The sequence below is a fragment of the [Actinomadura] parvosata subsp. kistnae genome, assembly GCF_900323885.1.
Lineage (GTDB): Bacteria > Actinomycetota > Actinomycetes > Streptosporangiales > Streptosporangiaceae > Nonomuraea > Nonomuraea composti.
On the sequence record NZ_OOHJ01000011.1, the window covers coordinates 112,250 to 165,827 of the forward strand.

The 53,578-nt window shown below is 72.8% G+C and carries 60 protein-coding genes and 2 pseudogenes (2 of these 62 cut by a window edge); 34 read left to right on the forward strand and 28 right to left on the reverse strand.

Annotated elements, in window-relative coordinates; translation table 11 throughout:
* A protein-coding gene (locus KIS93_RS11140) for an epoxide hydrolase family protein (protein WP_080039984.1) crosses the window boundary here: on the forward strand, positions 1-447 show its final stretch. It extends 786 nt beyond the left edge of the window; only the last 447 of its 1,233 coding nucleotides appear in the window; its start codon lies beyond the left edge, outside the window; it ends in the stop codon at positions 445-447.
* Between the two features lie 6 nt (positions 448-453).
* On the opposite strand, the gene KIS93_RS11145 is transcribed toward KIS93_RS11140, so the two are convergent.
* The 3 genes from KIS93_RS11145 to ctaD are packed head-to-tail and all read right to left on the reverse strand — an operon-like array spanning position 454 to position 2,858.
* On the reverse strand, positions 454-966 hold the full coding sequence (locus tag KIS93_RS11145; protein ID WP_222107401.1) for an NUDIX domain-containing protein: 513 nt from the start codon (positions 964-966) through the stop codon (positions 454-456).
* A gap of 19 nt (positions 967-985) precedes the next feature.
* The gene (locus tag KIS93_RS11150; protein WP_080039985.1) at positions 986-1,219 is read right to left on the reverse strand and encodes a DUF3040 domain-containing protein; all 234 of its coding nucleotides are present in this window, start codon (positions 1,217-1,219) and stop codon (positions 986-988) included.
* A 4-nt stretch (positions 1,220-1,223) separates the two neighbouring features.
* Complete coding sequence (gene ctaD, locus KIS93_RS11155) at positions 1,224-2,858, reverse strand: aa3-type cytochrome oxidase subunit I (RefSeq protein ID WP_230466288.1); 1,635 nt, start codon at positions 2,856-2,858, stop codon at positions 1,224-1,226.
* A gap of 223 nt (positions 2,859-3,081) precedes the next feature.
* On the opposite strand from ctaD, the gene KIS93_RS11160 reads away from it, so the two are divergent.
* The 3 genes from KIS93_RS11160 to KIS93_RS11170 all read left to right on the forward strand — a co-directional run bounded on the left by KIS93_RS11160 (position 3,082) and on the right by KIS93_RS11170 (position 5,666).
* Positions 3,082-4,005 carry an AEC family transporter gene (locus KIS93_RS11160; RefSeq protein ID WP_080039987.1) on the forward strand — a complete coding sequence of 308 codons (924 nt, stop codon included), beginning with the start codon at positions 3,082-3,084 and terminating at the stop codon, positions 4,003-4,005.
* 382 nt (positions 4,006-4,387) lie between these two features.
* Complete coding sequence (locus KIS93_RS11165) at positions 4,388-5,008, forward strand: hypothetical protein (RefSeq protein ID WP_186404098.1); 621 nt, start codon at positions 4,388-4,390, stop codon at positions 5,006-5,008.
* A gap of 202 nt (positions 5,009-5,210) precedes the next feature.
* The gene (locus KIS93_RS11170) at positions 5,211-5,666 is read left to right on the forward strand and encodes a VOC family protein (RefSeq protein ID WP_080039988.1); all 456 of its coding nucleotides are present in this window, start codon (positions 5,211-5,213) and stop codon (positions 5,664-5,666) included.
* A gap of 54 nt (positions 5,667-5,720) precedes the next feature.
* On the opposite strand, the gene rpmF is transcribed toward KIS93_RS11170, so the two are convergent.
* Genes rpmF through rpmG form a run of 4 tightly spaced genes read right to left on the reverse strand, consistent with a single transcriptional unit; the run spans position 5,721 to position 6,614 of the window.
* Positions 5,721-5,888, reverse strand: a complete 168-nt coding sequence (gene rpmF / locus KIS93_RS11175; RefSeq protein ID WP_080039989.1) for a 50S ribosomal protein L32 — start codon at positions 5,886-5,888, stop codon at positions 5,721-5,723.
* Between the two features lie 2 nt (positions 5,889-5,890).
* Positions 5,891-6,190: a 30S ribosomal protein S14 gene (gene rpsN / locus KIS93_RS11180; RefSeq protein WP_080039990.1), complete on the reverse strand. Its 300-nt coding sequence runs from the start codon at positions 6,188-6,190 to the stop codon at positions 5,891-5,893.
* The gene (gene rpmB / locus KIS93_RS11185; RefSeq protein ID WP_080039991.1) at positions 6,190-6,426 is read right to left on the reverse strand and encodes a 50S ribosomal protein L28; all 237 of its coding nucleotides are present in this window, start codon (positions 6,424-6,426) and stop codon (positions 6,190-6,192) included. Before rpmB ends, rpsN begins: the two co-directional genes overlap by 1 nt.
* 23 nt (positions 6,427-6,449) lie before the next feature.
* Positions 6,450-6,614 carry a 50S ribosomal protein L33 gene (rpmG, locus tag KIS93_RS11190; protein ID WP_080039992.1) on the reverse strand — a complete coding sequence of 55 codons (165 nt, stop codon included), beginning with the start codon at positions 6,612-6,614 and terminating at the stop codon, positions 6,450-6,452.
* A gap of 116 nt (positions 6,615-6,730) precedes the next feature.
* Here rpmG and KIS93_RS11195 point away from each other — a divergent pair, with 116 nt between their 5' ends.
* The 9 genes and pseudogenes from KIS93_RS11195 to KIS93_RS11230 all read left to right on the forward strand — a co-directional run bounded on the left by KIS93_RS11195 (position 6,731) and on the right by KIS93_RS11230 (position 13,010).
* Positions 6,731-7,858, forward strand: coding sequence for a CobW family GTP-binding protein (locus KIS93_RS11195; protein WP_155127837.1), 1,128 nt, complete (start codon positions 6,731-6,733; stop codon positions 7,856-7,858).
* The gene (gene rpsR, locus KIS93_RS11200) at positions 7,855-8,088 is read left to right on the forward strand and encodes a 30S ribosomal protein S18 (RefSeq protein WP_080039994.1); all 234 of its coding nucleotides are present in this window, start codon (positions 7,855-7,857) and stop codon (positions 8,086-8,088) included. The genes KIS93_RS11195 and rpsR overlap by 4 nt, the downstream gene beginning before the upstream one ends.
* Positions 8,089-8,188: 100 nt before the next feature.
* Positions 8,189-8,437, forward strand: a pseudogene (locus KIS93_RS67430) (LLM class flavin-dependent oxidoreductase); the annotation flags it as partial.
* 181 nt (positions 8,438-8,618) lie between these two features.
* A complete protein-coding gene (locus KIS93_RS67435; protein WP_281261963.1) occupies positions 8,619-9,059 on the forward strand; it encodes an LLM class flavin-dependent oxidoreductase in 441 nt (146 codons plus the stop codon).
* Positions 9,060-9,191: 132 nt separating this feature from the next.
* Positions 9,192-10,307, forward strand: coding sequence for a sensor histidine kinase (locus tag KIS93_RS11210; protein WP_080039995.1), 1,116 nt, complete (start codon positions 9,192-9,194; stop codon positions 10,305-10,307).
* Positions 10,300-10,965: a response regulator transcription factor gene (locus tag KIS93_RS11215; protein ID WP_155127840.1), complete on the forward strand. Its 666-nt coding sequence runs from the start codon at positions 10,300-10,302 to the stop codon at positions 10,963-10,965. Before KIS93_RS11210 ends, KIS93_RS11215 begins: the two co-directional genes overlap by 8 nt.
* Before the next feature lie 30 nt (positions 10,966-10,995).
* Complete coding sequence (locus KIS93_RS11220) at positions 10,996-11,289, forward strand: hypothetical protein (protein ID WP_080039996.1); 294 nt, start codon at positions 10,996-10,998, stop codon at positions 11,287-11,289.
* Positions 11,282-11,710 carry an acyl-CoA thioesterase gene (locus KIS93_RS11225; RefSeq protein ID WP_080039997.1) on the forward strand — a complete coding sequence of 143 codons (429 nt, stop codon included), beginning with the start codon at positions 11,282-11,284 and terminating at the stop codon, positions 11,708-11,710. Before KIS93_RS11220 ends, KIS93_RS11225 begins: the two co-directional genes overlap by 8 nt.
* Positions 11,711-11,801: 91 nt before the next feature.
* Complete coding sequence (locus tag KIS93_RS11230) at positions 11,802-13,010, forward strand: alkaline phosphatase PhoX (RefSeq protein WP_230466289.1); 1,209 nt, start codon at positions 11,802-11,804, stop codon at positions 13,008-13,010.
* Between the two features lie 97 nt (positions 13,011-13,107).
* Here the strand turns inward: KIS93_RS11230 and KIS93_RS11235 are convergent, their stop codons facing one another.
* The 3 genes and pseudogenes from KIS93_RS11235 to KIS93_RS68945 form a co-directional block, all read right to left on the reverse strand.
* Complete coding sequence (locus KIS93_RS11235; RefSeq protein WP_080039998.1) at positions 13,108-13,425, reverse strand: hypothetical protein; 318 nt, start codon at positions 13,423-13,425, stop codon at positions 13,108-13,110.
* Between the two features lie 132 nt (positions 13,426-13,557).
* Positions 13,558-13,815: an NAD(P)H-binding protein gene (locus KIS93_RS67440; RefSeq protein ID WP_080039999.1), complete on the reverse strand. Its 258-nt coding sequence runs from the start codon at positions 13,813-13,815 to the stop codon at positions 13,558-13,560.
* Positions 13,816-13,897: 82 nt separating this feature from the next.
* Positions 13,898-14,155: pseudogene (locus tag KIS93_RS68945) on the reverse strand (NAD(P)-dependent oxidoreductase); the annotation flags it as partial.
* A gap of 233 nt (positions 14,156-14,388) precedes the next feature.
* Between KIS93_RS68945 and KIS93_RS11250 the strand changes: the two are divergent.
* The 4 genes from KIS93_RS11250 to KIS93_RS11265 all read left to right on the forward strand — a co-directional run bounded on the left by KIS93_RS11250 (position 14,389) and on the right by KIS93_RS11265 (position 16,723).
* Positions 14,389-14,757, forward strand: coding sequence for a YciI family protein (locus tag KIS93_RS11250; RefSeq protein ID WP_080040000.1), 369 nt, complete (start codon positions 14,389-14,391; stop codon positions 14,755-14,757).
* 5 nt (positions 14,758-14,762) lie between these two features.
* Positions 14,763-15,095 carry a YciI family protein gene (locus tag KIS93_RS11255; protein ID WP_080040001.1) on the forward strand — a complete coding sequence of 111 codons (333 nt, stop codon included), beginning with the start codon at positions 14,763-14,765 and terminating at the stop codon, positions 15,093-15,095.
* A 406-nt stretch (positions 15,096-15,501) separates the two neighbouring features.
* Entirely contained in the window at positions 15,502-16,113 is a 612-nt protein-coding gene (locus KIS93_RS11260) for a hypothetical protein (protein WP_080040002.1), read from the forward strand.
* 112 nt (positions 16,114-16,225) lie between these two features.
* Positions 16,226-16,723: an HAD domain-containing protein gene (locus KIS93_RS11265; RefSeq protein WP_186404099.1), complete on the forward strand. Its 498-nt coding sequence runs from the start codon at positions 16,226-16,228 to the stop codon at positions 16,721-16,723.
* Positions 16,724-16,826: 103 nt separating this feature from the next.
* On the opposite strand, the gene KIS93_RS11270 is transcribed toward KIS93_RS11265, so the two are convergent.
* Positions 16,827-17,462: a TetR/AcrR family transcriptional regulator gene (locus KIS93_RS11270; RefSeq protein WP_080040003.1), complete on the reverse strand. Its 636-nt coding sequence runs from the start codon at positions 17,460-17,462 to the stop codon at positions 16,827-16,829.
* A 508-nt stretch (positions 17,463-17,970) separates the two neighbouring features.
* Here KIS93_RS11270 and groL point away from each other — a divergent pair.
* A complete protein-coding gene (groL, locus tag KIS93_RS11275) occupies positions 17,971-19,596 on the forward strand; it encodes a chaperonin GroEL (RefSeq protein WP_080040004.1) in 1,626 nt (541 codons plus the stop codon).
* A 421-nt stretch (positions 19,597-20,017) separates the two neighbouring features.
* On the opposite strand, the gene KIS93_RS11280 is transcribed toward groL, so the two are convergent.
* Positions 20,018-20,620, reverse strand: a complete 603-nt coding sequence (locus KIS93_RS11280) for a TetR family transcriptional regulator (protein WP_080040005.1) — start codon at positions 20,618-20,620, stop codon at positions 20,018-20,020.
* Positions 20,621-20,709: 89 nt separating this feature from the next.
* Between KIS93_RS11280 and KIS93_RS11285 the strand changes: the two genes are divergently transcribed.
* Entirely contained in the window at positions 20,710-21,435 is a 726-nt protein-coding gene (locus KIS93_RS11285; protein ID WP_080046885.1) for an SDR family oxidoreductase, read from the forward strand.
* A 251-nt stretch (positions 21,436-21,686) separates the two neighbouring features.
* Here the strand turns inward: KIS93_RS11285 and KIS93_RS11290 are convergent, their stop codons facing one another.
* A complete protein-coding gene (locus KIS93_RS11290; protein WP_186404100.1) occupies positions 21,687-22,568 on the reverse strand; it encodes a sulfotransferase in 882 nt (293 codons plus the stop codon).
* 106 nt (positions 22,569-22,674) lie between these two features.
* Between KIS93_RS11290 and KIS93_RS11295 the strand changes: the two genes are divergently transcribed.
* The 7 genes from KIS93_RS11295 to KIS93_RS11325 all read left to right on the forward strand — a co-directional run bounded on the left by KIS93_RS11295 (position 22,675) and on the right by KIS93_RS11325 (position 28,098).
* On the forward strand, positions 22,675-23,217 hold the full coding sequence (locus KIS93_RS11295; RefSeq protein WP_080040008.1) for a nitroreductase family protein: 543 nt from the start codon (positions 22,675-22,677) through the stop codon (positions 23,215-23,217).
* The gene (locus tag KIS93_RS11300) at positions 23,204-23,515 is read left to right on the forward strand and encodes a DUF6092 family protein (RefSeq protein WP_246005251.1); all 312 of its coding nucleotides are present in this window, start codon (positions 23,204-23,206) and stop codon (positions 23,513-23,515) included. Before KIS93_RS11295 ends, KIS93_RS11300 begins: the two co-directional genes overlap by 14 nt.
* Positions 23,481-24,281 carry a tRNA-dependent cyclodipeptide synthase gene (locus tag KIS93_RS11305; RefSeq protein ID WP_080040009.1) on the forward strand — a complete coding sequence of 267 codons (801 nt, stop codon included), beginning with the start codon at positions 23,481-23,483 and terminating at the stop codon, positions 24,279-24,281. Before KIS93_RS11300 ends, KIS93_RS11305 begins: the two co-directional genes overlap by 35 nt.
* On the forward strand, positions 24,278-25,600 hold the full coding sequence (locus tag KIS93_RS11310; protein WP_222107402.1) for a glycosyltransferase: 1,323 nt from the start codon (positions 24,278-24,280) through the stop codon (positions 25,598-25,600). Before KIS93_RS11305 ends, KIS93_RS11310 begins: the two co-directional genes overlap by 4 nt.
* A 139-nt stretch (positions 25,601-25,739) precedes the next feature.
* On the forward strand, positions 25,740-26,447 hold the full coding sequence (locus KIS93_RS11315; RefSeq protein ID WP_080040011.1) for an ABC transporter ATP-binding protein: 708 nt from the start codon (positions 25,740-25,742) through the stop codon (positions 26,445-26,447).
* Positions 26,444-27,226 (forward strand): hypothetical protein, encoded by a 783-nt coding sequence (locus KIS93_RS11320; protein WP_080040012.1) that lies wholly within the window; start codon positions 26,444-26,446, stop codon positions 27,224-27,226. Before KIS93_RS11315 ends, KIS93_RS11320 begins: the two co-directional genes overlap by 4 nt.
* Positions 27,226-28,098 carry a hypothetical protein gene (locus tag KIS93_RS11325; protein ID WP_080040013.1) on the forward strand — a complete coding sequence of 291 codons (873 nt, stop codon included), beginning with the start codon at positions 27,226-27,228 and terminating at the stop codon, positions 28,096-28,098. The genes KIS93_RS11320 and KIS93_RS11325 overlap by 1 nt, the downstream gene beginning before the upstream one ends.
* 153 nt (positions 28,099-28,251) lie before the next feature.
* On the opposite strand, the gene KIS93_RS11330 is transcribed toward KIS93_RS11325, so the two are convergent.
* The gene (locus tag KIS93_RS11330; RefSeq protein ID WP_080040014.1) at positions 28,252-28,632 is read right to left on the reverse strand and encodes a winged helix-turn-helix transcriptional regulator; all 381 of its coding nucleotides are present in this window, start codon (positions 28,630-28,632) and stop codon (positions 28,252-28,254) included.
* A gap of 200 nt (positions 28,633-28,832) precedes the next feature.
* On the opposite strand from KIS93_RS11330, the gene KIS93_RS11335 reads away from it, so the two are divergent.
* Positions 28,833-30,962, forward strand: coding sequence for a PQQ-dependent sugar dehydrogenase (locus KIS93_RS11335; protein WP_222107403.1), 2,130 nt, complete (start codon positions 28,833-28,835; stop codon positions 30,960-30,962).
* A 218-nt stretch (positions 30,963-31,180) separates the two neighbouring features.
* Here the strand turns inward: KIS93_RS11335 and KIS93_RS11340 are convergent, their stop codons facing one another.
* The gene (locus tag KIS93_RS11340) at positions 31,181-31,402 is read right to left on the reverse strand and encodes a hypothetical protein (protein ID WP_186404102.1); all 222 of its coding nucleotides are present in this window, start codon (positions 31,400-31,402) and stop codon (positions 31,181-31,183) included.
* Positions 31,399-33,756, reverse strand: a complete 2,358-nt coding sequence (locus KIS93_RS11345) for a DUF6493 family protein (RefSeq protein ID WP_186404103.1) — start codon at positions 33,754-33,756, stop codon at positions 31,399-31,401. The genes KIS93_RS11340 and KIS93_RS11345 overlap by 4 nt, the downstream gene beginning before the upstream one ends.
* Before the next feature lie 234 nt (positions 33,757-33,990).
* Between KIS93_RS11345 and KIS93_RS11350 the strand changes: the two genes are divergently transcribed.
* Entirely contained in the window at positions 33,991-34,626 is a 636-nt protein-coding gene (locus KIS93_RS11350) for a chemotaxis protein CheB (RefSeq protein ID WP_080040017.1), read from the forward strand.
* 77 nt (positions 34,627-34,703) lie between these two features.
* Positions 34,704-35,381, forward strand: a complete 678-nt coding sequence (locus KIS93_RS11355) for a flavin reductase family protein (protein ID WP_080040018.1) — start codon at positions 34,704-34,706, stop codon at positions 35,379-35,381.
* 7 nt (positions 35,382-35,388) lie between these two features.
* On the opposite strand, the gene KIS93_RS11360 is transcribed toward KIS93_RS11355, so the two are convergent.
* Positions 35,389-36,303 carry a zinc-binding dehydrogenase gene (locus KIS93_RS11360; RefSeq protein WP_080046887.1) on the reverse strand — a complete coding sequence of 305 codons (915 nt, stop codon included), beginning with the start codon at positions 36,301-36,303 and terminating at the stop codon, positions 35,389-35,391.
* A gap of 225 nt (positions 36,304-36,528) precedes the next feature.
* On the opposite strand from KIS93_RS11360, the gene KIS93_RS11365 reads away from it, so the two are divergent.
* From KIS93_RS11365 to KIS93_RS11375, 3 genes are all read left to right on the forward strand, one after another.
* A complete protein-coding gene (locus tag KIS93_RS11365; protein ID WP_246005252.1) occupies positions 36,529-37,056 on the forward strand; it encodes a TetR/AcrR family transcriptional regulator in 528 nt (175 codons plus the stop codon).
* Positions 37,057-37,158: 102 nt separating this feature from the next.
* Positions 37,159-38,331 (forward strand): hypothetical protein, encoded by a 1,173-nt coding sequence (locus KIS93_RS11370; protein WP_155127846.1) that lies wholly within the window; start codon positions 37,159-37,161, stop codon positions 38,329-38,331.
* An 81-nt stretch (positions 38,332-38,412) separates the two neighbouring features.
* Positions 38,413-39,345 carry an alpha/beta hydrolase gene (locus tag KIS93_RS11375; RefSeq protein WP_080040020.1) on the forward strand — a complete coding sequence of 311 codons (933 nt, stop codon included), beginning with the start codon at positions 38,413-38,415 and terminating at the stop codon, positions 39,343-39,345.
* A 45-nt stretch (positions 39,346-39,390) separates the two neighbouring features.
* On the opposite strand, the gene KIS93_RS11380 is transcribed toward KIS93_RS11375, so the two are convergent.
* The 10 genes from KIS93_RS11380 to KIS93_RS11425 all read right to left on the reverse strand — a co-directional run bounded on the left by KIS93_RS11380 (position 39,391) and on the right by KIS93_RS11425 (position 49,919).
* Positions 39,391-41,043 carry an AMP-binding protein gene (locus tag KIS93_RS11380; RefSeq protein WP_080040021.1) on the reverse strand — a complete coding sequence of 551 codons (1,653 nt, stop codon included), beginning with the start codon at positions 41,041-41,043 and terminating at the stop codon, positions 39,391-39,393.
* A 171-nt stretch (positions 41,044-41,214) separates the two neighbouring features.
* A complete protein-coding gene (locus KIS93_RS11385; protein ID WP_080040022.1) occupies positions 41,215-42,357 on the reverse strand; it encodes an NAD(P)/FAD-dependent oxidoreductase in 1,143 nt (380 codons plus the stop codon).
* Position 42,358: 1 nt separating this feature from the next.
* Positions 42,359-43,168: an ABC transporter permease gene (locus tag KIS93_RS11390; protein WP_080040023.1), complete on the reverse strand. Its 810-nt coding sequence runs from the start codon at positions 43,166-43,168 to the stop codon at positions 42,359-42,361.
* Entirely contained in the window at positions 43,165-44,040 is an 876-nt protein-coding gene (locus KIS93_RS11395) for an ABC transporter permease (RefSeq protein ID WP_080040024.1), read from the reverse strand. The genes KIS93_RS11390 and KIS93_RS11395 overlap by 4 nt, the downstream gene beginning before the upstream one ends.
* On the reverse strand, positions 44,001-45,077 hold the full coding sequence (locus KIS93_RS11400) for an ABC transporter ATP-binding protein (RefSeq protein WP_080046889.1): 1,077 nt from the start codon (positions 45,075-45,077) through the stop codon (positions 44,001-44,003). Before KIS93_RS11400 ends, KIS93_RS11395 begins: the two co-directional genes overlap by 40 nt.
* Before the next feature lie 5 nt (positions 45,078-45,082).
* Positions 45,083-46,114, reverse strand: coding sequence for an ABC transporter substrate-binding protein (locus tag KIS93_RS11405; protein ID WP_080040025.1), 1,032 nt, complete (start codon positions 46,112-46,114; stop codon positions 45,083-45,085).
* Positions 46,111-47,157 carry an ABC transporter substrate-binding protein gene (locus KIS93_RS11410; protein ID WP_080040026.1) on the reverse strand — a complete coding sequence of 349 codons (1,047 nt, stop codon included), beginning with the start codon at positions 47,155-47,157 and terminating at the stop codon, positions 46,111-46,113. Before KIS93_RS11410 ends, KIS93_RS11405 begins: the two co-directional genes overlap by 4 nt.
* Before the next feature lie 132 nt (positions 47,158-47,289).
* Complete coding sequence (locus KIS93_RS11415) at positions 47,290-48,024, reverse strand: GntR family transcriptional regulator (RefSeq protein ID WP_186404104.1); 735 nt, start codon at positions 48,022-48,024, stop codon at positions 47,290-47,292.
* Positions 48,025-48,116: 92 nt separating this feature from the next.
* Positions 48,117-48,893 (reverse strand): ABC transporter permease, encoded by a 777-nt coding sequence (locus KIS93_RS11420; protein WP_080040028.1) that lies wholly within the window; start codon positions 48,891-48,893, stop codon positions 48,117-48,119.
* Between the two features lie 6 nt (positions 48,894-48,899).
* Positions 48,900-49,919: an ABC transporter substrate-binding protein gene (locus KIS93_RS11425; RefSeq protein WP_186404105.1), complete on the reverse strand. Its 1,020-nt coding sequence runs from the start codon at positions 49,917-49,919 to the stop codon at positions 48,900-48,902.
* A gap of 88 nt (positions 49,920-50,007) precedes the next feature.
* On the opposite strand from KIS93_RS11425, the gene KIS93_RS11430 reads away from it, so the two are divergent.
* Positions 50,008-50,799, forward strand: a complete 792-nt coding sequence (locus KIS93_RS11430) for an ABC transporter ATP-binding protein (RefSeq protein WP_080040029.1) — start codon at positions 50,008-50,010, stop codon at positions 50,797-50,799.
* On the opposite strand, the gene KIS93_RS11435 is transcribed toward KIS93_RS11430, so the two are convergent.
* Positions 50,788-51,393 (reverse strand): hypothetical protein, encoded by a 606-nt coding sequence (locus tag KIS93_RS11435; protein ID WP_080040030.1) that lies wholly within the window; start codon positions 51,391-51,393, stop codon positions 50,788-50,790. The genes KIS93_RS11430 and KIS93_RS11435 overlap by 12 nt on opposite strands.
* Positions 51,394-51,495: 102 nt before the next feature.
* Here KIS93_RS11435 and KIS93_RS11440 point away from each other — a divergent pair, with 102 nt between their 5' ends.
* Positions 51,496-53,578, forward strand: the 5' portion of a protein-coding gene (locus tag KIS93_RS11440; RefSeq protein ID WP_155127855.1) for a hypothetical protein. Its footprint extends 947 nt past the window's final position; only the first 2,083 of its 3,030 coding nucleotides appear in the window; the start codon lies at positions 51,496-51,498; its stop codon lies off the right edge, out of view.

Below are 53,578 nucleotides of genomic sequence, written 5' to 3' on the forward strand. Positions count from 1 at the left end.
GCCTTCGGCCTGGCCGACTCCCCCGCCGGCATGCTGGCCTGGGTCCTGGAGCGCTGGGCGAAGTGGTCGGACAACGGCGGCGACGTGGAGCGCGTCTTCAGCAAGGACGACCTGCTCACGCACGCGACGATCTTCTGGGCGGGCGGCGGCATCGAGACCTCGATCCGTACCTACGCCAACAACAACCGCTACCCCTGGACGCCGTCGCACGACCGGTGGCCGGTGGTCGAGGCGCCCACCGGCATCACGTTCGTCGGCTACGAGAACCCGCCCGGCGTGACGACCGGCGAGGAGCGGCTGCGCTGGTTCCTCGACAGCGACCGGGCCGCCTGGTACAACCACGTCAACATCAGCGTGCACGACCGGGGCGGGCACTTCATCCCGTGGGAGATCCCCGAGGAGTGGGTGGCGGACCTGCGCCGCACGTTCAAGGGCCGCACGTCGTAACCGCTGTCACAAGCCCATCCGGACCGGCTCGCGGGGCACGCCGCCGGCCAGCAGCGCGCCCAGCGCGCCGGCCAGGTCGCGCGGCGAGAACAGCTCGTCCCCGCGGCCGGCGGCGATCTCCGCCACGCTCCACCACCGCCACGCGCTGATGTTCTCGGCCGCGAGCAGCTCGTCGCTGAGCGTGCCGCGCGGGACGAAGCCGGGCCGGCGCAGGAGGAAGTAGTCGTTGATCACGCCGTCGTAGCCGGGTGCGTACCGGGGGCCGATCGTGCTCTGGTGCCACACGTGCGGCGGCGGGTCGCCGTCGAGGCGCAACCCGACCTCTTCCTCCAGCTCGCGGGCCAGCGCCTGGAGCGGCGTCTCGCCGGGCTCGACCCCGCCGCCCGGCATCGCCCACACGACCGGGCCGCCGTCGGCGGTGAGGTCGATGCGGCACAGCAGCACCCGGTCGTCCTGGTCGAGGATGATGGCGCGGGCCGCCCTGCGCATCCGGAGGGCCGTCTCCGTGTCGTCCAGCACGAGGAGCAGTGTACGGCGCTCACTTCCCGCACGTGACGATCACCAGGGTCATGATCCCGGTCAGGATCAGCACCATGGCCGCCACCGCGGCCACCTCGGCCCGGCTGACGTGGTCGGCGAAGCGGTCCGGCCCCTCCCGCTCGGCCCGCTCGTTGAACTCGTTGAGCCGGCTGGCCAGGCGCTCCCCGCTCTGCCGCAGCTCCAGCTCGATCGCCGCCAGCAGGAGCCGCTCGCGCGGCGACAGGCCGTCCACGGTGTCACTCCGCCGCGCGGCCGACGTGCGGGTAGTGCAGGTCGAAGGCCGGCCGTTCGGAACGGATGCGCGGCATGGCGGAGAAGTTGTGCCGGGGCGGCGGGCAGGACGTCGCCCATTCCAGGGAGTTGCCGAACCCCCAGGGGTCGTCCACGAAGACCCTGCGGCCCTTGCGCGCGGTGTACCAGACGTTGAACAGGAACGGCAGCGTCGAGGCGCCCAGGACGAGCGCCCCGATGGAGGAGAACAGGTGCAGGTCGGTGAAGCCGTCGGCGGCCGAGTAGTCGGCGTAGCGGCGCGGCATGCCGGCCACGCCGAGCCAGTGCTGCACGAGGAACGTCATGTGGAAGCCGATGAACAGCAGCCAGAAGTGCAGCTTGCCGAGCTTCTCGTTCAGCATGCGGCCGGTCATCTTCGGCCACCAGAAGTAGAACCCGGCGAACATCGCGAACACGACGGTGCCGAACACCACGTAGTGGAAGTGGGCGACGACGAAGTAGGTGTCGGTGATGTGGAAGTCGAGCGGCGGCGAGCCGAGGATGACGCCGGTCAGCCCGCCCAGCAGGAACGTGATGAGGAACCCGACCGCGAACATCATCGGCGTCTCGAAGCTCAGATGCCCCCGCCACATGGTGCCGGTCCAGTTGAAGAACTTCACGCCGGTCGGCACCGCGATGAGGAAGGTGAAGAAGGAGAAGAACGGCAGCAGCACCTGCCCGGTGGGGAACATGTGGTGCGCCCAGACGGTCATCGACAGCCCGGAGATGGCGATGGTGGCGCCGACCAGGCCGATGTAGCCGAAGATGGGCTTGCGGCTGAAGACGGGGATGACCTCGGTGATGATGCCGAAGAACGGCAGCGCGATGATGTAGACCTCGGGATGGCCGAAGAACCAGAACAGGTGCTGCCACATCAGTGCGCCGCCGTTGCCCGGGTGGAAGAACTGGGTGCCGAGCTTGCGGTCGCCCTCCAGCGCGAGCAGGGCGGCGGCCAGCACGGGGAAGGCCATCAGCACGAGCATGCTGGTCAGCAGCACGTTCCAGGTGAAGATGGACATGCGGAACATCGTCATGCCGGGGGCGCGCATGCAGATGATCGTGGTGATGAAGTTGACCGAGCCGAGGATCGTCCCGACGCCCGCCAGGCTCAGCCCCATGACCCACAGGTCGCCGCCGACGCCGGGCGAGAAGACCGCGGTCGACAGCGGCGTGTAGGCGAACCAGCCGAAGCTGGCCGCCCCCGACGGGCTGAAGAAGCCGCTGACCGTGATGAGCCCGCCGAACAGGAACAGCCAGAAGCTCACCGCGTTCAGCCGGGGGAAGGCCACGTCCGGCGAGCCGATCTGCAGCGGCATGATCACGTTGGCGAACCCGGCGAACAGCGGGGTCGCGAACAGCAGCATCATGATCGTGCCGTGCATGGTGAACAGCTGGTTGTACTGCTCGTTGCTCACCAGCTGCAGGCCGGGATGGACGAGCTCGGCCCGGATGAGCAGCGCCATGACGCCGCCCAGCGAGAAGAACAGGAACGAGGCGATCAGGTACATGTAGCCGATGACCTTGTGGTCCGTGCTCGACAGCCAGCGCACGATGATGCGGCCCTTGCTCGTCGCCCGCGCCGGCGCCACGGCGGACGTCAACGGTTCGTCAGTACGCGGTTCGTCAATGGTCACCGGAGACCCCCCATTTGCCCCATGGTGCTCTCGGCGCCCTCACATGACGGTGTTTACGCAGGTCAGCGCCGCACGACGGGCTTACCCCCGTCCGAGCGGACCTATGCCGCCACCCGACGGGCTCGACCGCCTCCGGGCGGCGGGACGGCCTCCGATAGCCTCCTGAACGTCCAGTTTGGGAGGGAATGGGTTGTCGGGGGTTGTTGCGGCGTTCGCCGCTTTGGTGTCGGTCGCCGTGCTCGGCTACGTCATCGGCGTGATCGGCCTGCTGCGCGCCAGCGACGAGCTCGTCCTGTCACGGCTGGCGTTCTACGTGGCGACCCCGGCGTTGATGTTCGCCACCGTGTCCAGGGCCGACCTGGGGGCGCTGCTCTCGCCGGTGCTGCTGACCGAGATCATCGCGGTCGCGTGCACGCAGCTCGTCTTCGTCCTGGTCGCCAAGCTGATCTGGCGGCGGACGACCGGCCAGGCCACGATCGGCGCCCTGGCCTCCTCCTACGTCAACGCCGGCAACCTCGGCGTGCCGATCTCCTTGTACGTGCTCGGCGACGCCGCCCTCGTGGCCCCCATCCTGCTCTTCCAGCTCCTCGTCCTGACCCCCGTCTCGTTCCTCATCCTCGACCGGGGCACCCGCTCCCGCCGCGCCGCCCTCCTGCTCCCCTTCCGCAACCCCCTCACCGTCGCCTCCCTGCTCGGCCTGGCCCTCGCCCTCAGCGGCGTCACCCTGCCCGTCACGGTCATGCGCCCGATCGACCTGCTCGGCGGCGCCGCCGTCCCGGTGGCGCTGCTGGCCTACGGCCTGAGCCTGTACGGCTCCCGGCGGGCGCCCGTCGCCCCGGAGGAGGACGGCGTCGCCAAGGACATCGCCCTGGCCGTCACCCTCAAGGCCATCGCCCAGCCCGCCCTCGCCTACGCCACCGCCCGCTTCGCCCTCGGCCTGGAGGGCACCCACCTGCTGGCGGCGACGCTGTTCGCGGCCCTGCCCACGGCCCAGAACATCTACGTGTACGCGGTCACGTACGACACGGCCCGGCGGCTGGCGCGCGGCGCGGTGCTGCTGACCACCGGCTTGTCCATCCCGATCATGACCGCCATCGGCGCCGCGCTGGGCTGACGCGCGGCGCGACGGCGCACGCTCACACCCCACATGGTCGCCGCCGGCCTCAGCTCAGCAACCAGGTTCGTCTCTTCTTCACATGCTGCGACTGCCGCAGACCGACCAACTCGGCCAGGCAGCCCGAACCAGCCCGAGACCGAGCGCGGCGAACATCCACGAGCCCGCCTTCACGCTCCGGCAGAACGACCGCCCGCCACACCTGGACCGCGCCGAGCGTGGTGGCCGACCGCCTTGAGCGAGAGCAAGGGCGATTCAGCGCTCAGACCGGCACATCGCGGTATACATTTTGATGGAGAGCTACACGTAACCAATTCAGGCGACTTCGTGAGGCTCTGGGGCCTTTCAGGCGCCGCGGGTGCCTTAAGAAGGGTTGTGCGAGTTGCAGAACTTCATGGAACAACTCCCCGCACTCATCGGCGTCTTACTGGGCGCGGTCGGAACGTACAGCGTGACCGCGCTCACCGAACGCAAGCGGTGGAAACGACAGCTTGCCACGAGATGGGACGAGCGGCGGGTGATCGCCTACATGGAGTATGCGCATGCCGTCAAGAAGACCATCTCCATCTGCGTCAAGCTGGCAGCTCAGCGGGACGTGGGCGTCGAGCTCAACTTCCTGGCACCGGAATACGCCGAATCAGACTTGGCCGCAGCAGAGGAAGAGCGAACCATAAGCTGGGAGGCCGTGCTTCTTTTCGGCAGCGACGAGGCTATCGCCGCCGGAAGAAGATGGCATGAAGCCGTTTTTCGGCTGGAATTGATTGCCACCGGGCAAGAGGCCGATCTCTCCTGGGATCTCGCCATTAAAGCGACGAGCCGCGCACGGGGAGAATTCTATAGAGTGGTCAAGCGCGAGATCGGCATGAAGGAGACAGGGACACCCGGAGCCTACGATTGGCAGCTCAGCACTTTTCTGGGCAAGCTTCCAGGCCCGGCGGGCGCCAAGGGTCTCCCAGCGCACGAAGCCCCGCCCAAGCTGCGTCCTTCAGGTGATGGAGCGTGACCGCGTGCGCGGACTTCTGTCCGCCGACCGGGCTTCCATCGCCGTGGCGGCGTACTGCGGCCGCTTGAAAGTGATCTCATGCCGACGGCGACGGGCTGACGAGGAACCGGGAAAAAATCTTCGGGGGATGTGTCGATCCGCCGCCGGCCCGTTCGACGCGTCGGTAGAAGGACGACCACGACCCCTGAGGAGGGACCCCGTCATGCAGAAGATCACCACGTTCTTGTGGTTCGACGACCAGGCCGAGGAGGCCGCCGCCTTCTACACCTCGCTGTTCCCCGGCTCCGGCATCCTGCACGTGCAGCGGCCCGGTGAGGGGCAGAAGGCGGTGTCGGTCGAGTTCGAGCTGGCCGGGCAGCGGTTCATGGCGCTGAACGGGGGCCCGCAGTACACGTTCACCGAGGCGATCTCGCTCTTCGTGGACTGCGAGTCGCAGGAGGAGGTGGACGAGCTGTGGGCCAGGCTCACCGAGGGCGGCGAGGAGTCGCGGTGCGGCTGGCTGAAGGACCGGTGGGGGCTGTCGTGGCAGATCATCCCCCGGCGGCTCCAGGAGCTGCTCCAGCACCCCGACCCGGTGACGGCGCAGCAGGTGATGAAGGCGATGCTGGGCATGCAGAAGATCGTCATCAGTGAGCTGGAGGCGGCCGCCGGTCAGTGACCGGCGCGGTCGGAGGGGCGGGCGCTTCCCGGAAGGCGCCCGCCCCCCTGCGTCTCAGCGGGGTGTGATCAGCCCCCTCCGGTACGCCTTGACGAGCGGGCGCGGCACCAGCAGCTCCCGCCCGTCCACCACGACGGGGACCAGGTCGGGCACGCGGGCCTTCCACTGGCTGCGGCGATGCCGGGTGTTGGCCCGGGACGTCCTGCGCTTGGGCACGGCCACGGCTACCAACTCGCCTTCGTGACACCGGGCAGCTCGCCCCGGTGCGCCATCTCGCGGAAGCGCACCCGCGACAGCCCGAACTTGGTCAGGTGCCCGCGGGGCCGTCCGTCGATGGCGTCGCGGTTGCGTACCCGGGTGGCGCTGGCATCCCGGGGCTGGCGGGCCAGCTCGCGTACGGCGGCGGCCCGCGTCTCCGGGTCGCCGGTCCTGATGAGCCGCTTCAGCTCGGCCCTGCGGGCGGCGTGGCGCCGCACGACGGCCTTGCGGCGCTCGTTCGCGGCGATCTTGCTTTTCTTGGCCATCAGATCCGCTCCCCTCGGGCACGGATGCGCGCGACGGCCTGCTCGATGCCGATCCTGTCGATGATCTTGATGGCTCTGGTGCTGAGCGTCAGCCGTACGTGGCGGCCCTCGCTGGGCAGCCAGTAGCGCCGGCGCTGGATGTTGGGGTCCCACCGTCGCCGGGTGCGCCGGTGGGAGTGGGAGACGGCGTTGCCGAACACCGGGGCGACGCCGGTGAGCTGGCAGTGTGCGGACATCATTTCCTCTCGTCGGGGGATCCCTATCGCTCCTCACGGAACGTCACGTGCCGGCGCACGATCGGGTCGTACTTGCGCAGCGTGAGCCGCTCGGGGTCGTTGCGGCGGTTCTTCCTGGTCACGTACGTGTAGCCGGTCCCGGCGGTCGAGCGGAGCTTGATCACCGGGCGCAGCTCGTTCCTGGCCATCGCGATTCCTTCCGGGTTGCGGAGCTGTGCCTTTCGGGTTGCGGAGCTGTCCTTCCGGGTTGCGGAGCTGTGCCATGATAACGACAACGGTTTTCATTTCTGCAACTGGAGGTCCGGTGCCCACCCCCGTCGTCCTCGTCGCGGGCCTGCACGGCGCGGCCCGCACGGCCGCCGTCGAGCGGCTGCTCGCCGACCATCCCGGCTCGCTCGCCGTCCACCACGACCTCGGACGGGTCACCACCGGCCGGATCACGCGCACCGTCCGCGACGCCCACGGCGTGCGGGAGAGCGCGGAGGTGCGGCTCGCGCACGGCTGCGTCACCTGCACCGTCCGCGAGGACCTGCTCCCCCGGCTCGTCGCCCTCGCGCCCGCCGCCCCGCTGCTGATCGCCGATCTCTGGGACGCGGTCGAGCCCCGCTCGGTCGCCGAGGCCGTCGACTGCCCCGAGGCCCGCGACCTGCTGCGGCTCACCGCCGTCCTGACCGCCGTCGACAGCGCCGCCCTGCCGCACGACCTGACCAGGGGCGAGCGCCTCATCGAGGTCGGCAAGCCCGCGGCGGCCGGCGACCAGCGCTTTCTGGCCGAGGTGCTGACCCGGCAGCTCGAGTACGCCACCGGCCTGGTGCCGCACGGCGGCGACGAGGAGGACGAGGAGCTGACGCTGGCCGTGCTCGCGCACCTGACCCCGTTCACGCCGGTGCACCCGCTCACGACCCTGCCCCCGGTCACCGGCCCGGCCCTGTGCACGGCCGAGCTGGGCGAACGCGTCGAGCCGGCCACCGCCCAGCTCCCCGGCGACACCCGTACCGGCGAGATCACCACCATGGTGTGGCACCGCCGCCGCCCCCTGCACCCCCGCCGCCTCTTCGAGGCGGTGGACGAGCTGGTCACCGAGTCCGTACGCTCGCGCGGCCGCTTCTGGCTGGCGACCCGCCCGAGCCGGCTGCTGGCCTGGGACGCGGTCGCCGGGATCGTCTCGGTCGAGGACGCCGGCCCGTGGCTGGCCGCGCTGCCCGAGGCCGCCTGGGACCTGGTGCCGCCGGCCCGCCGCCTGGCCGCGTCCCTGGATTGGCATCCGGAGACCGGCGACCGCGTCCAGCACCTCGTCCTGACCGGCCCCGACCTGGACACCGGCCGCCTGCGCGCCCTGCTGGACTCCTGCCTGCTCACCCCCGAGGACGGCCCCGCCGCCTGCCTCGACGACCCGTTCGCCCCGATGCTGGACCTGAAGGAGATCGCATGAGAGCCGGCCACCGCCGCGCGCCGCGCAGGAAGCCGAACCCGCTGCTGGGCGTGGAGCGCATCGACTACAAGGACACGAACCTGCTGCGCCGCTTCATCTCCGACCGGGGCAAGATCCGCAGCCGGCGGGTCACGGGGGTGAGCGTGCGGCAGCAGCGGGAGCTCACCCGCGCCATCAAGACCGCCCGCGAGATGGCCCTGCTGCCGTATTCCGCACGTCCCGGCACGTGAGGCCGGCGGCGGGCTTGAGGTCAACAAGCTTGAGGTCAACCGAGCTTGAGGTCCTAGCGTGGGCGTCCTGACCGCGTTCCCTGAGAGAAGGATGATCACGATGCGCCTGACCACGAGCCTGCCGACGGACGGCAGCGGCATCCCCGACGTCGCGAAGGCCCGCCATCTGGAGCGACTCGGCTACGACGCCGCCGGCTTCTCCGACGTGATCGTCGGAGATGGCACGCCCGGCGTGGACCCGGCGGTCACGCTGGCCGCCGCCGCGACCGTCACCGAGCGGATCGGGCTGGAGTTCGGTGTGCTGAGCCTGCCGTTGCGGCCGGTCGCGTGGGTGGCGTCCCAGGTGCAGACGTTGCAGCTGCTGTCGGGTGGCCGGGTGGTGCTGGAGGTGGGGATCGGCGGCTTTCCCGGCTCGCCGTTCTGGCGGGCGGTCGGCGCGCCGGTGTCCGGCCGGGGCGCTGGACCGACGCCGCGCTGCGCGCGCTGCCCGGCCTCATCGCCGGCCGGCCCACTCCGGTGGGCGGGCCGAGGTGACGCTCGGCCCGGCCGCCGCCGTCCCGCCGATCCTGGTCGGCGGGAACTCCGAGGCGGCCATGCGCCGCGCCGTCCTGTACGGGGACGGCTGGGCGCCCTCCCTCCTCACCCCCGCCACGCTCGCGGCCAAGGTGGCACGGCTGCGCGAGCTGGCCGGGGAGCTCGGCCGCCCGGTGCCGTCGGTGTCGGTGGGCGGCCACGCCTTCCTGTCGGGTGACCGGGCCGCGCTGGAGTCGTTCGTCTCCATGCTGTCGGGGTCGCACGGCATGCCGGAGGAAACGGCCAGGGACGTTCCGGTCACCGGCGGGGTGGCGGAGGTGGTCGAGCGGCTGGCGGCGTACGCGGAGGCCGGGGCGGACGCGGTGGGGCTGGCCCTGGACGGCGCGGAGTGGATGCGGCAGGCGGAGGTCCTGGCCGAGGCCCGCGACCGGCTGTGACATCGTGAGCCCGGCGGCGCGGCCAGGTTGGGACGCGTGACGCGGCGGCACCGGTTCGACGGCGGCGTGGCTAGGTTGGGACGCGTGACGCGGCGGCACCGGTTCGACGGCGGCGTGGCTAGGTTGGGACGTGTGACGCAGCGGCACTCTTTCGACGGCGGCGGCTCCACCCGGTGGGACGTCGGGGCGGCGCTGCTGTGCGTGCTGGTGTTCTGGCTGCCGGTCGCCTCCTGGGCCCAGGCGGGGCTGATCGTGGCGCTGGTCGCGGGCATGGTGCTGCGCGCGCGGCGCCCGGTGGCGGCGTTCGTGCTGGTGACGGCCGCGACCCTGGCGGGGGCCGCGCTGGGCGTGACGCAGGACCCGTTCGTCGCCTCCGCGTGGGTGCTCTACCGGGTGGCGCTGACCCGCGGCACCGTCCGGTCGCTCAACGCCGTCGCGGGCGCCACCGCCGTGACCATCGCGGGCGTCGCGTTCCTCGGCACCGCCGACGCGGAGAGCACCGTCCGCTACACACTGCTGAGCCTGCTCGCCCTGGCCGCCGCCTGGGTGCTCGGCGCGACCACGCGCCGCGCCGCGCTCCAGGCCGAGCAGGCGATGCTCGCGGAGCGGCAGGCGGCGGTCGTCGCCGAACGGCTGCGCGTGGTGCGCGAGGTGCACGACGTCGTCTCCCACTCGCTCGGCACCATCGCCGTGACCGCCGGCGTCGGGGCCCGCGCGGACGATCCCGGGCGCCTGCAGGGCAAGCTCTCCCAGATCGAGACGGTCAGCAGGCAGGCGCTCGGCGAGTTGCGGACGACGCTGGGCGCCGTGCGCGGCGACGGCGAGAGCGCCGAACGCCACCCTCAGCCGGGCCTCGGCGACCTGCCCGCGCTGGCCGAGCGGATGCGCGGCAGCGGGCTCACGGTGACGTTGACGGTGCCCGCGACGGTGGCGGTGCCGGCCGGGGTCGAGCTGGCCGCGTACCGGATCGTGCAGGAAGGTCTGACGAACGCCGCCCGCCACGCGCCCGGCACGCACTGCGAGGTGACGCTGACCTGCGCGGACGGGGACCTGCACGTCTTCGTCACCGACGACGGCCCCGCGGCGTCCGCCGTCCTCCCCCGCCCGCCGGACGGTCCGGGGTTCGGGCTCGTCGGGCTGCGCGAGCGCGTCGAGCTGCTCGGCGGCCACCTCACCGCCCGCTCGCGCCCCTGCGCGGGCTTCGAGCTGCACGCGACCATCCCCCTCAAGGAGGCACCCCGTGCCTGACCAGCGGATCAAGGTCCTGGTGGCCGAGGACCAGCCGCTCCTGCGCGCCTCCCTCGTCGAGCTCGTCGCCGGCGACCCGCGCCTCGACGCCGCCGAGGCCCGCGACGGCAGGGAGGCGGTCGAGGCGGCCGGCAGGGTGCGTCCCGACGTGGTGCTGATGGACATCCGCATGCCGGTCATGGACGGGCTGGAGGCCACGCGCGCCATCTGCGCCGCCCATCCCGGGACGAAGGTCGTCATCCTGACGACGTTCGACCTCGACGAGTACGTCTACGAGGCCCTCCGCGCGGGCGCCACCGGCTTCCTGCTGAAGAACGCCGGCACCGACGAGATCCTGCGGGCGGTGCACATCGCGTACGAGGGCAACGCCATGCTCGCCCCCGAGGTGACCAAGCGCATGATCGCCGGCCTCGCCGCCCGCAGGGCTCGCCCGGACTCCGATCGCATGGCGATGCTGAGCGATCGGGAGCGGGACGTGGTGGCGGCGATCGTCCGCGGCCTGTCCAACGACGAGATCGCCGCCGCGCTGTTCCTCAGCCGCGCCACCGTCAAGACGTACCTGAGCAGGCTTTTCCTCAAGCTCGGCGTGCGGGACCGCACGCAGCTCGTCATCCTCGCGTACGAGACCGGCTTCGTCGACAGCCTCCGATCGCTGTAGCGATCGCTTCCGATTGCTAACCTATGGGGCATGACCGAGCTACGTGAGGTGGCCGCCGCGCTGCGCCAGATCAGCGCCGGCTTCGCCGCCCTGGCCGACGCGATCTCCGATACGGAGCCTCCGGAGGAGGCCCGGTACCGGGAGCTCATCCAGGAGTGGGGGGAGCGGGGCCTGACCAGGGCCGAGGCGAGTGCGCTGTTCCGCAAGCACGGCTTCTCGCCGCAGGTGGCGGGCGGCTGGGCGCGGGGCGACTGGCTGGAGATCCGCGACGACGGCCGCCGCTACCTCACCGAACGATCTCTGCGCTGGCTGAGCGATGACTGAGCCGTTCAGCGTGCGCATGGAGGTGCGCGTCTACGAGGTCGACCCGCAGCTCCACCTCAACGGCGGCTTCTACATCCAGTACGCCGACCACGCCCGCTTCGCCTGCGTCCAGGCGGCAGGGGTGTCCGTCGAGGCCCTGCTCGGCAGCGGCCTCGGGCCCGTCAACCTGGAGACCGTCATCAAGTACCACCGCGAGCTGCGCGGCGGCGACCAGGTGGACGTCACGTGCGCGTGGGAGTGGGGCGGCGGCCGGACGTACCGCGTGCACCACCGCTTCCTCCGCCTGGACGGCACCCTGGCGGCCGAGGTCGGCCACGTGAGCGGCCTGCTCGACCTCAGGACCCGCCGCCTGGTCGCCTCCCCCGGCCACGAGTGGCGCATCCGCGCGGACGACCCCGCCCTGCTGGGTCTCGACCCCTAGCGACCACTCTTCGGGGTCTCAACCCCCAGCAGCCCCGGAATGTGGCGTATTGCCCCCTTGCCGTTAACTTTCCTGACAGATCACCGTCTATGTGGTCAACTTACCGTCGGCGAGGCTGCACCCCCCTCATTGGAGGTTCGTCGATGGAACGTCGCCATTTCCTGCGCGCCTCGGTGCTCGGGCCGGCACGATCGCCTTCTCCGGCAGTCTCTGGCAAGGAGCGGCACTCGCCGCGCCCGCCCAGAACGCCCCCGGCCCGTACGGCGCCCTGCAAGCCGCCGACGCCAACGGGATCCAGTTGCCCGCCGGGTTCACCAGCCGGGTGGTCGCCCGCTCCGGCCAGGTGGTCCCCGGCACGTCGTACACCTGGCACCACGCCCCCGACGGCGGCGCCTGCTTCGCCGACGGCAGCGGCTGGATCTACGTGTCCAACTCCGAGATCAACCCCGGCGGCGGCGCCTCCGCCCTCCGCTTCGACGCCGGCGGCGACGTCACCGCGGCCTACCGGATCCTGTCCGGCACCCGGACGAACTGCGCGGGCGGCAAGACGCCGTGGAACACCTGGCTGTCGTGCGAGGAGGTCAGCCGGGGCTTCGTCTACGAGACCCATCCCTTCGGCGGCACCGCCGTGCAGCGGCCGGCGATGGGCCGCTTCAAGCACGAGGCCGCCGCGGCCGACCCGGTGCGCCGCGTCATCTACCTCACCGAGGACGAGCCCGACGGCCGTTTCTACCGGTTCATCCCGACCACGTGGGGCGCCCTGTCGTCCGGCGCCCTCCAGGTCCTGATGGCCGGCTCCGCCACCTCGGGCACCTTCACCTGGGCGAACGTCCCCGACCCGGACGGCTCCCCGACCGCCACGCGCGCCCAGGTCTCCGGGTCCAAGTCGTTCAACGGCGGAGAGGGCTGCCACTACGCGAACGACACCGTGTGGTTCACCACCAAGGGCGACAACCGGGTGTGGCAGCTCAACCTGACGAGCGACACCTACGAACTGGCCTACGACGACAGCCTCGTCAGCCCCGGCACCCCGCCGCTCACCGGCGTCGACAACGTCACCGGCGCCACCTCCGGCGACCTCTTCGTCGCCGAGGACGGCGGGAACATGGAGATCTGCCTGATCACCCCCGACGACAAGATCTCGCCGTTCCTGCGGATCAACGGCCAGAGCTCCTCCGAGATCACCGGGCCGGCCTTCAACCCGGCCGGGGACCGGCTGTATTTCTCCTCGCAGCGCGGGACGTCGGGGTCGTCGTCGGGCGGCATCACGTACTGCGTGACCGGCCCCTTCCGCACCTGACCGCCGGCCGCGTGTTCCGGTAAGCCGATCATGACCGTCCGCCTCGTCGCCATGGGGTGCCTGCCGCACCTGTGGCGGATCGGTGAGCCGCGGGCGGTCAGCGCGGGCGGCTGAGGGCCGCCTCGGCCAGATCCGTCCACTTCTCGGCCGAGGAGTGGGGCACGACCACCCAGTCCCTCATCTCCCTGCCCCGCCCCGACGGGTCGAACAGGGAGGCCCCGTCCAGCCGCAGCGCGGCCTCGTGCTCCGGGGTGTCCCTGACCAGCCGGAACACCATCGCGCCGTCACGCTGCAGGCTCGCGAACACCTTCCCCGCCCGATCCTTGAGCGCGGGGCTGCCCATCATCCTGGAGATCCGTACGCCCAGGTCGGCCAGTTCGGCACCGACCCGCTGGAAATCCTCTTCCGCACCCATTGTCAGCCGATCCCCGTTCTGTGGTGGTGTGATCGGACAGCATAGTGCCGAAGATCGGCCTGCTGGGCGACACTCCTTCGGCCCGCAGATGCCCAGGGCCTTGCCGATCAGCGCACGGAGATTGACCGGCCGCTACTTCGGCCCGCAGATGCCCAGAGCCTTGCCGATCAGCGCGGGGTCCTCGACCGCGTCGAGGAGCGCCATCGCGTAGTCGGCGCGGGAGAGCTGCATCGCCCCACCCGTCGCGTTGGCCTCGAAGTCGACGTGCACCCGCCCCGCGGGCGGCTTGTCGTTCAGCATGGTCGCTCGCGCGATGGTCCAGTCGAGGCCGCTGACCTGCAGCATGCCCTCCGCGCGCGCCAGGTCCACGTACGCCTCGCGGAAGAACAACCACGCCAGCGTGACCGCGAGGCGGGGGGCGGGTGGCGGGCACCGAGCGGCTGCTCGTCATCACCACCCGCCGCACGCCGGCCTCGCGCATGGCGGTGATGAGCGTGCTCGCGATCCCGCTGCCGCCGACCGCGGCGAGGACGGCGTCCTGCCCCTGAACGGCCGCCCGCACGGCTTCGAGGTCGTGCGCGTCGCCCTGGCGCACGTCCGCGAGCCGGCCCCGGTCGGTGAGCAGTTCGGGGCGGCGGGCGAAGGCGGTGATCTCGTGCCCGCGCCCGGCGCCCTGGGTCAGGACGTGCTTGCCGGTACGCCCGGTCGCGCCGATGACCAAGATCTTCATAGCATGGCACCCTTCTATATGGCTGTTTGCACTATAGCCATACGCACCTCCCTTAGTGCAAGCTGCACTATGCTCTGGGGCGTCGAGCGCAGCACAAGGAGCGCCCCTGCATCGAAGAGATCGGTGCGGCGGCAGAAATTTCGCGCCCGTCCGCGCAAGAATCCGGTACCGGCTCCGACCCCATACCGAACGGCACCCGACGGGGGCGCCGCCCGACCATAGAGGGACAAGACATGAAATTTCTGCTGATCATGCACAACAACCCGCAGATCTGGGACGCACTCACCGAGGAGCAGCGCAACGACGTCATGAACGGCCACGGCGCCTTCATGGAGACCATCACCAAGTCCGGCGAGCTGATCAGCACCGCGGCCCTGGCCGACCCGTCCCAGAGCGTCGTGGTCCGCGTCCGGCGCGGCGCCCCCGTCGTCACCGACGGCCCGTACCTGGAGGCGAAGGAGTTCCTCGGCGGCTATTACCTGGTGGAGTGCGACAGCCGCGAACGCGCCCTGGAGCTGGCCGCCCTCATCCCGGACGCCGGCGTCGAAGGTCTCGGCATCGAGGTGCGGCCGGTCGTCTTCGCCGGCACGGCCGACGGCTGAGCCCGGTGAAGTTCCTGCTGAACGTGTACGTGAGCACCGCGGCCGGCGACGCCTTCGACCACGAGCGTCTGCTGGCCGTGGCCGGGCGCTCGGGCGAGCTCATCGACGGCCACACCCTCGCCGACCCCTCCGTCAGCACGGTCGTCCGGGTCCGGGACGGCGTGGTGCAGGTGAGCGAAGGCCCGTACCTGCCCGCCGCCCACCATGTCGCCGTCCAGTGCCTCCTCGACTGCGACAGCCGGGACCGCGCCGTCGAACTGGCCACCCTCATGGCCGGCGACCAGGCCAGAGGCATAGAGGTACGCCCTTTGATGGATTTATCCGGCATGGAAATGTAACCACCCCCAACACCCGAGGACCTGCCCCACGGCCCACCACCCCAGGCAGGTCCTCGACCCGCCCCCTCCAGCCGGGTCCGCAGCCTCCCGCCCTCAGGCAGGTCCTCGGCCCTGCCGCCCGAGCCAGGTCCTCGACCCCGCCGCCCCAAGCAGGTCCTCGGCCCGCCTCCCTCCAGACAGGTCCGCCGCCTCCCGCCTCCAGCTAGGTCGTCGGCCTGCCACTTTCGGACAGCTTCCGGCCTCAGCTCGGCAAGCACCCCCAGCCTGCCCCGCATCCGCCCAGACCACCCTCCCACCTCCACGCGACAAAGCGCCTCACGCCGCCTCTCCCTCTCACACCCGGCATATCGCGCTTTTCCCGCTTGAGACAAAGGAACCATAAGCCTCCGCCAGCCGTTCTCCCAGCATGGGAAGGGTCGACGATTTCGTGGAGAATTTCTTCGATCGGAATTTCTGGGCCGCGTTCACCGCAGGCAGCCTCATGCTCGGAGCCTTCCCCCTGATTTTGCTGCAGCAAGCATTTGATCAGCCGGAGTTGTGGCCGCGCGTCATGACAGGTGCCGCCATCGGAGCGGGCATCATGACCCTTCCCACCGCCCTCCTGCTGGCTCCGCCGGCACGCCGCCTGGCTCAAGGCGCGCTGGCCCTGCTCGTCTCGGTGGCCGTTCTCGCCTCGTTCGCCACGGCGGCACCTCACAGGCACGATCCGGTTCTGGTGCCCTTGGAGGGGCCCGGCCAGGCCGAATGGGCGGGCACCGCGGCACTGATCGTCGCCTGGGGCGCGGCGGCCGTACTGGTGATGGGTTCGTACGCTATGACCCGGCAATCCCGCGGCCGGAAACACCGTGCCCACGTGAAGCAAAACGACGACGGCATTTACGTGGCGGTGTGTTCTTGCGGCTGGCGCGGAAAAGCCCTCCAGGACAGCTCCGCCGCTTTCGACGAGGCCGGCCGCCACGCGAACAAGGTGGACATCACCCTCCGCAAGGTCTCGAATTCCCCCTCGAAAAACCCTTGACTCGTCCACAAAGGCAAATCACCCTCCCCGCCTCGAACAGACCGTCATGTGCAACACGGGCAGGCGGTAGGCGCTGATCAGCCATCGTCGAACGCCAGGAGGCCACCGCAGCATGACCGCTCGCGCCGAACGCCCGCTGCTCTTCCTCGACGTCGACGGCCCCCTTCTCCCCTTCGGCGAGGACCCGGAACGTGGAGCGCGAGGCACTGCGCCGGACTCCCGCTTGGCCCGGCTCACCCCCACGATGGGGGCTCGGCTGGCCACGCTGCCCTGCGACCTCGTCTGGGCGACCACCTGGGAAGAGGCGGCGAACGACGAGATAGCACCCCGAATCGGCCTGCCGCACCTGCCCGTCGTGACGTGGCCGGAGCCAACCGGACGTCACGAACGTGAGGACCGATGGTTCGGGCTCTGCTGGAAGACCCGGACCTTGGTGAGCTGGGCAGGTGGACGCCCGTTCGCCTGGGTCGACGACGAGATCACCGACGCCGACCGGGAGTGGGTCTCCGCCCATCATGGCGGCCCGGCTCTCCTCCACCACGTGAAGTCCTACCGAGGACTGACCGGCGCAGACTTCGCCATCCTGGACCACTGGCTCCGAGCCCTGTGAATCACCGCGATCACAGGATGTGACACGTACCCGGAGCATTTGCAAGGCGTAGACGAGCACCATGCGGGACGAGCTGGCAAACCCACGAATTCATGGGCAGAAGTCAGTCGTCGCCGTCGCCACCGGCCTTTCCTGGCCCATGGGTCGTCGGTGCGGCCGTGAAGACGCAGGACAAGGCGCTGCGCAGGATGGTGGCGAAGGAGCCGGTGACGCCGGGCTGCAGCCAGTGGCGACCGGCCACACGGATGGCGCCGGCGACCGCGGCAGCCGTAACGGCCGGGAACAGGTCGCGACGGGGGTCGGTGCCGGTGCGCTCGGCGATGGCCTCGGCGAGCGGGCCCTCCGCCATGCTGAACGCCTTGAGCGCCTCGCCCTCCAGCGCGGGCGTCGACATGATCATGGCCAGGCCGGCCCGGTCGGGCTCGGGGTCGGTGTAGAGCTCGGTCACCGCCGCGATCACGGCCTCCTCCAGCGGCTCCGCCGACGGTCTGGAGCGCAGCGCCTGCCCCACGCGCCGCGACTGGTCGGCCTGGAAGGCGCAGATCGCCTCCTCCCTGCTGGAGAAGTAGTTGTTGTACGTGCGGGGCGAGACGCCCGCGGCGCTGGCGATGTCGTGCACACGAACGAGCGCCAACCCGTTGGGGCCCTGCTCGATGGCCAGCCGTAGCGCGGCATGACCGATCGCCTCCCGGGTGGCCTGCTTGTTCCGTGTCCGCAGATCCATGGCGTCGTCGTTCATGACGTGAAGCCTACCGGATGATGCGTGGCACGCAACCTGTGCGTGACGCGCAAGTTGTGTGTAGAGTGCGGGGCAACGCCTGGCACTCCCCGAAGCGGAGTGCCAACCACCCGGTGTGCACCGGGACGGTGAGGTTTCGCAGGCTCCGACGTCATGCGCTGCGGACCGTCCGTCGCGGGCTCCGTCCCGACGCACACCGGTGCGGGGCGTGCCGCCTGTCCACGCACGCGACAGCACATGCTGCCCGAACGCGGACCCGGCGGCACGGGCGGCACAGACGCGAACCGAGCGGCCCGGACCGCCGCAAGGGCCCGGACCTGGCGACACGGCCCGAAAGGAGGCCGACCTGGCAGCGCAGCCTGCCCGCGCGGACCTGGACCGGCGGGACGGGCCACCTGCCCGCGGACCTGGCGACCGCGCTGTCCGGGCGCGGACGTGGCGGTACACGCGGCAACCACCCCGGATGCGGCTCAAGAACCAGAAAGATCCAACCAGAACAGGAGTGACGATGGCTTCAAAGATGATCGCGTTCGATGAGGACGCCCGGCGCGGTCTCGAGCGCGGTATGAACCAGCTCGCCGACGCCGTCAAGGTGACCCTCGGCCCCAAGGGCCGCAACGTCGTGCTGGAGAAGAAGTGGGGCGCTCCCACGATCACCAACGACGGTGTGTCCATCGCCAAGGAGATCGAGCTCGAGGACCCTTGGGAGAAGATCGGCGCCGAGCTGGTCAAGGAAGTCGCCAAGAAGACCGACGACGTCGCGGGTGACGGCACCACCACCGCCACCGTGCTCGCCCAGGCGCTGGTGCGTGAGGGTCTGCGCAACGTCGCCGCCGGCGCCAACCCGATGGCCCTGAAGAAGGGCATCGAGGCCGCCGTCGAGCGCGTCAGCGAGGAGCTGTCCAAGCTGGCCAAGGACGTGGAGACCAAGGAGCAAATCGCCTCCACCGCCTCCATCTCCGCCGCCGACGCCGAGATCGGCTCGCTCATCGCCGAGGCGATGGACAAGGTCGGCAAGGAAGGCGTCATCACCGTCGAGGAGAGCAACACCTTCGGCCTCGAGCTCGAGCTCACCGAGGGCATGCGCTTCGACAAGGGCTACATCGCCCCGCTGTTCATCACCGACGCCGACCGGCTCGAAGCGGTCCTCGACGACCCGTACGTGCTGATCGTCAGCGGCAAGGTGTCCGCCAACAGGGACGTGCTGCCGCTGCTCGACAAGGTCGTGCAGTCGGGCAAGCCGCTGCTGGTCATCGCCGAGGACGTGGAGGGCGAGGCCCTGGCGACCCTGGTGGTCAACAAGATGAAGGGGGTCTTCAGGTCGGTGGCGGTGAAGGCGCCGGGCTTCGGCGACCGCCGCAAGGCGATGCTGAACGACATCGCGATCCTGACCGGCGGCCAGGTCATCGCCGAGGAGGTCGGCCTCAAGCTGGAGACCGCCACCCTCGACCTGCTGGGCCGCGCCCGCAAGGTCGTGGTGACCAAGGACGAGACCACCATCGTCGACGGCGCCGGTGACGCCGAGCAGATCTCCGGCCGGGTCAACGAGATCCGCGCCGAGATCGAGCGCACCGACTCCGACTACGACCGTGAGAAGCTGCAGGAGCGGCTGGCCAAGCTCGCCGGCGGCGTCGCGGTGATCAAGGCCGGTGCGGCGACCGAGGTCGAGCTGAAGGAGCGCAAGCACCGCATCGAGGACGCCGTGCGCAACGCCAAGGCGGCCGTCGAGGAGGGCATCGTGCCCGGCGGTGGCGTGGCGCTGCTGCAGGCCGGCGCCAAGGCGTTCGACAAGCTGGAGCTGAACGGCGACGAGGCCACCGGTGCCGCCATCGTCAAGAAGGCGCTGGAGGAGCCGCTCAAGCAGATCGCGGTCAACGCCGGTCTCGAGGGCGGCGTCGTGGTCGAGAAGGTGCGCAACCTCACCCGGGGTGAGGGCCTGAACGCGGCCTCCGGCGAGTACGTCAACATGTTCGAGTCGGGCATCATCGACCCGGCCAAGGTGACGCGCTCGGCGCTGCAGAACGCCGCCTCCATCGCGGCGCTGTTCCTGACGACCGAGGCCGTCATCGCCGAGAAGCCCGAGAAGACCCCCGCCGCCCCGGCCATGCCGGGCGGCGGCGACATGGACTTCTGATCCGACGCTCCACCAGGCGCGGGACGAGAGGGGTGATGTCTGCCGGCCCTGTCCGGTCGTCCTTCCGAGGCGAGGGTACGGCCTGCGATCGGTCCCGACTGACGCGTTCGCACGCAGGTGAACCTCAGCCGATGAGGCGGATGAACGTCCGCGGGTGAGGCAAGCGAGCCTGAGCGGGTGATGCGGGTGGACCTCAGCGGGTGACGCAGGCGGACCTCAGGCCGAGGATGTGGCTGAACCTCAGCGGATGAGGCGAGCAGACCTCAGGCCGAGGATGTGGCTGAACCTCAGCGGATGAGGCGAGCGGACCTCAGCCGACGATACGGGTGGACCTCAGCCGAGGAACCGGATTGACCTCAGCGGATGAGCGGAAGCGAGGAGCCGCTCGCGGGCTGAGGCTAGGAGGGCGTGCGGGCTGGAGCTAGGAGCTTTCGGGCTCAGGCGTCGTGACGAGGGCGGCGGTTGGGGCCAGGCTGGAGGCGAGTTCGGCCACCGTCTCATGGACGCAGGCGGTGAAGTCGGCGTGCTCGGGCTGGTCGGTCCAGCGTTCGAACGCCGTTTGGAAGACGGCGATGCCGACCTGTGCGAGCAGCTTCGCCTCCGAGGTGGTGGCGCCTCGTTCCCGCAGTGCCGCGGCCAGGGCTTCGGCGACGGCGGCCAGCTTGGTTCGCTCGCGTTCCTGCAGCTCAGGGCTGGAGGCGATGATGGCGCGGCGTTGTGCGGCGTGCGGGACCAGATCGGCGAACAAGCCGCCGATGTCGGCCAGGGCGGCGAGCAGGGCCTGGAAGGGCGGGAGTGTGGCGTCGGCGCGCAGGACGGCGGCGGACACGGCGTCGGGAAGCTGCTCGGATCCGGCGAACAGCACGTCGCGTTTGTCGGTGAAGTAGCGGGAGAACGTGCGGCGGGTGAGGCCGGCGCGCTCGGTGATCTGGGTGACGGTGGTGTTCTCGTATCCCTGCTCGACGAACAGTTCCAGGGCGGCGGCGCGAAGCCGTTCCTGAGCTTTCGGGTCCCACCGTGGCATGCCGCCATCCTAGCAGTGATGACTCAGTGAGCCATCAGTGCTAGCGTGATGTCTCACTGAGTCATCACAACCCCTCCTGGAGGATGATCATGTCTCTGGCCAATCAGCGCGTCGTCGTCATCGGCGGCAGTTCGGGCCTGGGCCTGGCAACGGCCCGTGCGGCGGCGGAGGCCGGCGCGTCCGTCACGATCGCGTCCAGCCGCCCAGAGCGGCTGGAAAAGGCTCTGGCCGAGCTGCCGGACACCTGCGACGGCCTCGTCACCGACGCACGCGACGAGGCGGACGTCGCCGCCCTGTTCGAACGCGTCGGCACGCTCGACCATCTCGTCTACACCGCGGGCGACGCCCTGGACCCGCGGCCGTTGCGAGACCTGCCGCTCGACGAGGCCCGGCGGCTGTTGGACGTCCGCTTCTGGGGCGTGGTCGCCGCGGTCAAGCACGCGGCGCCGCGCATCAGGCCGGGCGGTTCGATCGTGCTGACCGGCGGGATCATCGGCGTCCGCCCGATGCCCGGCGCGGCGCTCATGGCCGGCGCTGCCGCCGCCCTCGAAGGCTTCGCCCGCGGCCTGGCCGTCGACCTGGCTCCGATCCGCGTCAACGCGGTCCGGCCCGGCGCCGTCCACACGCCGATGTGGGACGGCCTGCCGCAACCGCAACTCGACGCGATGATCGCCGCGCGCGCCGAACAAACGCTGGTCAAGGCGGTCGGCGAGGCGGACCAGATCGCGGCGACGAACCTGTACCTGATGGAGAACGCGTTCGTCACCGGCACCGTGCTCACCGTCGACGGAGGCTCCCTCCTGGCCGCCGGCTGAGGAGGAGTGCTGCCGCCCAGCTCTCGAAGACGCACACTGCGCGCGGCGGGGAGCGGGTCAAGCCGGCGCCCGTCGCCGATGCAGGCGGAAACGGCGGACGCGATGCCCTCACGGCGCGATTGGCCCAACGGCCGAGACGGCAGCCATGGTGCCACCATCCCGGCCGGTTCAGCGGGGCGGATATGCAGGCCGGTTCAGGGGGAGTGTGAGCGTCCCCGCTCGTTCGTCGGTGGCGGGCAGCCCTGACCGGCTCAGGCGAGCGTGCGCAGGCTGGGCCACAGGTTCGCGTCGAGATCGGGGAACTCCTCCAGCAGCCGGGCGAGGTCGGGGGCGAGTGCCCGCATGAACGCGTCGGTGGTGGCTGGGGAGAGGTCGGGGCGGGTGTAGCTGCGGCCGACCCGCTTGGTGAGCTCGCCGGCCGAGGGCGCAGCCCGCGGGTCCAGGCCGAGGAAGGTGAAGGTGCGGCGGGCCTGGGCGACGGGGTCGGCGACGCACTGCTCGTACTGCAGGACGAGCAGTTGCTCGCGGGGGAAGTGGGCGAGCAGCCACTGGAGCTGGCGCCAGTACAGGGAGCGGTGGAACTGGTGGTCGATGACGGCGGCGGGCGGCGCTGAGGGGGCCCAGGCGTGGTTGTGGCCGAGGGCCGACAGGAGGCGTTCGAGGGGGTCGCGTAGCAGGACGAGCAGTTTGGTGTCCGGGGCGGCGGCGCGCAACATCGGCGGGGTCCAGAAGTCGTACATGTAGCGGGGTGTCCATTCGCCCGCGAGGTGGCCGGGCGGGCGGGGGAAGTAGCGGTGGTAGGCGGCCGGGTCGATCTGCTCGACCTGCCCGTAATGGTCAAAGAAGTGCACTTCCTTGGTGCCGTAGAGACGCCGGTGGAGGGCGGTGATCGGCTCGCCGGCCGGCGGTCGCCTGTTGCCGTACTGGCGCTGGTGCAGCTCGGCGAGCGTCTCCTCGCTCTGGCCGGCGGGCGGCTCGCGTGGCGTCGCGATGGCGGGATGCCTGGCCAGCACCGCCCACCACCAGGTCGTGCCCGCCTTCATGGCGCCGACGCCGACGAAGTCGGGTGGCCCCGTCCGCCAGCCGGCGGGGATCTGCGGTGGCAGGGCGGCGGGCAGGACGTTGCTCAGCATCTCGGCTCCTCTCCGCGGGCGTTCTCCGCGAGATGCGCCCTTTGAGGGTATGCTACTCTATGTAGTCAAATAATTGCTATCTGTAGCGTTTGGCGTGAGGAAGGTCATGGACGAGGGGACCCCCGACGCTCTCCGGATGCTGCTCACCCGCACGGTCGTGCGGCAGTTCACCGATCGTCCCGTCGGCGACGAGCTGGTCGAGCTGATGCTGGAGGCGATGGTGGCCGCGCCGTCGGCCTCCAACCGGCAGGCGTGGGCCTTCGTCGCCGTCCGCGATCCCCGTACGCTGCGGCTGGTCACGGCCTTCTCCCCCGGCGTCATCGACCGTCCGCCGCTGCTCGTCGCGGCCTGCTTCGACCGCTCCCGTACGGCCCGCCGCCGCCCAGGCCCGTGGGACGAGGGGCTGCTGTGCGTGGCCATGGCGGTCCAGAACCTGCTGCTGGCCGCGCACGCCCTCGGGCTGGGCGCATGCCCGGTCGCCAGCTTCCGCGCGGGCCCGGTGCGGCGGCTGCTCGGTCTGCCCGCGCACATCGACCCCGTGCTGCTCGTCCCCGTCGGCCATCCCGCCAGGCTGCCCACGCGAGCGCCCCGGCGCGACCAGAAAGAGGTGATAAGTCATGACTTCTGGGGCCGCCATGACCGCGCGTGAGATCGGCGAAGAGCTCCTCCTGCTCGCCGCCTACCTGCTCAGCAGCGGCCGCGGCCTGCTCGACGAACCCGCCGCGTACGGCCCGCTGCGCTGCCTCGACGCCGCCCGCCGCGTCCTGGCCCTCGCGATCAGGGCGGGAGCGGGAAACGAGGACGTCGCCGCCCTCCGCGCCGAGCTGGACGACGTCATGTGCGGGGCCATGACCGAACGCGACCTCGACCACTTCCTCGACCACCTGTGCGAGAGGCTGGGGGCCTTGCTCCATGAGTCCGACCTCATCCAGACCACCCGAGGGTGACCCGCTCGTCCTCGACGCGCGGCCGTACACGCCTGCCTGCGGAAAGCTCCTCGCGCGAGGGGAGCACGCGTTGATCGGCGTGAGCGCGAACAACGGCTACTTCACCCAGCGGCGGCTCACGGCCCTGCTGGAATGGGCGTGGCGGCGTTTCGCCACCATCGACGTCGTCTACGCCGACCTGCACCTCGACAGCATGCTCGTCGCGGCCGGTTACCCGCCGCACAAGGCTCCGGCTCGCGCGGCCAGGGCCGTACGCGACACTCGGCGCCGCATCAGGCGCGCGGTCGAGTCCATCGAGGCTGTCAGGGTGCCTGAGGTGATCGGCACAGCGGGGGTGGTGGGGGCGACCGGTTCGGTGGGGACGGTCGGGGTGCGCGGTGCGACCATGGCCCGGGTGCGGGTGAGGTCCCTGTCGCAGTGTGTGGAGCTGCCCGGCTATCGGGCTGTGCGCCGGCGGCTCGAGGACGTGGCCGCCAGGGACGAGCGCGTCGGGCGGGCCTGTGAGGACCATGTGCGTCACGTCCTGCGGGCCCAGAACGGCGGTGCGCCGCCGCCGGGCAGGGAGGCGGAGATGGTGCGGGCGGGGCTCGCCTACCTGTGGGCGGAGCTGCCCACCCTGTTCAACACGCCTGAGGTCTTCGGTGTCCCGTCGTCCGTGCTCTGCTACCACAAGACGATGCCGGTGCTGCACAGCCTGTACGGCGCCACCGCGATCCGCCACGAGGCGCAGGGGTACGTCGTGGTCCGGCCCCGCGACCCGGCATGAGCGGCCGGCCGATGCGGGTCCTGTGCACGGTGACCGGCTCCCGCTCGCACATCCACGCCCTGCGTCCCCTCGCCCGCGCGCTGGCCGACGCCGGGCACGACGTGCTGATCGCCACCACCGCCGACCTCGCGCACGCCTCCGCTGCCACCGCCGGCCCCGCTCACGTCCTCGGCGCCGTCGGCCTCGAAAACGCGATCGGCGCCGGGCCGCGGGTTGTCGCCTGTCTGCCGGATCTGCAGGCGTTCATCCGGGACAGCGGGCGCTCGCCAGGGCCGCCCGGCCGCGCCGGCGAGGATCCGTGGCCGCCCTTCATCCTGGACATGCTGGCAGGGACGACCGACACCGCGTGGCCCGCGTTACTGGCCGTCGCGGAGGGTTGGCGGCCCGATGTGATCGTGCGTGACGGGATGGATCTCGCCGGGATTCTGGTGGCCGAGCGGCTCGGCGTGCCGCACCTGTCCATGCCGTCGGGCACCGCGAACGTCCTGCCGCCCGCGTCCGTCCTGTCCGCGCTGAACCGGCTCCGCGCCGCAGCGGGGTTGCCCGCCTGCGACGACCCGCGTTCCGTGGCGCCCTGTGGTCGCATCGACTACGTGCCCGAGCACTACTCCTTCGCCTGCCACCGGATCCCGGCGCTGCGCTACCGTCAGCCGCTCGACCGGGATCCGGCGGCCGTCCTGCCCGCGTGGGTGACTGGGGCGGCACCCGGTCGGCCGCTGGTTTACGCCGCGATCGGCAGCACGGCGCGCGAGGTCGCCAGCGGCCACAAGCCCTCGCCGGCACGGGAGGTCGCAGCCACCGACGAGCCCTCACCGGCACGGGAGGTTGCCGCCGCCCACGGGCCCTCCTCCGGCTTCCCTCACCCCGAACGGGCGTTGCGCGCGCTGATCGAGGGTTTGTCCCTGCTGCCGTGCACGGCCGTCGTCGCCACGGGTGGCGTGCCGCTCGGCGACATACGGGCGGCGCCGCACGTCCATCTGGCCGAGTGGGTCCCGCAGCCGCTGCTGCTGGAGTGCGCCGACCTGTTCGTCACGCACGGCGGCTACAACAGCGTCCGCGAGGCCATGCGCACGGCGACCCCGATGGTGGTCCTGCCGCTGTTCGGTGACCAGCCGCACAATGCGCGCCGCGTGGCGGCGCTGCGGCTGGGGTGTCAGGCCGGCGGGCAGAGCGGGGAGGCGGTGGCCGCCGCGTGCCGCGCCGTGCTGAGCGACCGGTCCGTCCAGGGTGTGGCGCGTGCGGCACGGCTGGCCATGCTCACGCTGCCGGGCGTCGAACAGGTGGTGGCCGATCTGGAACGGCTCGTACGCGAGCGTTGACTCACCGACCCGAACGGCGCCCAGCCGGCCGACCGGCACAAGACCGCGTTGCGAAGCACGCCCCACACCGCGGGCCGCAGCACCGATGTCAACCTTTGGCCGACGCGCGCGCCGCGCCCCTACTGGGACGCTGAGAACCATGATCGAAATCACCGGTCTGACCAAATACCACGGCGGAAGAGCCGCCATCCAGGACGTCTCGTTCGCCGTCCGCCCCGGCCGCGTCACAGGTTTCCTCGGCCCCAACGGCGCGGGCAAGTCCTCCACGCTGCGCATCCTGCTCGGCCTGGACCGCGCCGACGCGGGCTCCGCGCTCATCGGCGGCAGGCCGTACCGTGAGCTGCGCGATCCGCTGCGCACAGTCGGCTCGCTGCTGGAAGGCAGCGGCGCCCACCGGTCCAGGACGGCGCGCGCCCACCTGGGGTGGGTGGCGCACAGCAACGGCATCCCCAAGCGGCGGGTGGGTGAGGTGCTGGAGCAGGTGGGGCTGGCGGACGCGGCCGGCAGGCGGGTCGGCGGGTTCTCGCTGGGGATGGGGCAGCGGCTCGGTATGGCCGCCGCGCTGCTGGGTGAGCCGGCCGTGCTGGTGCTGGACGAGCCGGTCAACGGCCTCGACCCGGACGGGATCCGGTGGATCCGCCGGCTGCTCAGGGAGTACGCCGCCGACGGGCGTACGGTGCTGCTGTCCAGCCATCTCATGAGCGAGATGGCGGAGACCGCGGACGACCTGGTGGTGATCAGCGCGGGACGGGTGATCGCCGCCGGCCCGCTCGCCGAGGTCACCGCCGGGCACGCCTCGCTCGAAGAGGCCTTCTTCGCGCTCACCGACGCCGCGAGCGGGCGATGAGCGGCTACGGCGCGGTCGGCGCCGAGCTGCGCAAGCTCGTCACGCTCCCCTCGGCCCTGGTCGCCACCGCTCTGGGCACCGTGTTCACGCTCGGCGTCACCGCCATGTCCGTCGGACGGCTGCGCGACCGGCTCGACGCGGGCGCCCCCGACGACGGCTCCCGCCTCGACCTCGCGCTGAACATGAGCGCCCCGGGCGTGATCAGCGTGATCGTCCTGGGCATTGTGATCATCAGCAGTGAGTACGCCGTCAACGGCAAGGACGCGGGCGGCGGCCGTCAGATCCCCGTCACGCTCACCGCCGTCCCGCGGCGCGGCAGGCTGCTCGCCGCCAAGGCCGTCGCGCTGGTCCTGGCCAGTGGCGCCGTCGCGGCCGTCACCATCGGCGGCGCGATCCTGATGTCCCGGGTCATGCTGGGTGACCGCGGCACCCCGATGGGCGAGGTGGTGGCGGCGCTCGGGTGGCGGCCGGCCGGGGCGGTGGCGTACTGGGTGCTCACGGCGTTGATCGCGTTCGCCGTCACGGTCATGACGCGCAGCGGCATCGTCCCCATGGTGGCCTTCATCGCGAACACCACTCTCGTCTCGGTCACGTTCCTGCTCACCAAGGTGACCCCGCTGGCCAGGTACCTGCCGGACGTCGCGGGCGCGCAGATGTTCGCCACCGGGTACCCCGCCGAGTCGATGGTCGAGCCGCTGACCGGCGCGTTCGTCATGGCGGGCTGGGCGGTCGCGCTTCTCGCGGTCGCCGTCACAGTCTTCCTGCGCAGGGACGCGTGATGAGCAACCATCCGTGGAACACCGTGGCGGCGGAGCTGGCCAAGCTGCGCACGCTCCCCGCCGTCCTCGTCACGATCGCCGTCACCGTCGTCGTCGCCGCCGGGCTCGGCGCGGCCCTGGCCGCCGCGCCGTCCGACCGGCCGCTCGGCGCGGTGGACGCGGCGCTGCACGCCGTCGACTACGCCCAGACGGGGCTCCTCGTGCTGGGGGTGCTGGCCGTCGCCTCCGAGTACGCCGGCAGCCAGGCCCGCACCACCCTCACCGCCGTCCCGGGCCGGTTGCTGCTGATGGCCGGGAAGGTGACCGCCTATCTGATCACGGGGGGCATGACGGCGCTGCTCACCGTGGCGGCGGCCCTCACCGGTGCCATGATCGTGCATGGTGGCGGCCTGGTGCGCGATGACGGCCGGCTGGACAGTGGCGGCCCGGTGGGCGGTGGCGGCTCGGTGGGCGATGATGGCCCGGTGGGCGGTGGCGGCCTGGCGGACGGTGCTGGCCTGGTGAATGGTGGCGGCCTGGCGGACGGTGGCGGCCTGGTGAGTGGTGGCGGCCTGGTGGGTGGTGAGGATGTGGCGGTGCTGTTGCGTGCCGCCGCGTACCTCGTGCTGATCGGGCTGCTCGCGCTGGCCGTGGCCGCCCTCGTCAGGGACGCCGTCGCCGCGTCCGCCGTGGTGCTGGCGCTCGTCCTCGTGCTGCCGCCGGTCCTGGCCGGCGTCACCTCGCTGGCCGGGTACCTGCCGGGTGCGGCCGGTGCCCGCCTGTACCAGGCGGGGGCGGGGCTGAGCCCGTTCGAGGGCGGGCTGGTGCTGGGGTGTTGGCTCGCCGCCGCCCTGGCGGTCGCCGCGATCTCCTTCATCCGGCGGGACGCCTAAGGTCAAGGGACGGCTAAGGCCGCAGGACGGCTAAGGCCGCAGGACGGCTAGGGCCACGGGACGGCAAGGTCGCGGGACGCCTCAGGTCGCGGGACGGCCAAGGCCACGGACGCCTGAGGTCGCGGGACGGCTAATGTCGCCGGACGCCTGAGGTTAGGTGTCGAAGCGATGGCGGGCGGACTCGATGTGGCTCAGGTGCTCGTGCGTCCAGTCGCAGATCAGATCGACCGTCGCCCGCAGGGCGCGCCCCGGCCCGGTGAGGGTGTACTCGACGCGTGGCGGCACCGTCGGGTGCACCGTCCGCTCGGCCAGGCCGTTGCGCTCCAGCATGCGCAGGTTCTGGGTGAGCATCTTGTGGCTGATGCCCTCGACCTGGTCCCGCAGCTCGCTGAAGCGCAGCGTGCGGTCGCCGAGGGTCTCGATGATGAGCAGCGCCCACTTGTTGGCGACGTCGGAGAAGATCTCCCGCGCCAGGGAGTCGGCCCGCCGCAGGTCCGCTTCGTCGTACAGGGCGCTGGCCTGCTTGCTCCCCATGAGGTCCTCCGTCAGGTACGTTCTGCCACGTCGGCCCTCACTCTCCTACGGTTTCCCGGTAACCGCAAGAGAGCACGGAAGCGGCTGTGGATTCGATCTTCTGCCGGAGTTACCGTCACAAGCGCTGAACCCGGTGCTGAATGTGCGGATCGTACCGGTGCGCCCGAGTGGCTTCCCAGACGATCGAGTCGAGGTCCGGCATGCACATCCCGTTACTCGCGGTCCTGATCGCGCTCGCGCCCCTCGACGTGAAGGTGAACTTCTCGGACCAGGCCACGGCCCCGCCCACGGGGTACGTCCGCGACTTCGGCGAGGCGTACGGGCCGCGTTCCGGCGGCCTGACGTACGGCTGGGTCCAGGAGGGCACCACCACCCCGCTGTCGCTGGTCGGCAACGGCCGCAACCGCGCCACCGGCGCGGATGTGCGCCTGGACACGCTGGTCCACATGCAACTGCCCGCGGGCTCGGCGGGCGTCAGGACGCCGGGCGCCTGGGAGCTCGCGGTGCCGGCCGGCGCCTACCGGGTCACGGCGGCGGTCGGCGACCCGTCCCACACCGACAGCCGCCACTGGCTCGACGTCGAGGACCAGAACGGCATCGCCGCCTTCACCCCGTCCACCGCCGAACGCCACCGCACCGTCACCAGGACCGTCACGGTCACCGACGGCCGGCTCACGCTCAGCGCCGCCGGCGGCGTCAACACCAAGCTCGACTACGTGGACGTCACCCAGCTCACCACCCCCGCCCCGAGCGTGCGGCGCACCACCCCGGCCAACCGCGCCACCGGTGTCCCCGTGACCGGCGCCGTGGTCGCCGACCTGCGGCTGATCGCGGGCGGCGTCGCCATCGGCTCGCTCACCCCGGGCAGCGCCACGATCAGGCGGGTCAGCGATGGCGCCGCCGTCCCGGTCGAGGTCGCCACCAGCGGCGGCGGCGACACCATCAACGTCGCCCCCACCACCGCGCTCCAGCCGGACACCCTCTACCGGCTCGACATCACCAGCGCGATCACCGACACCTCCGGCGCCCCCTTCCAGCCGTACTCGATGGTCTTCACCACCGGCTCGCCGCCGGGCGGCGAACCCGCCTTCGACAAGGTCGTCTCCGGGGCGGGCGGCGCGCCGTACACGAGCGTCGCGAAGGGGCCGGACGGGCGCCTGTACGCGGCCACGCTGACCGGCCAGATCCGCCGCTACACGATCAACGCCGACGGGACGCTGACCGGCGAGCTGATCATCAATACGGTACGGAACGAGCACGGCGGCGCCGACCGCACCGTCATCGGCCTCGCCTTCGACCCCGCCTCCACGGCCGCCGCCCCGATCCTGTGGATCACCGACAACCAGGCGTACGCAGGCGCGGACGTACCGGAGTGGACGAGCAGGATCGCCCGGCTGAGCGGCCCGAACCTGGGCACCTACACCGCGGTCGTCACCGGGCTGCCCCGCTCGGCCCGCGACCACGAGACGAACTCGCTGGCGTTCGGCCCCGACGGCGCCCTCTACCTCACCCAGGGCTCCATGAACGCCATGGGCGCGCCCGACGGCGCCTGGGCCGGCCGGCCCGAGCGGCTGCTGAGCGCCGCCGTGCTGCGGCTCGACCCGGCAAGGCTGCCCGCGACGCTCCCGCTGGACGTGCGGACCGAGGCGGGCGGCGGCTACGACCCCTACGCCGCCGGAGCCCCGCTCACCTTGTACGCCACCGGCGTGCGCAACGCCTACGACCTGGTCTGGCACAGCAACGGCCACCTGTACGCGCCCACGAACGGCTCGGCCGCCGGCGGCAACACGCCCGCCACGCCGAGCCCGCTGCCCGCCTCCTGCGCGCGCCGCGGCTACACCGGCCCGCAGGTGCCCGCGATCACCGGCAACCCTCAGGACGAGACCGACTACGTCTTCGACGTCAAGCCCGGCCGCTACTACGGCCATCCGGTGCCGGCCCGTTGCGAATGGGTGCTGACCGGCGGCAACCCGACCGCCGCCGCCGACCCGTTCCAGGTCAACGCCTACCCGGCCGGCACGCTGCCGGACCCGAACCTGGACCTGGCCGGGATCTTCGACGCGGGCGCGCACGCGTCGGCGGACGGCGTCATCGAGTACCGCTCGGCGGGGCCGCTGCAGGGCAAGCTCATGATCGTGCGATACAGCACGGGGCAGGACATCATGACGTTCGACGTGGGGCCGGGCGGCGCGCTCAGCAACCGGACGACCGGGATCGCGGGGCTGACCGGGTTCGCCCAGCCGCTCGACCTCGTCGAGGACCGCGCCAACGGCAACCTGTACGTGACCGAGCTGGGCGGCCAGCGCATCACCTTGCTCCGCCGCCGCTGACCGCCCCGACACGACGCCGCATCCGGACCGATGCGGCGCAGGCAGGCGATCCGCCCCGGTGCGGCACCGCATTCGGGCCGATGCGGCGAGCGCAGGCGAACCGGTCCGGTGCGGCGCCGTATCCGGGCCGCTGCGGCGGGCGCAGGCGATCCGCTCCGGCGCCGCCGGCGATCCGATCGGATGCGGCCCAGCGATCCGCCCCGGCGCAGCACCGCTGGTCAGCGTAAGGGTGCCGGGGTGACGAGCTGGATGAGGCGGCGGGCCTCCATGACCAGCCGGCTCGACCCCTTGCGCGCCGCGACCGCCGCCACCTCCGGCAGCTCCGCTCGTACGCCCGCGATCCTGGCCGCCCGCGCGCCCGCCGCCAGCAGGTCGGGCGCGCCGGCGCGGGGCCGCTCGCCCTCCTTGGGCAGCAGCCCCTCCAGCACCCCGGAGATCACCGCCCACACCTCCTCGTGCGCCCCGCCTGGGTGGCGTCGTCGAGGACGGAGACCACCCGGTTGAGCTTGACGAGGTCGGCCGTGACCAGGGTGGTCACCGCGTCGGCCAGCGAACGGGCCGGGAGGTCGCCGCGGGCGGCGAGCGTGAGGAAGGCGTCGGTGGCGGCGGCCCGCTCGGCGGGGTTGACGTGGCCCATGCCGCAGACGAGGGCGTGGGCGGCGGCGGGGCCGAGGGGACCGTCGCCGTGGGCGAGGGTGGTCAGGGCCTGGGTCTGCCGGTCGTTGGCGTCGGTGGAGGCGGGCAGGTAGCCCACCAGGTGGGCGGCGGCGAGCTCGCGGTGGGCGGGCAGGGCCAGGGGCCACCAGGTCAGCGTGTAGGTGTGGCCGTCGCGCGGCTCGTACAGGGCGCGGATCTCCTCGGGCAGGCCCGGGGCCGGCGGGCCGAGCTTGGCGTGCAGCGTCAGACCGTAGGTCGTCGGCCGCACGGCGACGGTGACCTCCGGGTCGGCGAGGCCGCCGTCGCGCATCCAGGCGGCGCAGGTGCGGCCGGCCGCCGAGGTGAGCCGGGAGGCGCGCTCGACGTCGGCGGGGGCGAACCGGCGAGGCAGCCGCAGGAGCGCCTGCGCCAGGTCGGCGGGCAGGGCCGCCACACCCGCCGCCTCCAGCCGCTCCAGGCGGTCGAGCAGCGCCGACGGGTCGAGCCGGCCGGTGCCCGCCGTGGGGGTGGCCAGCAGGACGGGGTAGCCGGTGCCGTTCTCGAAGGGCGTCACCAGCTCCATGGCGCGGCGGCGGTAGAGCCGCTCCGGAGCGCCGGGAGCGCCGTCGAGGCGCCGCTTCGGGACCTGCGCCGTCAGCTTCCTGCTGTGCTCGGGGGCGGCGAAGGCGAGGAAGGCGCGGGACATGGCGGTGAACAGGCTTTCGCGCAGCTCGCGGCCCTGGTGCCCGTAGGTGGCGGGGCTGAACGGGTGCCACCACGGCCGCAGCGCCTGCCGGAGCCGTTCGGGCTCGCGGTGCGACCATGCGGCCAGGCCCGCGAGGAGGCGCTCGAAGGCGTGCACGTCGGGCGGCCACCCGAACGCCGCCAGCTCTCGCACCAGCTCCTCCGGCGAGGCGATGGGCGGCGGCAGCGCCGGCCCCTCCCCCGCCGGGAGCAGCGGCGCGACGGGCGGCGCCGCCGCGGCGATGTCGCCTCCGTAGGCCGCCGACACCTTCTCCCGCAGCTCCGCGGGCAGCTCGGCGGCCGCCTGCCGGACCGCCTCGCGCCCGGCGGGCCCGGCCTGCGGCGCGAGCCTGACGGCCAGGCGGGCGGCGCGCTCCTGCAGCGCCAGGGTGTCTTGGGTGAAGATCGTGGCGAGGGCGGCGAGGACGGTGTCGGCGCGGCCCGCGTCACGCAGCACCGCGTCGCCCGCCCACGACACGGCCGCGCGCAGCAGCTTCTTCTCCGGCCGGAACGCCAGCGCCCCCATCGCCTCGGCGAACAGCTCCTCCGCGAGCCGCCCCGCCTCCTCCAGCCGGCGCAGCTGCGCCAGCGCCACGTCGGCCACCGCGACCGGGCCCGCGGGCAGGAGCCCCGCGTAGTCTCGGGCGTGCCGAGCCGACTCGTCGATGTCGAGGTCGAGGCGGTCGTGCAGGCCCGCGAGCTCCGCCCGGGCCGCCGGGCCGTCGCGCAGCATCCGCCGCACGACGGCGTCGATCACGGCCGTGCGGTCGAGCAGGCCGTCGTGGACGAGCCGGGCGACCGTCTCGACGACCTGCCAGAGCGGCGCCTGGGCGAGGGCGTCGATCTCGAAGACGCGCGGCCCGTACGCGGCGAGCAGCGGGTCGCGCCCGGCCGTCTCCGGGCGCAGCCGGCGCAGCCATCCCACGACGAACGCCTCGTCGGCGGGCGGCTCGATGCCCGTCTCGCGGACCAGCGCGGCGGCGATCTCCCAGTGCCGCGGCTGCGGCAGCCGCATGCGGGCGGCCAGGCGGCGGGCCACGTCGGCCCGCCACGCGGCCGGGCGCCGGCGCAGCAGGCCGAGCAGCAGCTCGACGTCGTGCTCGCCCAGCCAGCGGGGCAGCTCGCGCCGGAACAGCCACGTCGTCACCGCCGCCGCGCCGGTGAGCGTGGCCACGCCCGCCACCAGGAGCGGCCTGCCCTGCGCGGCCCACTCGCGCCAGCCCGCGGTGCGCGCGGTGGCGGTCACGTAGGCGGGCAGCCGTGCCGCGACGGCCCTGCGGCCCGGCTCGTCGAGCGTGCTCAGGTATGCCGCCAGCCCTGGAGCGTCGCCGGCCGTGACCCTCGCGAGGGTCTCCTCCCAGGGGTGCGGGGACGAGGGTCGGGCGCCCGGGTGCGCCGCCAGAGCTTGTGCCATGACCGGGGACACTAGCGAGCGCCCACGACAATTCCGGGATCATGCGCGGGGAGGGCTCGCCCGCCTTCGGGGAGCAGCGCACGGCAGCGGCGTCGTACAGTGAAATATCGGGACTTAAGTCCCTTGCTACGGCGACATCACCTGCCATCTCATGGAATCGGGAGCCCCGGCACGACGTCCGGGCAAGGAGCGCGCCGTCACGCGTTCCTGACTCCTGGGGGAAGGAGCGCCGTCATGGTCTCCGGCATCGACCGGCCAGGGCCTGCCTCGGCGGACACCGCCGGCGGCCCGGTCGTCGCCATCGTCTCCTCGGCCGGGGGGCTCGTCGCGTCCGGCGCCGTCCTGGCGGGCCTGCCCGCCGACCTGCGCGCCGCCGTGATCGTGCTGCAGCACATGGCGCCCGACTACAAGAGCGTCCTGCCGGAGATCCTGGGCCGGCGCACCCCGCTGCCGGTGGCGGCGGCCCGCGACGGCCAGCCGCTGCTCCCCGGGCGGGTGGCGGTCGCGCCGCCCGGCTCGCACCTGCTGGTGACCGCCGGCCGGCGGCTCGCGCTGAGCCCTTCCGGCCAGTACCCGCCGTCCCGGCCCTCCGCCGACCTGCTGCTGGTGAGCCTCGGCCTGGCCGTGGGACCGGACGCCATCGCGGTCGTCCTGTCGGGCAAGGGCAACGACGGGGCGACGGGGGCCGCGGCCGTGCACCGCTTCGGCGGCACCGTCATCGCCACCGACGCCGCCACCAGCATCCACTTCGACATGCCGGCGGCGTGCATCGACCAGGACGAGATCGTCGACCACGTCGTGCCCCTGGACCGGGTGGCGCCGCTCCTGCTCGGCCTGGTCCACCGGCCTTGCCTGGGCGCACACGCCTGACCGTTCGGACGGAGGCCCGAACGGGAGGTCCGAAGTCCGCCAGCGCCCGGCGGGAGCGGCCACGACACTGATGGCTCATGAGCGACATCATGACCACCGACCACGTCCGTATCGAACCGAACATCCTCTACTTCGGCACCCCCGTCGTCCTGATCTCCACCTCCAACGAGGACGGCTCGCCCAACCTGGCCCCCATGTCGTCCGCGTTCTGGCTGGGCTGGCGCGGCATGCTCGGGCTCGGCGCCAGGTCGAAGACCGCCGCGAACCTGCGCAGGACCCGCGAATGCGTGCTGAACCTCCCCTCCGACGCGCTCGCGGCTGCCGTGGACCGGCTGGCGCTCACCACGGGCTCCGACCCGGTGCCCGAGCGCAAGTACGAGCGGGGTTACCGGCATGTGCGCGACAAGTTCGGGCACGCGGGGCTGACCGCCGTGCCGTCGGAGGCGGTGGCGCCGCCGCGGGTGGGCGAGTGCCCGGTGGCGATGGAGTGCGTGGTGGAGGCGGTGCATCCGGTGGGTGACGGCGGGGTGCTCACGTTCGAGGTGCGGGTGGTGCGGGTGTGGGCGCACGAGGAGATCCGGCTCGCCGGGACGGACGACCACATCGACCCGGACGCGTGGCGGCCGTTGATCATGAGCTTCCAGAAGCTCTACGGCCTCGGGCCGCAGGTGCACTCGTCCAGGCTGGCCAGCATTCCCGAGCGGCTCTACCGGACGGACGACATCGACCGCGCCCGCGCCGAGAACGCGGGGTGAAGGGGCGTCAGGCGGGCGGGACCACGTCCAGGACGGCCTTGCCCGCCACGCGCCGCTCCAGCAGCGCCCGCGCCGCCTCGCCGTAGCGCTCCCACGGCCCTCGCCAGCCGATCTCGGACGAGAGCCGCCCCGCCGCGGCGAACCCGAGCAGCGTCGCCAGATCCGGCCCCACCTCCCGCACGTCGCCGAACGTGCTCATCGTCTTGGCCGGCCCGACGAAGAACAGCGAGTACGGCTCGAACACGGCCGGCTCGTCGGAGGCCCAGCCGATGTTCTGCACGCTCCCGCCGGCGGCCAGGAGCTGCCAGGCGGCGGCGAGCTGGGGCCCGCCCACGTTGTCGAGGATGAGGTCGACGGGCCGGTCGATGCCCTCCAGCCCGACCACCACCTCGTGGGCGCCCAGCTCGGCCAGCCCCTCACCGCGCCGGGCCGACCCCACCGAGGCGATCACGTGGGCGCCGCCCAGGGCGGCGAGCTGCACCGCGTACCGGCCGACGCCACCCGCGGCGCCGGTGATCAGCACCCGCCGTCCCAGGATGTCGCGGGTACGGAGCGTGCGCAGCGCGGTGACGCCGGCCATCGGCAACGCGGCGGCGTCGGCGAGGTCCACCTCGGCGGGGACCTCGGCGACCGCGGTGACGTCCACGGCCATCCGCTCCGCCCAGGCTCCCTCCCCGAACGCCGCGACCCTTGTCCCTTCGGCGGGCCCCGTCCCGTCGGCCGCCGCGCGTACGACGACTCCGGCGGCGTCGTAGCCGTGCACGGTCCCGGCCGGGCGGCGGCCGGCGAAGGCGACCTCGCCCCGGTTGAGCGAGATGTGCCGCACCTCGACGAGGAGCTGGTGGGGCGCCGGCTCGGGGTCGGCGGTCGGGCCGAGGCGCAGGGCTCCGGGGGCGTCCCGGTCGACGATGAGTGCGCGCATGTCCATCCTTCCATCAGGCGGACCGGCGGTCCGCTTGTCAGGACGGTAGCATAATCGGACCAGTAGTCCGCATCCGTTCCTGTGAGGCCACATGACCGCTACCGACCGCGCCCCGCGGACCGAACCGGCCCCGCGAACCGACCGCGCCCGCGGACCGAACCGGCCCCGGGGACCGGCCGCGCCCAGCGGGCCGAACGGGCCGACGCCGCCCGCAACCGCCTGGCGGTGCTGCGCGCGACCGAGCAGCTGCTGGCCGAGGGCGGCGGGGACCACGTGTCGCTCGACCGGGTCGCCGCGCTGGCCGGGGTCGGGAAGGGCACGGTGTTCCGGCGGTTCGGGAGCCGGGCCGGGCTGCTGCAGGCGCTGCTGGAGGAGCGTTCGCGCGAGCTGCGCGAGGCGGTCGTGAGCGGCCCGCCGCCCCTCGGGCCCGGAGCGCCCGCCCGCGAGCGGCTGCACGCCTTCCTCGACGGACTCGGAGCCATCGCCGAGGGCAACGCCGTCCTGCTGGCGGCGCACGAGCAGGCCTGCGCGGAGGACAAGTACGGCGACCCGAGCTACCTCTTCTGGCACGGCCACGTCAGCGCCCTGCTCGCCGCCGAACGCCCCGGCCTCGACGCGGACTTCCTGGCCCACGCCGTGCTCGCCACGTTCGACGGCGACCTGATCCGGCACCTGACCACGCCGGGCGATCCGCGGCGCTTCACCCGTTCCGTGCAGGAGATGGCGGCGGCGATGCTCGGCCCGGCCGGCTGACGTCGATTCCCCCGTTCCCAGAAGGTCGCGGCTCGTCCAGAATCAGGGTGCCGGCCATGTCGCCTCGGAACAGATCCGCCGCCCGCCCCTGGAGGTGCCGCGATGACGAGATCTCACGACCACCGGGTCAATGGCGTGCGGACGGCCCTGATCGCCGGCTCCGCGGCGGTCGCCGTCACCGTCGTGACGCTCGCCGCCACCCTCCTGCTGAACGGCGGCGAACGCCCCGCCGCGAGCCCCCCGCCCTCCCCCGACCAGGTCGTTCCCGAGCTACCCGAGCCGTCCCCGGAAGACCTCGTCCCGGTCACCGCCACCCTGCCCGCCTCCGGGGTGGGGCCGGTCCGCTACGCCTACTACGACTTCTGCCAGGACAAGTGGAAGCCCGGCGAGGACAACGCGCCCGTCGCCGACGAGACGTGCCTGCAGTGGAAGGTGGTCCTGCCGGACGGGACGCGGTACCGGGTCGCGGACGCACTGAGCATCTACACCGACCAGACCAAGAAGAACTACATGAACACCGCCGCGCCCCTGGCGATCTCCCAGGACGGGCGGCGCATCGCCTACTACGACCCGCGGCGGGAACGCTTCGCCGTCCGGGAGCTCGGCACCGGCCAGGTGTGGGAGATCCCCCGGCACGTCGAGCGGGCCACCATGGTGAAGAACGGCGCGCTGATCGCGTTCTCCCCCGACGGGAGCCGGCTCGGCCTCAACCTGGTCGGCCGCGCCCGGGTCGTGGTGGACGTCGAGAGCGGGCAGGTCGTCGAGAAGGTGCCCGGCGGGTGGTACTTCCTCTATCCCGCCGACGAGGGCGTCCCCATGGTGGTGGAGCGCGGGAACGGCCGGTTCGGCGTGCTGGCGGACGGCGCGGTCAAGGCCCTGCGCGACTGGCCGACCTGGATGATTGCGGGGACCGTCAGCCCGGACGGCACCACCGTCGCCCTGCTGACCGGCCCCGCGCGGCAGGGCGAGCACATGACGAGCGGCGAGCCGTACGACAAGATCGTCACCGTGGACCGGGTGAGCGGCCAGGTCGCCTCCGAGGTGGGCCTGGACGCGCCCCCGAACATGGGGCCGTACCGGCTCGGCCAGTGGCTCAACGCGCACGAGGTGCTGGCACTGGGCGGCACCGCGCCGGTGCCGGGCGACGGCCGGCTGCGCGACATGGGCGAGACCCGCTACGCGATCGACGTCACCACGGGCAAGGTCCGCGAGCTCGACCGCTACCGGCTGCCGCCCTGGGGCGGCAGCGTCTCGGCGCCCGGCTTCCCCGGCTGACGGGCCCGATAGGGTACGGCGTGACCCGCGACGGCACCGCACACCGGGCGGGCCCGCGTCCGCGCACCGAGGGGGAATTTCATGCGACCGGCCCAGACCGACGAGCTCGCCGACCCGGAGCTGACCGCGTTCGTCGAGGCGGCCCGCGCCCCCGGGCCGTCGGTGCGGGAGCTGGGCGCGGCGGCGGTGCGGCGCGCCCAGCGCGAGCGGGTGATGGCGCGGCCGCGCGGGCCGGAGCTCGCCGAGGTGTCCGATCGGGACGCCGCGGGTGTTCCCGTGCGCGTCTACCGGCCCGGCTCCGTGCGGCGCGGGACGGTCGTGTACGCCCATGGCGGGATGTGGACGATCGGCGACCTCGACTCCCACGACCGGGTCTGCCGCCGCCTGGCCGCCACCACGGGCGCGACCGTGGTGGCCGTCGACTACCGTCGCGCCCCGGAACACCCGTGGCCGGCTGCGGTGGACGACGTCCTCACCGCGATCACCTGGGCCTCCGAAGACGGCGACGCGGGTGGCGGGCCGCTGGTCGTCATGGGGGACAGCGCCGGCGGTCACCTGGTCGCGCTGGCCTGCCTGCGCCTCCGCGACGCGGGCGGCCCGATGCCCGGCGCGCAGGTGCTGGTCTGCCCCAACACCGACCTGACCCTGTCCCTGCCGAGCACCCGCACCCTGGCCACCGGCTGGGGCCTGGACGTGGACGACGTGGCCTGGGGTGTCGAGGGCTGGGTGCCCGATCCGGGCATGCGGGCGCGGCCTGATGTGAGCCCGCTGTTCGCGCAGGTCGGCGGGCTGCCGAGGGCTGTCGTCGTGACGGCCGAGTACGACCCGCTGCGGGACGAGGGCGACGCGTACGCGGCCCGGCTGGTGGAGGCGGGCGTCCCGGTCACGCACCGCCGCGAGCCCGGGATGGTGCACGGGTTCCTCACCCTGGACACGGTGTCGCCCGCCGCGGCAGCGGCAGGTGAACGCGTGTTCGCCGACGTCGCCGCGCTGATGGAAAGCCCCGTGGTCTAGGAGGAAGCCCTGTGGTCCAGGAGGGCCGGGGCCAGTCCTGTAGGTCTAGGAGGGGCGGCCGAGGCGGGCGCGGTCCACCTTGCCGGTCTGGTTGCGCGGCACCGACGGCACGAACTCGACGTCGCGCGGCACCTTGAACCCGGCCAGCTCCTCCTTGACCGCCCGCCGCAGATCGTCGGCCGACAGCCGGGCCCCTTCGGCCGTCACCACGTACGCGGCCAGCCGCTGCCCGTACTCGTCGTCCGGCACCCCCATGACCGCCACGTCGGCCACGCCCGGCACGCGGGCCAGGACGTTCTCCACCTCCTGCGGGAACACGTTCTCGCCGCCGGAGACGATCATGTCGTCGTCGCGCCCGTCGATGAACAGCAGGCCGCGCTCGTCGCGGTGGCCGAGGTCGCCGGTGGGCAGCAGCCCGTCCTGCCCGGCGCCGGCACCGAAGGTGAGGCCGCCGCCGACGAGCACCCGCCCCACCTGCCCGGCCGGCTGCTCGTGATCGCCGGCGCCGGCGATGCGCACGGTGGCGCCGCGCGGGGGCCGGCCGACGGTGTCGGGCGCGGTACGGAGGTCGGCGGGCGTGGCCAGGGCCGCCCAGCCCGCCTCGGTGGAGCCGTAGAGGTTGTAGAGGACGTCCCCGTAGGCGTCCATGAACGCGGTGGCCAGGTCGGGCCGCAGCGCCGAGCCGCCGGAGAGCACCACCCGCAGGTGCGGCAGCGGCCGGGGCGGGCGGGCCAGGAGGCGTTTCAGCATCACCGGGACGGCGATCAGCGCGCCGGCGCGGTGCCGGTCGAGGGCGTCGAGCACGGCCTCGGGGTCGAAGCGGCGCATGAGCACGACGGGGCAGCCGAGCACGAGCGCGACCGCGTACCAGAGCAGCCCGAGCCCGTGGAACAGCGGCGGGGCGATGAGCATCGGCTCCCCGCCGCGCACCGGCACGGTGGCCAGCATCGACAGGAACGGCTCGGCCATGGCGGTCAGGGACAGCCGCCGCGGCGCGCCCTTGGGGGCGCCGGTGGTGCCGGAGGTGAGCAGCACGAGCCGCCCGGGCCGCCGCGGCACCGGCACCCCATCGGACCGCGAGCCCCCGCCCGAGCTCGCACCTGAGCCCGCGCTCACACCTGAGCCCCCACCTGAGCGCGCGCTCACACCTGAGCCCCCACCTGAGCCCGCCCCGCCGGAGCCCTCCTTGATCAGCGCGTCCAGGTCGCCGGCTCGCAGGCCGTCGAAGTCCACGCGGGGCAGCCCGGGGTCGGCGATGAGGGCGTGCACGCCCTCGCGCCGCAGCACGTCCCGAAGCTGCGGCCCCGCCAGGCCCGTGTTGAGGAGCAGCAGGTCGGCGCCCAGCCGGGACACGGCCGCGATCGCCTCGGCGAAGCCGCGGTCGTTGGGCCACATGACGGCCACCGTCGTGCCCGGCCCCACCCCGAGCCGCCGGTGCAGGCCCGCCGCGAGCGCCGCCGCCCGGGCGTCGAGCTGGGCGAACGTGAGCGTGCCCGCCTCGTCGATGATCGCCGGCCGGTCGGGCCAGCGTGCCGCCGCGACGGCCAGCCCGGTGGCGGGGGTGAGGTGGAAGTGCCGGTACGCCTCCACCATGCGGGCGAGCGCGGCGGGATGGACCGGGCCCAACAGCCCGTTGCGGACGAGCGCGGCGGCGGTCTCGAGCCCGAAGCCGCCCAAGTCGGCCAGCCTTCCGATCATCAGCGCACCAGGCCTTTCCAGAGGACGGGGAGGAGGTACGCGTACCCGCCGGGACCGCGAAGGAACCCCCAGCGCCCGCACGGCGCCACTGCCCGGACCGCGAAAGAACCCTCAGCGCCCACACGGCCTCGCTGCCCGGACCGCGACAAAAGCCTCAGCGCCCGCACGGTGTCACTGCTGGCCGGGGCGGCGTGCCGGGGTCGGGGCCGGGCCGGCGGTGCCGTCGGTGAAGCGGGCCGGCCGGAAGGGCGCCAGCAGCGCCGACTCCTGCCCGAACACCTCCCCCGCGACCTCCTCCATGAGCAGCGGCGCCAGCGTGACCCCGCTGTGCGTGGCCACCGTGTAGACGCGCCGCTCCGCGTCGGCGAACCCGGCGACGGTGAGCCCGTCACCGGGCATGGCCCGCTGCCCGACCACGGCCCGCTCGACGGCGGCGCCTTCGGTGGCGCGCAGCACGCCGGGCAGCAGCGCCAGCATCTCGGCCAGCACCGGCTCGGGCACCGGCGCGGCGGGGTCGGCGAGGCCGTCCAGGGGCAGGGACTGCAGCAGCAGCCGGCCGCCGCCGTCCGGGCGCAGGTTGAGCGCGGCGGTGGTGAGGACGCGGGACAACCGGGCGGGCACCGGCGTGGTGGTGACGAGGAAGCCGTTGGTGACGGTGCCGGACACGGCGGGGTCCAGCATGGGCACGGTCAGCCCGGCCAGGGCGGCGACGTGCTGGGTCCAGCGGCCGGCGCAGGTGACGACGAGGTCGCCGGCGAACGTGCGGCCGTCGGCCACGCTCACCTTCGCCCCGGACGCGGAGATCTCGATCGCGCTGACCTCGGCGCCGCACTCGACGGTGGCGCCGAGGTCGCGGGCCTCGCCGAGCAGGCGGCCGAGCAGGCGCAGCGGCTGGACGTAGCCCTCGCCGGGGAAGAACACGTACGCGGTGCCGGGCGGCGGCGGCACGAGGTCGGGCTCCAGGGCGAGGGCGCGGCGGGCGGTGACGCGCTCGACCGGGTAGCCCATGCCGAGCAGCCGGGTGACGCGGGCCTCCAGGAGCTGCTTGTGCTCGTCGGTGACGGCGCATTCGAGGTTCCCGGTGGGGAAGAACCAGTCGCCGGGGAACTGGTGGTGGGCCCAGACGGCGGCGTGGTTGAGGTCGTAGTACGCCTGGGGCGTCTTGTTGTTGGCGTTGACCCACGCGACCGAGGTGGAGCTGGTGCCCGCTCCCGGGGTGCGCGCCTCCAGCACGGTGACCTGGGCGCCGCGCCGGGTGAGACCGGCCGCGACGGCGGCTCCGACGACCCCCGCGCCGATGACGACGACTCGCACGCTAGCTCCTTTCCTGGGTGTCGGCGCCGAACAGCTTGGCCACGCCGACGAAACGTTCGATGACGACGACGGCGATCACGGCGAACAGCACCATGAGGGTGCCGATGGCGGTGACGGTCGGGTCGTAGTCGTACTGCATGTAGTTGAAGATCCGTACGGGCAGCGTCTGCAGGTCGGTGGTGACGACGAACAGGGCGACCGTCAGGTCGTCGAAGGAGGTGATGAAGGCGAAGAACGCGCCGCCGATCAGCGCCCCGCGCACGGCGGGCAGCGTGACGTGCCAGAACACCAGGAACGGCGGGGCGCCCAGCCCGGCGGCGGCCTTCTCGGCCGACCGGTCGAGCCCGGACAGCCCGGCCAGGACGAGCCGCACCGCGTACGGGACGGTCAGCACGAGGTGCGCGAGCAGCAGCGTGAACGGGCTGGAGGCCAGCCCCATCTGGGCGAACCACTGCAGCAGCCCGATGCCGAGCACGATCGTGGGCACCGCGAACGCGCTGGACAGCACCGCCTCCAGCGCGGCCCGGCCGGGGAAGCGGTGGCGGTGGATGGCCAGCCCGCCGGCCAGCCCCACCACGGCCGACAGGGCCGCCGCGGCCAGCGCCACGCCGGCGCTGAGCGCGAACGACGACAGGAACTCGGGCTTGGCCAGCACCTCGCCGTACCAGCGCAGGGTGAGGCCCTGCGGCGGGAACGTCACGTAGGAGGTGGCGGTCAGCGAGGAGGCGACGGTGACGGCGACGGGCGCGATGAGGAACAGCCCGACCAGCGTCGCGAACGCCGCCCCGAGCAGCCGGGTCAGGCGGGTCATCCGAACACCACCTCCCCGTTGCCGCGCCGCAGCAGCCGCGAGTAGCCGAGCAGCAGCCCGGTCGTGACGACCACGAGCACGAACCCGATCGCGGCCGCGTACGGCCAGTCGAGCGTGGTGGTGGCCTGCGTGTAGACGAAGTACGGCATGAGCTTGACCTTCGGCCCGCCGAGGATCGCCGGGGTGACGAAGCTGGAGGCGGTCAGGCTGAACACGATCATCGCGCCGGCGAGCATGCCGGGCGCCGACAGCGGCAGCGTGATGCGCCAGAAGCAGGTCCAGCCGGACGCGCCGAGCCCCTTGGCGGCCGGGACGAGCGTCGGGTCGATCCGGTCGAGGCTGCCCATGAGCGGCAGCACCATGTAGGCGAGCATGACGTGCACCATGCCGATCAGCACGGCCGTGTCGTTGTAGAGCAGTTGCGGCGGGGTGAGCCCGAGCGCCTGGAAGGCGGAGGCGACCGGCCCGTTGGGGCCGAGCACGACGAGCCACCCGTAGGCGCGGATGACCATGCTGATGAGCAGCGGCGACAGCAGGAGCAGCGCCAGCCGGTTGCGGACGCGGGGTGAGCGGGCGCGCATGTAGAGCGCGAACGGGTAGCCGACGAGCAGGCAGCCGGCCGTGGTCAGGGCGGCGACCTTGAGCGTGTTCCACAGCACGTCGCGGTAGAAGGGGTCGCCGAGGAAGCGTGCGTAGTTGCCGAGCGTGAACGCGCCGGTCTGCGTCCTGAAGCTGTTGGCCACCAGCGTGAACAGCGGCGCCACGAACAGCGCCGCGAAGATCACGATGGCGGGCAGCGCCAGCAGCAGGCCGGTGCGCCAGCGGGGGCGGCTCAGGCGCGCGCCGCCAGCGAGGCGTCCGACGGCCGCCATGTGCAGGTCACCTCCTCCCCTTCCTGCGGCACGGCGGCGTCGTACGGCAGCGCCGCCGTCACCTCGCCGGCCGGGGTGGCGACCACGCAGCGGATGCGCGAGCCGAGGAAGCGGGTCTCGCGGACGGTGCCGCGCAGCCCGTCCCCGTCGTGGCCGACGCGCACGACCTCAGGCCGCACGTACACGCGCACGGCGGCGCCCTTGGCGGGCGGCTCCCCGGCGGGGGTGGCGGCCACGGTGCGCCCGGCGATCTCGCAGGCGCCGCCGCCGAGCGCGGTGCCGTCGAGGGCGTTGACCTCGCCGATGAACTGGGCGACGAAGTCGGTGGCGGGCCGCAGGTAGATCTCCTGGGGCCGGTCGAGCTGGTGGATGACGCCGCCGGCCATGACGGCGATCCGGTCGGAGACGGCCAGCGCCTCCTCCTGGTCGTGGGTGACGAGGATGGCGGTGGTGCCGATGCGCCGCTGCAGCGCGGCGACCTCGTCGCGCAGCCGGACGCGGAGCTGGGCGTCGAGGTTGGAGAACGGCTCGTCGAGCAGCAGCAGGTCGGGCTGGATGACCAGGGCTCTGGCCAGGGCGGCGCGCTGCTGCTGGCCGCCGGACAGCTGGCGCGGGTGCCGCCCGGCCATGCCGTCGAGGCCGACCAGCTCCAGCATGTCGGCGACCCGGCGCCGGCGTTCTGCGGCGCCGACCTTGCGCATGCGCAGCCCGAACGCGACGTTGTCGGCGATCGTCAGGTGCGGGAACAGGGCGTAGGACTGGAAGACCATGCCCATGGAGCGGCGGTGCGGTGGCACGGTGGTGATGTCGCGGCCGTCCACCTCGATGAGCCCGCCGTCGGCGGCGAGGTGGCCGGCGATCATGTTCAGGGTCGTGGTCTTGCCGCAGCCGGACGGGCCGAGCAGGGTGAGGAACTCGCCGGGCTCGGTCTCCAGGTCGACGGCGGAGACGACCTCCTTGCCGCCGAGCACCTTGCGCACGCCGCTCAGGCGCAGCCGGCCGCGCCGCACCTCGGTGCTCGCGGGGGCGTCCGTCATGGTGGTCACTGCTCCACTTCCTTCGTCCACCGGTCGGTCCAGGCGGCGCGGTTGCCGTTGACGTCCTTCCAGTCCAGCGGGGTCATCGCGGCGGCCTGCTCGGGGCCGACGACCCGCTTGGCCAGGGCCGCGTCGAGGGTGGCGTCGGTGACGGTGGGCCCGTCGTACCCCTCGGCGGCGAGCTTGCGCTGGATGGCCGGCTCCAGCAGGGCGTTGACGAACTTCTGCGCCAAGGCGGCGTGTGGCGACTTGCTGACGACGTTCGCGGTGGCCAGCAGCGGGATGGCGCCCTTCTCGGGGTAGGCGAACTTGATCGGGAAGTCCTTGTCGGCGAGCGTCTCCACGCGGGAGCCGCCCCACACGGAGGCGACGGCCTGGCCCTGGAGGAAGTAGTTGGACACGTCGGCGGTGGTGTCGAAGGTGAAGGCGTTCGCGGCGACCTTCTTGATGGCGGCGAAGCCGGCCTCGACGGTGCCGCCGCTCTCGCGGGCGGCCAGCATGAGCGCGCCGACGCCGTAGGTGTTGCTGATGGACGGCAGCACGACCTTGCCCTTGAGCCTGGGGTCGGCCAGGTCCGACAGCTTCGTGGGGGCGGGCAGGTCGTGCTCGGCGTACCACTCGCTGTTGTACGCCAGCCCGGTGGCGGTCATCGCGAACCCGACGCCGACGTCCCCGGGCAGCCGGGCGACCTTCTCCACCTTGGCCAGCCGGGTGACGGCGGCCGGGTCGAGCGGGGCCAGCAGCCCCATCGCGGCGGCCTGCGCCTGCGGGCCGTCGTCGATGAGCGCGACGTCGATCTGCGGCGTGTCCCGCTGCGCCTTGAGCTTGGCGACGGTGTCGGTGGAGCTGCCGGCGATGTAGGTGACCCGGCAGCCGCACGTCTTCTCGAAGTCCGGCAGCACGGCCTGCTCGAAGGCCTCCTGGTACGAGCCGCCGTACCCGGCCACCACGAGCCTGCCCTCCTGGGCGGCCGGGCTCGGCGGGGCGCAGGCGGCCAGCCCGATGAGGGCCAGCGCCGCGGCGAGCAGCCTTGTCATGTGCTCTCGATCTCCTTGTTCCAGCGGTCCGTCCAGGCGGAACGGCTCTTGTTGATCGCCGCCCAGTCGAGCTTGCGCAGCTCGGCGGCCCGCTCCTGGGTGACGACCTTGGCGGCGAGCTCGGGAGGAAGCTGCACGCCCTTGACGGCCGGGCCGTTGTAGTTGGACGCGGCCATGGCCTGCTGGGCCGACGGCTCCAGCAGCGCGTTGACGAACTTCTGGGCCAGGCCGGCGTGCGGCGCCCCCTTCACCACGCTGACGGTGGCGATCAGCGGCAGGGCCCCTTCCTCGGGGTAGACGAACGCGATCGGGAAGCCCTTCTTGGCCAGCATCTGCACCCGGGAGTTGCCCCAGACGCTGGCGACGGCCTGGCCCTGGAGGAAGTAGTTGGACACGTCGGCGGTGGTGTCGAAGGTGACGGCGTTCGCGGCGATCCTCCTGACGCCGGCGAAGCCGGGGTCGATGCGGTGCTCGGAGCCGCCGCCGGTCCTGGCCGCGATGAGCAGCGCGCCCAGCCCGTACGTCTGCGTGATGGACGGCATCACGAGCCTGCCCTTGAGCTTGGCGTTCTCCAGGTCGGCCAGGCGCTTGGGGGCGGGCAGGCCGTTCTTGGCGTAGTAGTCGGTGTTGTAGGCGATGCCGGTGGCGTTGAGGGAGAAGCCGACGCCGACGTCGCCGGGCAGGCGGGCCAGGTCGATGACATGGGGCAGGTTCGTGACGGTCTTGGGGTCGAGCGGGGCCAGCAGGCCGGCCTCGACGGCCTGGTTCTGGACGCCGTCGTCGATGAGGGCGACGTCGATCTGCGGGGCCGCCCGCTGGGCCTTGAGCTTGGCGACGGTGTCGGTGGAGCTGCCGGCGATGTAGGTGACGCGGCAGGAGCAGCTCTTCTCGAAGCCGGGGATGACCGACTGCTTGAACGCCTCCTCGTACGAGCCGCCGTACCCGGCGACGACCAGCGTGTCCGGCGCGGCCGACGGGGTGGGGGCGGCGCAGGAGGTGAGGGCCAGGGCTGCGGCGGCGAGCCAGAGTGGTCGGTGGTTCATGGCGACGTGAGTGCCGGGCCGGCGGCAGAGGGCATGATCCGCTCCTTGTTCGGGCACCTGTTCTCGTGCATGGCTGGAGGCCGTGGCGCCGGGGGCGCGACGGGTGGGGGGTCCGATCGGGGATGGGGTGGGTCAGCTGTGGTCGGAGGAACCGCTCAGGTCCGTCTCCACGTAGAAGCGCTCGCTCCCGGGCGGGACGATCTCCTCCAGCAGCTCGGCGATCTCGCCGCGGCGGGTCCAGGTCTCGCGGGTCCAGCGGAAGACGGGGGTGCCCGCGGGCAGCCCGAACAGCTCCGCCTCGGCCGCGCCGAGCGCGTACGGCTCCACGTAGAGCCGGGCGCGGACCAGCTCGACCCCGCGGTCGCGCAGGTAGGCGTGGCTGGTCAGGGGCGCTAAATCCTGGTCGAGCAGGTCGGGGGCCAGCCGGAAGGGCAGCACGTGCAGCTCGGTGTTGGTCACCTTGCCGTCCGCGCCGAGCTTGTGGCGCTCCATCTGGACGACCGCCTCCTCGTCGGGCACGCCCGGCAGCCGCAGGCGCGCCGCCCGCGCGGGCAGCACCTGCGCCGAGACGACCCGGTGGTCGCCGTGCGTCTCCGGCCCCTGGATGAGCAGGCCGGTGAAGCGCAGCAGGTTGTGCTGTCCGACCGCCTGGGCCACGAAGCTGCCGCGCCTGCGGAAGCGGACGATGAGCCCGGCGTCGGCGAGGTCGCGCAGGGCCCGCTGCACGGTGATGCGCGAGACCTCGAACTCCTGGCAGAGCTCGACCTCGGTGGGGATCCGGGTTCCGGGGCCCCATTGGCCGCTGCGGATACGTGCCTCCAGCGCCCTGCGGATCTGCACATGAAGCAAGAGGTCACGTTCTGACATGACAAAATACTCGTGCTGGTGATTAGTCATGTCAATAGGGGATTAGACATAACTTATCGGCGTTTGCCGTGGTGAACGGCTTCCCGACCGGCTCAGCGGACCGCCGCGGTCTCCCGTACCCACGGCAGCAGCAGCCGCTCGGCCAGCACCAGCGCGTAGAACAACGCGATGCTCAGCACCCCCAGCAGCCCGATCGCCGCGAACGCCAGCGCCGTGTCCGAGCTCCCGCCCGCCTGCACGATCACGAACCCCAGCCCCGCGTCCCCCGCGCTGAACTCCCCGATCACCGCCCCCACCGACGCCAGCGGCATCGCCACCTTCAACCCCACGAACATCTGCGGCAACGCCGCCGGGAACCGGATCTTCACGAACGTCCGCCACCGCGGCGTGTCCAGCGACCTGGCCAGCTCCACCAGCTCAGGCGGCGTCGAGGCCAGCCCGCCCCACACCGACAACACCACCGGGAAGAAGCACACCAGCAGCGCCATCACCACCTTCGGCTGCTGCCCGAACCCCATCCACACCACCAGCAGCGGCGCCAGCGCCACCTTCGGCACCGCGTTGAAGGCCACCAGCAGCGGCGAGAACATCAGCTCCGCCACCCGGAACGCCGCGATCCCCATCCCGATCACCAGCCCGCAGCCCACCGACAGCACGAACCCCAGCACCGTCTCACCCAGCGTGATCAGCGCCTGCTCCAGCAGGTAACCCGGCAGCCGCAGGAACGCCGCCACCACCCCGCCGGGCGAGGGCAGCACGATCTCCGGGATCGCGAACGCCGACACCACCAGCGCCCACGCGCCGACCGCGACGGCCAGGCCCAGCGCGGACCAGCCCGCCGCGGCCGCCGCGCCCCTGCCCCGATCCATCCCGCCTCAGCCCTTGGGCAGCAGGTCGAACGAGACCACCGACTCCGGCGTCAGCCCCTTCTCCAGCGCCCCCGCCGTGCGCAGCACCGCGATCGCGCGCTCCACGCGCTGCCTGCTCATCGTCCCGATCGGCGCCCCGCCGGCCGGGCGCACGTACGGCGCCATCAGGGCCAGCTCGGCGGCGGCCACCTCCGCGTTCTGCGCGGGCTGCTTGCCCGCCAGGATCCGCGCCGCCTCCTGCGGATGCTCCACCGCGTACGCCAGGCCCTTCAGCAGCGCGCCCGTGAACCGCCTGACCAGGTCCGGCCTGCCGCTCGCGACCTCCTTGGACGTCGTCACGGCCGAGCCGTACAGATCGGTCACCACGTCCCCGAACGGCAGGACCGTCACCTCCTTGCCCTTGGCGGCGTTGCGCACGGTGGGCCGGCCGACCACGTACTGGCCGATCGCGTCCACCTGCCCGGAGGCCAGGTTCGCGGCGAGCTGGGCGGGCTCCAGGCTGACCCACTTCACCTTCGACGCGTCCACCCCGGCCAGCCGGGCGTAACCGGGGAACATCATGCGGATCACCGACGACGCCGCGTCCCCGACCGTCTTGCCCTCCAGGTCCTTCGGCCGGCTGATCCCGCTGCCCTCCAGCGTCATCAGCGCCGCCAGCGTGCGCTGGTGCAGGGCCGCCACCGTGACCGCGCCCTCCGCCTTGCCCGCGGCGGCGCTGATCAGCGTGGCGGTGAAGTCGACGGCGGCGAACTGCGCCCGCCCGCCGAGCACCGCCGCCAGGTTCTCGCCGCTGCCCTTGCCGGGCTGCACGGCGACCTCGATCCCGGCCTCCTTGAAGAAGCCCTTCTCCTGCGCCACGTAGACGTACGCCTCGCGGCCGAACGCGCCGAACCCGGTCACCCACGTGACCCGATCGGCGGCCGGCCGGCTCTGCGACGGCTCCCGCTGCCCCGAGCCGCAGGCGGCGGGCAGGGAGAACGTCGCGACCAGAACGGTGACCGTGATGACGCGCGGCAGTCGCCTCATGACCCAGATCCTGACGGACGCCGCCCAGCGGTCAAGGGTCCCCTCGGAGCGGCGGCCCGGCATACCATCGGGATCAGGAGGTCCTCAGGTGATCCTGCTGCGCGAGGTGTCCCAGGTGTTCGGCGGGCGCCGCGGCGCCGTGGAAGCGCTGCGCGGCCTCGACCTCCACGTGGCCGACGGCGAGTTCATCGCCGTCGTGGGCCGCTCCGGCTGCGGCAAGTCCACGCTCCTGCGCCTCATCGCCGGCCTGCTCACCGCCACCTCAGGAGAGGTACGCGTCGGCGGCGAGCCCGTCGTCAAGCCCCGCCGCGACGTCGCCATCATGTTCCAGCGACCGGCCCTGCTGCCCTGGCGCAGCGTCCTCGACAACGTCCTGCTGCCCGTCGAGATCTTCGGCTGGCCCCGCCAGGAGCACCGCGCCCACGCCCACCGCCTGCTGGAGATGGTCGGGCTGGAGTCCTTCCACCGGCGGCTGCCGCACGAGCTGTCCGGCGGCATGCAGCAGCGGGTCGCCCTGTGCCGGGCGCTCATCCAGCGGCCCCGCGTGCTGCTCATGGACGAGCCGTTCTCCGCCCTCGACGCGCTCACCCGCGAGGAGCTGTCCGTCGAGCTGCAGCAGATCCACATGGAGCACGCCGCCACGGTCGTCCTCGTCACCCACTCGATCGAGGAGGCCGTGCTGCTCGCCGACCGCGTCGTCGTGCTCACCCCGCGCCCCGGCCGCATCCTCACCGTCGTGAACGTGGACGTGCCCCGGCCGCGCACGCTCGGCCGGCACGCCTGGGCCGCCGACCTGGCCCGCTGCTCGGCCGAGCTGCACGACGTCCTCGGCGCCCGCCGCGCCGTTCCCGGGCGGCAGGACGCCACCTCAGCCGAGTGACTCCAGCTCGGCCGCCCGCCGCAGATCCTTGGGGCGGCCCAGCGCCCGGCGCATCCGGATCAGGTCCTCCCTGCGGGCGTAGTGCACCTCCAGTCCGCCCGGACCCGTCACGGTGAGCGCGCGGCCGACGAACTCCCCCACGTGCAGGCCGCCCCACGGGAGCGCCGGGGTGCAGCAGTCGCCGCCCGCCCCGGGCGCCGTGAACTCCACCTTCGGGCGCAGGAACGACTCCGGCTCCACCGGGACCGGCTCGCCCGACTCCCCGACCAGCCGCGCACCGGCCGCCGCGAACGCCGCCGCCAGAGCCGGGGCGTGCGCCGGCCGGCCGTCCCACAGCAGGTCCAGATCGCCGGTCAGCTCGGCCGAGCCATGCATGATGCCCGCCACCTGCCCGATCACCACCGCCCGCACGCCGTGCCGGTGCAGCGCTTCGAGCAGCGGGAACGGGTCGAAGCCGAGAGCCCCGTCGGTGCCGATCGTGCCGACGTCGTCATCGGCGTCCTGATGGGCCAGGCCGGTGCCCGCCCGGCTCGCGGCCAGCTCACGGGTGCGCCGGGCGGCGGCGCGAAGTCGTTCCAGCGGATCGTCGATCATCCGCCCATGCAACACCCTTCCGCGCCCCTCCGCACCTCGCCCGGTTCGGAATTCCGGTTGCCGGGCGGTCCCTGTTGCCCGAATCATGTGCGTGTGGTGCGGATGGCGTTCGGAGTGGTGACGGGGCGGGGTCAGCAGGTGTGGGACGCGGCCGGCCGTCCGGTGACCGACGCCCTCTCCGCGCAGGTGACCGGACCGCCCGTCGTGGTCGGCCCCGCCGGCGCCGACCCCGGCCCTGCCGTGGCCGCCCTCGACCAGCTCCTCCACGACAGGGATGCCGACGAAGGTCCTGGCCCGGACGACGCCGACCGGGTGGTCGCGGCGGGCGCCGGTGTCGCGCTCGCGCCCGGCTTCGTCTCCGCCCGCCTCCACGGCGCGCGCGGCGACCGGCGCGACGCCGTCCTGGCCGCCGTGCGCGTCCTCGGCCTCGACGGCCTGCACCGGCTCGGCGAGCGCGCGGGCGTCCTGGTGGCGCTGTTCGGCGCGGAGGCGACCAAACCGCTCGCCGCCGCCGCGAGCCGGGCCATCGCCGAACGCCGCTGGACGGCGCTCCAGCTCGCCTCCGCCGCCAGCGGCCTGCTCGGCGCCGAGCAGCTCGTCCGCCTCCTGACCGTGGACCTGCCCGCCATCGACCCCACCCCGGGGGCCGCCGCCTCCACCATGGCCGCCCACCTCGAACAGGTCCTCGGCGCCCACTCCCGCGCCCGCCGCCTCGACCTCGTCCTCGACCTGTGGCAGCAGGTCGCCGCCCACCAGCGGCACCTCGAACGGCTGCGGCGGCGGCGCGCCACCCAGGGCAAGCAGAGCAGGGTGAGAGAGCTGACCACCCGCTACCGGACCCACGACGACGAGCTGCTCATCGAGCAGATCCGGGCGGAGCTCGGCCACGAGCCGTCCCTGATCGAGGCCGCCCGCTGGCAGCCCTCCACCTGGCAGGCGGCCATGTGCATGCGCCGCATGCTGGCCGACGCCCTGGCCGCCACCGCCCTGCTCCGCACCGCGATCAACGTCGGCGACCACGGCGTCGTCCAGGGCATGAACCGCTCCACCGCCGCCCTCACCGCCGCCGCCCGCCTCATGGATTCGGCGGAGCACGGCGCCGCCGCGCGCCGCGTCCCCGGCCTGACCGGGCTCCCCGCCCGCCCCGGCTGCCACGCCCGCGACCTCGCCGCCCAGCTCGGCAACCCTTCCGAGCCGTACGTCCGGCAGCGCCTGGCCAGAGCGGCCGAGTACGCCGAGATCGTCATGGACGTCCTCACCGACCGTATCCTGGACTACCCCCACCTGCTCCGCGACTGGTCGGCGGAGAGCATGCGCGACTGGCGGACCGCCGTCGGCTACCCCGGCCGCCGCGACCCCGCCCGATGGGCCCAGCCGCCGGTCGCCGGCGGCCGCCCCACGCTCGCCGAACGCCTCGAATCCCGCCCCGGCGTGCCGCCCGCCGAGGAGGAGACGGCCGGCGACCTGCTCTGGTACGCCGAGCTCGGCGACGCCCTCGCCCAGCTCAAGGGCCACGACCAGGCCTACGTCGAATACGGCCCCGACTACCCCCACGTCATCGGGGACCCCCACCCCGACTTCCATCCCGACCCCCACTCCGGCGACGGGCCGCGGCTGGAGCCCTCCCTCGCGTCCATCCCCTCGGCCCTGGCGGGAGCGGCGCAGCTCGTCTCCCTCGGCGCGCGGCCACCCCGCCACTGCCGCACCTGGCCGGACCTCACCGCCCGGCTGCTCGCCGACCTCGCCGTCACCCAGACGCTCGTCACCGCCTTCCAGCTCCCCGAGCCGCTGCCCGCCCTCGACGGCACCCTCCTGCCCGGCACCCGGGTACGCCTCGAATTCGCCCGCAACGCGCGCATGCTCGCCGAATGGTCCACGTACATGGGCAACTGCATCGCCACCAGCCCCTACGTCGAAGCGGCGCAACAGGGCCGATCCGCCCTCGCCGCGCTCCGTGACGAGAGCGGGCGGATCGTCGCCAACGTCGAGCTCGAACAGCACGCCCGCGGCTGGCGCGTCTCCGAGCTGCGCGCCCGCTTCAACGGCGACCCCGAGGCCGACCTGTACCAGCGGGTCCTCGACTGGGCCGCCACCCTGCCCGCCGCCTTCTCCGACGAACCGCCCGGCCCGCCCGTCCCCGACCGCCTGCCCGACCCGCGCCCGGCCGCCCGGCGCCGCGCCGGCC

Excerpts from the sequence above, each read along its gene's own strand:
- KIS93_RS11170 (WP_080039988.1), top strand. The coding sequence starts at position 5,211 with ATGCAGAAGATCACCACGTTCTTGTGGTTCGACGACCAGGCCGAGGAG.
- rpsN (WP_080039990.1), bottom strand. The coding sequence starts at position 6,190 with ATGGCCAAGAAAAGCAAGATCGCCGCGAACGAGCGCCGCAAGGCCGTC.
- rpmB (WP_080039991.1), bottom strand. The coding sequence starts at position 6,426 with ATGTCCGCACACTGCCAGCTCACCGGCGTCGCCCCGGTGTTCGGCAAC.
- rpmG (WP_080039992.1), bottom strand. The coding sequence starts at position 6,614 with ATGGCCAGGAACGAGCTGCGCCCGGTGATCAAGCTCCGCTCGACCGCC.
- rpsR (WP_080039994.1), top strand. The coding sequence starts at position 7,855 with ATGAGAGCCGGCCACCGCCGCGCGCCGCGCAGGAAGCCGAACCCGCTG.
- KIS93_RS11220 (WP_080039996.1), top strand. The coding sequence starts at position 10,996 with ATGACCGAGCTACGTGAGGTGGCCGCCGCGCTGCGCCAGATCAGCGCC.
- KIS93_RS11225 (WP_080039997.1), top strand. The coding sequence starts at position 11,282 with ATGACTGAGCCGTTCAGCGTGCGCATGGAGGTGCGCGTCTACGAGGTC.
- KIS93_RS11235 (WP_080039998.1), bottom strand. The coding sequence starts at position 13,425 with ATGGGTGCGGAAGAGGATTTCCAGCGGGTCGGTGCCGAACTGGCCGAC.
- KIS93_RS11250 (WP_080040000.1), top strand. The coding sequence starts at position 14,389 with ATGAAATTTCTGCTGATCATGCACAACAACCCGCAGATCTGGGACGCA.
- KIS93_RS11260 (WP_080040002.1), top strand. The coding sequence starts at position 15,502 with ATGGGAAGGGTCGACGATTTCGTGGAGAATTTCTTCGATCGGAATTTC.
- KIS93_RS11265 (WP_186404099.1), top strand. The coding sequence starts at position 16,226 with ATGACCGCTCGCGCCGAACGCCCGCTGCTCTTCCTCGACGTCGACGGC.
- KIS93_RS11270 (WP_080040003.1), bottom strand. The coding sequence starts at position 17,462 with ATGAACGACGACGCCATGGATCTGCGGACACGGAACAAGCAGGCCACC.
- groL (WP_080040004.1), top strand. The coding sequence starts at position 17,971 with ATGGCTTCAAAGATGATCGCGTTCGATGAGGACGCCCGGCGCGGTCTC.
- KIS93_RS11280 (WP_080040005.1), bottom strand. The coding sequence starts at position 20,620 with ATGCCACGGTGGGACCCGAAAGCTCAGGAACGGCTTCGCGCCGCCGCC.
- KIS93_RS11285 (WP_080046885.1), top strand. The coding sequence starts at position 20,710 with ATGTCTCTGGCCAATCAGCGCGTCGTCGTCATCGGCGGCAGTTCGGGC.
- KIS93_RS11290 (WP_186404100.1), bottom strand. The coding sequence starts at position 22,568 with ATGCTGAGCAACGTCCTGCCCGCCGCCCTGCCACCGCAGATCCCCGCC.
- KIS93_RS11295 (WP_080040008.1), top strand. The coding sequence starts at position 22,675 with ATGGACGAGGGGACCCCCGACGCTCTCCGGATGCTGCTCACCCGCACG.
- KIS93_RS11300 (WP_246005251.1), top strand. The coding sequence starts at position 23,204 with ATGACCGCGCGTGAGATCGGCGAAGAGCTCCTCCTGCTCGCCGCCTAC.
- KIS93_RS11305 (WP_080040009.1), top strand. The coding sequence starts at position 23,481 with ATGAGTCCGACCTCATCCAGACCACCCGAGGGTGACCCGCTCGTCCTC.
- KIS93_RS11310 (WP_222107402.1), top strand. The coding sequence starts at position 24,278 with ATGAGCGGCCGGCCGATGCGGGTCCTGTGCACGGTGACCGGCTCCCGC.
- KIS93_RS11315 (WP_080040011.1), top strand. The coding sequence starts at position 25,740 with ATGATCGAAATCACCGGTCTGACCAAATACCACGGCGGAAGAGCCGCC.
- KIS93_RS11320 (WP_080040012.1), top strand. The coding sequence starts at position 26,444 with ATGAGCGGCTACGGCGCGGTCGGCGCCGAGCTGCGCAAGCTCGTCACG.
- KIS93_RS11325 (WP_080040013.1), top strand. The coding sequence starts at position 27,226 with ATGAGCAACCATCCGTGGAACACCGTGGCGGCGGAGCTGGCCAAGCTG.
- KIS93_RS11330 (WP_080040014.1), bottom strand. The coding sequence starts at position 28,632 with ATGGGGAGCAAGCAGGCCAGCGCCCTGTACGACGAAGCGGACCTGCGG.
- KIS93_RS11335 (WP_222107403.1), top strand. The coding sequence starts at position 28,833 with ATGCACATCCCGTTACTCGCGGTCCTGATCGCGCTCGCGCCCCTCGAC.
- KIS93_RS11345 (WP_186404103.1), bottom strand. The coding sequence starts at position 33,756 with ATGGCACAAGCTCTGGCGGCGCACCCGGGCGCCCGACCCTCGTCCCCG.
- KIS93_RS11350 (WP_080040017.1), top strand. The coding sequence starts at position 33,991 with ATGGTCTCCGGCATCGACCGGCCAGGGCCTGCCTCGGCGGACACCGCC.
- KIS93_RS11355 (WP_080040018.1), top strand. The coding sequence starts at position 34,704 with ATGAGCGACATCATGACCACCGACCACGTCCGTATCGAACCGAACATC.
- KIS93_RS11360 (WP_080046887.1), bottom strand. The coding sequence starts at position 36,303 with ATGCGCGCACTCATCGTCGACCGGGACGCCCCCGGAGCCCTGCGCCTC.
- KIS93_RS11370 (WP_155127846.1), top strand. The coding sequence starts at position 37,159 with ATGACGAGATCTCACGACCACCGGGTCAATGGCGTGCGGACGGCCCTG.
- KIS93_RS11375 (WP_080040020.1), top strand. The coding sequence starts at position 38,413 with ATGCGACCGGCCCAGACCGACGAGCTCGCCGACCCGGAGCTGACCGCG.
- KIS93_RS11380 (WP_080040021.1), bottom strand. The coding sequence starts at position 41,043 with ATGATCGGAAGGCTGGCCGACTTGGGCGGCTTCGGGCTCGAGACCGCC.
- KIS93_RS11390 (WP_080040023.1), bottom strand. The coding sequence starts at position 43,168 with ATGACCCGCCTGACCCGGCTGCTCGGGGCGGCGTTCGCGACGCTGGTC.
- KIS93_RS11395 (WP_080040024.1), bottom strand. The coding sequence starts at position 44,040 with ATGGCGGCCGTCGGACGCCTCGCTGGCGGCGCGCGCCTGAGCCGCCCC.
- KIS93_RS11400 (WP_080046889.1), bottom strand. The coding sequence starts at position 45,077 with ATGACGGACGCCCCCGCGAGCACCGAGGTGCGGCGCGGCCGGCTGCGC.
- KIS93_RS11405 (WP_080040025.1), bottom strand. The coding sequence starts at position 46,114 with ATGACAAGGCTGCTCGCCGCGGCGCTGGCCCTCATCGGGCTGGCCGCC.
- KIS93_RS11410 (WP_080040026.1), bottom strand. The coding sequence starts at position 47,157 with ATGAACCACCGACCACTCTGGCTCGCCGCCGCAGCCCTGGCCCTCACC.
- KIS93_RS11415 (WP_186404104.1), bottom strand. The coding sequence starts at position 48,024 with ATGTCAGAACGTGACCTCTTGCTTCATGTGCAGATCCGCAGGGCGCTG.
- KIS93_RS11420 (WP_080040028.1), bottom strand. The coding sequence starts at position 48,893 with ATGGATCGGGGCAGGGGCGCGGCGGCCGCGGCGGGCTGGTCCGCGCTG.
- KIS93_RS11425 (WP_186404105.1), bottom strand. The coding sequence starts at position 49,919 with ATGAGGCGACTGCCGCGCGTCATCACGGTCACCGTTCTGGTCGCGACG.
- KIS93_RS11435 (WP_080040030.1), bottom strand. The coding sequence starts at position 51,393 with ATGATCGACGATCCGCTGGAACGACTTCGCGCCGCCGCCCGGCGCACC.